Annotated in this window: 44 protein-coding genes and 1 tRNA gene (1 of these 45 running past the window's edge); 42 read left to right on the plus strand and 3 right to left on the minus strand. The window is 38.0% G+C overall.

The window, feature by feature from the left end; genetic code table 11:
- The first annotated feature begins 491 nt into the window (after window positions 1-491).
- Together AC13EX_RS07040 and AC13EX_RS07045 are read left to right on the plus strand one after the other, a co-directional pair.
- Complete coding sequence (locus AC13EX_RS07040; RefSeq protein ID WP_482892119.1) at window positions 492-2789, plus strand: TonB-dependent receptor; 2298 nt, start codon at window positions 492-494, stop codon at window positions 2787-2789.
- A gap of 35 nt (window positions 2790-2824) precedes the next feature.
- Window positions 2825-3262 (plus strand): thioredoxin family protein, encoded by a 438-nt coding sequence (locus AC13EX_RS07045; protein WP_482892120.1) that lies wholly within the window; start codon window positions 2825-2827, stop codon window positions 3260-3262.
- Between the two features lie 317 nt (window positions 3263-3579).
- Here AC13EX_RS07045 and AC13EX_RS07050 read toward each other — a convergent pair.
- Window positions 3580-3650 (minus strand) — tRNA-Cys (locus tag AC13EX_RS07050).
- Between the two features lie 367 nt (window positions 3651-4017).
- On the opposite strand from AC13EX_RS07050, the gene AC13EX_RS07055 reads away from it, so the two are divergent.
- From AC13EX_RS07055 to AC13EX_RS07165, 23 genes are all read left to right on the plus strand, one after another.
- Entirely contained in the window at window positions 4018-5283 is a 1266-nt protein-coding gene (locus tag AC13EX_RS07055) for a c-type cytochrome (RefSeq protein ID WP_048641954.1), read from the plus strand.
- Window positions 5284-5315: 32 nt separating this feature from the next.
- Window positions 5316-8417, plus strand: a complete 3102-nt coding sequence (locus AC13EX_RS07060) for a TAT-variant-translocated molybdopterin oxidoreductase (RefSeq protein WP_482892121.1) — start codon at window positions 5316-5318, stop codon at window positions 8415-8417.
- 18 nt (window positions 8418-8435) lie between these two features.
- Window positions 8436-9800 carry an NrfD/PsrC family molybdoenzyme membrane anchor subunit gene (gene nrfD / locus AC13EX_RS07065; protein ID WP_048641956.1) on the plus strand — a complete coding sequence of 455 codons (1365 nt, stop codon included), beginning with the start codon at window positions 8436-8438 and terminating at the stop codon, window positions 9798-9800.
- A gap of 2 nt (window positions 9801-9802) precedes the next feature.
- Window positions 9803-10333, plus strand: a complete 531-nt coding sequence (locus tag AC13EX_RS07070; RefSeq protein ID WP_048641957.1) for a DUF3341 domain-containing protein — start codon at window positions 9803-9805, stop codon at window positions 10331-10333.
- A 14-nt stretch (window positions 10334-10347) separates the two neighbouring features.
- The gene (locus AC13EX_RS07075) at window positions 10348-10974 is read left to right on the plus strand and encodes a c-type cytochrome (RefSeq protein WP_048641958.1); all 627 of its coding nucleotides are present in this window, start codon (window positions 10348-10350) and stop codon (window positions 10972-10974) included.
- Window positions 10974-12257 carry a hypothetical protein gene (locus AC13EX_RS07080; RefSeq protein WP_048641959.1) on the plus strand — a complete coding sequence of 428 codons (1284 nt, stop codon included), beginning with the start codon at window positions 10974-10976 and terminating at the stop codon, window positions 12255-12257. Before AC13EX_RS07075 ends, AC13EX_RS07080 begins: the two co-directional genes overlap by 1 nt.
- A gap of 24 nt (window positions 12258-12281) precedes the next feature.
- Window positions 12282-13313, plus strand: a complete 1032-nt coding sequence (locus tag AC13EX_RS07085) for a cytochrome c oxidase subunit II (protein ID WP_048641960.1) — start codon at window positions 12282-12284, stop codon at window positions 13311-13313.
- Window positions 13314-13338: 25 nt separating this feature from the next.
- A complete protein-coding gene (locus AC13EX_RS07090; protein WP_048641961.1) occupies window positions 13339-15234 on the plus strand; it encodes a cytochrome c oxidase subunit I in 1896 nt (631 codons plus the stop codon).
- Complete coding sequence (locus tag AC13EX_RS07095) at window positions 15212-16303, plus strand: COX15/CtaA family protein (RefSeq protein ID WP_048641962.1); 1092 nt, start codon at window positions 15212-15214, stop codon at window positions 16301-16303. The genes AC13EX_RS07090 and AC13EX_RS07095 overlap by 23 nt, the downstream gene beginning before the upstream one ends.
- On the plus strand, window positions 16300-17202 hold the full coding sequence (gene cyoE / locus AC13EX_RS07100; protein ID WP_048641963.1) for a heme o synthase: 903 nt from the start codon (window positions 16300-16302) through the stop codon (window positions 17200-17202). Before AC13EX_RS07095 ends, cyoE begins: the two co-directional genes overlap by 4 nt.
- Before the next feature lies 1 nt (window position 17203).
- Window positions 17204-17785 carry a cytochrome c oxidase subunit 3 gene (locus tag AC13EX_RS07105; RefSeq protein ID WP_482892122.1) on the plus strand — a complete coding sequence of 194 codons (582 nt, stop codon included), beginning with the start codon at window positions 17204-17206 and terminating at the stop codon, window positions 17783-17785.
- A gap of 22 nt (window positions 17786-17807) precedes the next feature.
- Window positions 17808-18578 (plus strand): cytochrome c oxidase subunit 3, encoded by a 771-nt coding sequence (locus tag AC13EX_RS07110; protein ID WP_482892123.1) that lies wholly within the window; start codon window positions 17808-17810, stop codon window positions 18576-18578.
- A 20-nt stretch (window positions 18579-18598) separates the two neighbouring features.
- Entirely contained in the window at window positions 18599-18925 is a 327-nt protein-coding gene (locus AC13EX_RS07115) for a cytochrome C oxidase subunit IV family protein (protein ID WP_048641966.1), read from the plus strand.
- Window positions 18926-18997: 72 nt separating this feature from the next.
- A complete protein-coding gene (locus AC13EX_RS07120) occupies window positions 18998-19666 on the plus strand; it encodes an SCO family protein (RefSeq protein ID WP_482892124.1) in 669 nt (222 codons plus the stop codon).
- On the plus strand, window positions 19653-20207 hold the full coding sequence (locus AC13EX_RS07125) for a DUF420 domain-containing protein (protein ID WP_482892125.1): 555 nt from the start codon (window positions 19653-19655) through the stop codon (window positions 20205-20207). The genes AC13EX_RS07120 and AC13EX_RS07125 overlap by 14 nt, the downstream gene beginning before the upstream one ends.
- 65 nt (window positions 20208-20272) lie before the next feature.
- Entirely contained in the window at window positions 20273-20521 is a 249-nt protein-coding gene (locus AC13EX_RS07130; RefSeq protein WP_048641969.1) for a hypothetical protein, read from the plus strand.
- A 363-nt stretch (window positions 20522-20884) separates the two neighbouring features.
- Complete coding sequence (locus tag AC13EX_RS07135) at window positions 20885-24595, plus strand: sensor histidine kinase (protein ID WP_048641970.1); 3711 nt, start codon at window positions 20885-20887, stop codon at window positions 24593-24595.
- A gap of 119 nt (window positions 24596-24714) precedes the next feature.
- A complete protein-coding gene (locus AC13EX_RS07140; RefSeq protein WP_482892126.1) occupies window positions 24715-28128 on the plus strand; it encodes a hypothetical protein in 3414 nt (1137 codons plus the stop codon).
- Window positions 28129-28205: 77 nt separating this feature from the next.
- The gene (locus AC13EX_RS07145; protein ID WP_048641972.1) at window positions 28206-28910 is read left to right on the plus strand and encodes an SDR family oxidoreductase; all 705 of its coding nucleotides are present in this window, start codon (window positions 28206-28208) and stop codon (window positions 28908-28910) included.
- A gap of 2 nt (window positions 28911-28912) precedes the next feature.
- Window positions 28913-30904, plus strand: a complete 1992-nt coding sequence (gene ispG, locus AC13EX_RS07150) for a (E)-4-hydroxy-3-methylbut-2-enyl-diphosphate synthase (protein ID WP_482892127.1) — start codon at window positions 28913-28915, stop codon at window positions 30902-30904.
- 30 nt (window positions 30905-30934) lie between these two features.
- Window positions 30935-31123: a DUF6728 family protein gene (locus tag AC13EX_RS07155; RefSeq protein WP_048641974.1), complete on the plus strand. Its 189-nt coding sequence runs from the start codon at window positions 30935-30937 to the stop codon at window positions 31121-31123.
- On the plus strand, window positions 31123-31473 hold the full coding sequence (locus AC13EX_RS07160; RefSeq protein WP_048641975.1) for an MmcQ/YjbR family DNA-binding protein: 351 nt from the start codon (window positions 31123-31125) through the stop codon (window positions 31471-31473). The genes AC13EX_RS07155 and AC13EX_RS07160 overlap by 1 nt, the downstream gene beginning before the upstream one ends.
- Window positions 31470-32438, plus strand: a complete 969-nt coding sequence (locus AC13EX_RS07165) for an ABC transporter ATP-binding protein (protein WP_482892128.1) — start codon at window positions 31470-31472, stop codon at window positions 32436-32438. The genes AC13EX_RS07160 and AC13EX_RS07165 overlap by 4 nt, the downstream gene beginning before the upstream one ends.
- A 14-nt stretch (window positions 32439-32452) precedes the next feature.
- Here AC13EX_RS07165 and AC13EX_RS07170 read toward each other — a convergent pair whose 3' ends face one another.
- Window positions 32453-32950 (minus strand): FKBP-type peptidyl-prolyl cis-trans isomerase, encoded by a 498-nt coding sequence (locus AC13EX_RS07170; RefSeq protein WP_048641977.1) that lies wholly within the window; start codon window positions 32948-32950, stop codon window positions 32453-32455.
- 240 nt (window positions 32951-33190) lie between these two features.
- Between AC13EX_RS07170 and rhaM the strand changes: the two genes are divergently transcribed.
- The 10 genes from rhaM to AC13EX_RS07220 all read left to right on the plus strand — a co-directional run bounded on the left by rhaM (window position 33191) and on the right by AC13EX_RS07220 (window position 48375).
- Entirely contained in the window at window positions 33191-33502 is a 312-nt protein-coding gene (gene rhaM / locus AC13EX_RS07175) for an L-rhamnose mutarotase (protein WP_482892129.1), read from the plus strand.
- Between the two features lie 21 nt (window positions 33503-33523).
- Entirely contained in the window at window positions 33524-36352 is a 2829-nt protein-coding gene (locus AC13EX_RS07180) for a glycosyl hydrolase (RefSeq protein WP_482892130.1), read from the plus strand.
- A 110-nt stretch (window positions 36353-36462) separates the two neighbouring features.
- Complete coding sequence (locus AC13EX_RS07185; RefSeq protein ID WP_048641979.1) at window positions 36463-37512, plus strand: GntR family transcriptional regulator; 1050 nt, start codon at window positions 36463-36465, stop codon at window positions 37510-37512.
- Between the two features lie 129 nt (window positions 37513-37641).
- A complete protein-coding gene (locus tag AC13EX_RS07190) occupies window positions 37642-39030 on the plus strand; it encodes a purine-cytosine permease family protein (protein WP_482892131.1) in 1389 nt (462 codons plus the stop codon).
- Between the two features lie 347 nt (window positions 39031-39377).
- Window positions 39378-43334: a hypothetical protein gene (locus AC13EX_RS07195; RefSeq protein ID WP_482892132.1), complete on the plus strand. Its 3957-nt coding sequence runs from the start codon at window positions 39378-39380 to the stop codon at window positions 43332-43334.
- A gap of 263 nt (window positions 43335-43597) precedes the next feature.
- On the plus strand, window positions 43598-44200 hold the full coding sequence (locus AC13EX_RS07200) for an RNA polymerase sigma factor (RefSeq protein WP_482892133.1): 603 nt from the start codon (window positions 43598-43600) through the stop codon (window positions 44198-44200).
- Window positions 44175-44408 carry a hypothetical protein gene (locus AC13EX_RS07205; RefSeq protein WP_048641984.1) on the plus strand — a complete coding sequence of 78 codons (234 nt, stop codon included), beginning with the start codon at window positions 44175-44177 and terminating at the stop codon, window positions 44406-44408. Before AC13EX_RS07200 ends, AC13EX_RS07205 begins: the two co-directional genes overlap by 26 nt.
- A 291-nt stretch (window positions 44409-44699) precedes the next feature.
- Complete coding sequence (gene nth / locus AC13EX_RS07210) at window positions 44700-45389, plus strand: endonuclease III (RefSeq protein WP_482892134.1); 690 nt, start codon at window positions 44700-44702, stop codon at window positions 45387-45389.
- Window positions 45389-47194, plus strand: coding sequence for an asparagine synthase (glutamine-hydrolyzing) (gene asnB, locus AC13EX_RS07215; protein ID WP_482892135.1), 1806 nt, complete (start codon window positions 45389-45391; stop codon window positions 47192-47194). Before nth ends, asnB begins: the two co-directional genes overlap by 1 nt.
- A complete protein-coding gene (locus AC13EX_RS07220) occupies window positions 47191-48375 on the plus strand; it encodes a glycosyltransferase family 4 protein (protein ID WP_482892136.1) in 1185 nt (394 codons plus the stop codon). The genes asnB and AC13EX_RS07220 overlap by 4 nt, the downstream gene beginning before the upstream one ends.
- A gap of 20 nt (window positions 48376-48395) precedes the next feature.
- Here AC13EX_RS07220 and gldB read toward each other — a convergent pair whose 3' ends face one another.
- A complete protein-coding gene (gene gldB, locus AC13EX_RS07225; protein ID WP_482892137.1) occupies window positions 48396-49403 on the minus strand; it encodes a gliding motility lipoprotein GldB in 1008 nt (335 codons plus the stop codon).
- Window positions 49404-49686: 283 nt separating this feature from the next.
- Between gldB and AC13EX_RS07230 the strand changes: the two genes are divergently transcribed.
- The 7 genes from AC13EX_RS07230 to AC13EX_RS07260 form a co-directional block, all read left to right on the plus strand.
- On the plus strand, window positions 49687-50628 hold the full coding sequence (locus AC13EX_RS07230; protein WP_482892139.1) for a fasciclin domain-containing protein: 942 nt from the start codon (window positions 49687-49689) through the stop codon (window positions 50626-50628).
- A gap of 360 nt (window positions 50629-50988) precedes the next feature.
- Window positions 50989-53667: an SLBB domain-containing protein gene (locus tag AC13EX_RS07235; protein ID WP_482892140.1), complete on the plus strand. Its 2679-nt coding sequence runs from the start codon at window positions 50989-50991 to the stop codon at window positions 53665-53667.
- A 23-nt stretch (window positions 53668-53690) separates the two neighbouring features.
- Window positions 53691-54752 (plus strand): Wzz/FepE/Etk N-terminal domain-containing protein, encoded by a 1062-nt coding sequence (locus AC13EX_RS07240; protein ID WP_482892142.1) that lies wholly within the window; start codon window positions 53691-53693, stop codon window positions 54750-54752.
- A gap of 15 nt (window positions 54753-54767) precedes the next feature.
- Window positions 54768-56084, plus strand: coding sequence for an oligosaccharide flippase family protein (locus AC13EX_RS07245; RefSeq protein WP_084011738.1), 1317 nt, complete (start codon window positions 54768-54770; stop codon window positions 56082-56084).
- Entirely contained in the window at window positions 56053-56958 is a 906-nt protein-coding gene (locus AC13EX_RS07250) for a glycosyltransferase family 2 protein (RefSeq protein WP_048641990.1), read from the plus strand. Before AC13EX_RS07245 ends, AC13EX_RS07250 begins: the two co-directional genes overlap by 32 nt.
- A gap of 333 nt (window positions 56959-57291) precedes the next feature.
- Window positions 57292-57543 carry a hypothetical protein gene (locus AC13EX_RS07255; protein WP_482892143.1) on the plus strand — a complete coding sequence of 84 codons (252 nt, stop codon included), beginning with the start codon at window positions 57292-57294 and terminating at the stop codon, window positions 57541-57543.
- Window positions 57540-57671: the 5' portion of a hypothetical protein gene (locus tag AC13EX_RS07260; RefSeq protein WP_482892144.1), read on the plus strand. 540 nt of this gene lie beyond the right edge of the window; only the first 132 of its 672 coding nucleotides appear in the window; it begins with the start codon at window positions 57540-57542; its stop codon lies beyond the right edge, outside the window. Before AC13EX_RS07255 ends, AC13EX_RS07260 begins: the two co-directional genes overlap by 4 nt.

Below are 57671 nucleotides of genomic sequence, written 5' to 3' on the forward strand. Positions count from 1 at the left end.
TGCTGAAATCGCTTCAAAATCAGCCACTTAGTTGCTGTTTTCAATTTCACCATAGCGGTGCTATGTTAAAATCTCCAAACAGCCTGATTTTCTTGCGATTGCAACACTTCCCGTAAACACGGGACAGGCTTCACCCCTGACTATTGGTCAGGACGGAGAAATCCTATTACATAATCCGGGTTTAATCTTTTAGCTCCTCTAAATAATGAGTTGCCTTGATGGCCTGTCTCACTTAATATAAGTAACTATTTAGGTCTAAACGGAGGCTTTTGCAATCCATGATTCCCCTCCTTATTAATTAGTGGGATTATTTTGTTCCCCTCTCTAATGGCTCTTATTTATTCTCCTGATTGGGCTTGCAAAGCAAGTATTTAGGTATAAAACATTGTGCTGTCACTTCATACTGTTAAAAAAAAATGTAAATATTCGTCAAATTTATTTGTTAGACAAATCTAACTTATTAATTTTGTGAGTGTATATAATTTAATAATATGAATCTAATAAGATACCAAGCGCTATTGCTAATGCTTTTTGCATTGTTTTTATATTCCCCTGTTAGAGGGCAAAAAAGAGGAGTGGTGACTGGTAGAGTGGTCGCTGAATCAGGCGTAGCACTGGAATTTGTCAATGTGGGAATACGTAAAATTTCTTTAGGAGGAGTGACGGATCAAAATGGTTCTTTCTCTATTCAGAATGTCCCATATGGTGAGCATATATTAACGGCATCGATGATAGGCTTTGAACAAAAGCAAATTAAGATAGAAGTTTCTGCAAATAAATCAGGGGAGTCTTACTTATTTACCTTAAATGAAACTGCGGGAGCTTTGGGGGAGGTAGTGGTTTCAGGAACCATGAAAGAGGTTTCAAAATTGGATAGTCCCGTACCTGTAGAAGTCTATTCAGCCAATTTTTTCCGAGCCAATCCCACACCTTCTGTTTTCGAGTCTCTTCAGAATGTAAATGGAGTCCGTCCCCAAATAAATTGTAATGTATGCAATACAGGTGACATCCATATCAATGGACTTGAAGGTCCTTATACCATGGTTTTGATAGATGGTATGCCCATTGTAAGTGGGCTGTCTTCAGTATATGGTTTGACGGGTATTCCACAAGCGCTTATTGAAAGGGTAGAGGTGGTTAAAGGTCCGGCTTCTACTTTGTATGGATCAGAGGCAGTGGGTGGATTGATAAATATTATTACCAAAAAGCCCTCATCTGCTCCCTTACTGACTGCAGATGTTTTCAGTACAGACTGGGCTGATGTCAATGCAGATTTGGGATTGCGATACAATTTGTCCGATAAAACCCAAGGGCTTTTAGGTGTGAATTATTTTAACTACCAAAATGCTTTGGATAAGAATGAGGATGGCTTTACTGATGTAACCTTGCAGAATAGAATTTCAGTATTTAATAAATTTAATTTTGGGAGGAAATCTGGCAAGAACTTTTCTGTAGCTGGGCGTTATGTCTATGAAGACAGATGGGGAGGGGAAATGGATTGGACTTCTGAATACCGTGGAGGGGATGAGATCTATGCGGAAAGTATTTATACCAGCCGTTGGGAAATGTTTGGGGTATACCAACTTCCTGTTGAGGAAGACCTCAACTTTCAATTTAGCACCAATGGACACAAGCAAAATTCTGTATATGGTGACACTCCTTATATAGCGGATCAATACATTGGTTTTGGCCAACTAACCTGGAATAAACCCCTGAAATACCATGATCTATTGTTTGGCATGGCCTACAGGTATACCTATTATGATGACAATACTCCAGCTACAGCTACAGAAAATGAAATAAACGAGCCCTCAATCACTCATTTGCCGGGGGCTTTTATCCAAGATGAAATTACTTTCAATGAGACCCACAAAATATTATTAGGGATGCGCTATGATTATAATAGTCTGCATGGAAGTATTGTTTCACCAAGGATAAATTACAAATGGACCTCCAAGAATAAACAAGATGTGGTTAGGTTAAGTCTGGGAAATGGATACCGTGTAGCCAATGTCTTTACTGAAGATCATGCAGCACTTACCGGAGCAAGGGAAGTAGTATTTGAGGAGGAGCTTGATCCTGAAACCTCTTGGAATGCCAATTTAAACCTTGTAAAGAAGATCTACACAGCCAGTCAAGTTTACATTGGCTTGGACGCATCAGCATTTTATACGTATTTCAACAATGCCATATTGCCTGATTACGAGACAGATCCGAATAAGATAATTTATGGTAACTTAGATGGGTCAGCGGTTTCTAAAGGAGCCTCTTTAAATGTAGAGATGTCCTGGTTGAATGGTTTGAATATCATAGTGGGAGGTACGCTCATGGACGTTTCAGTTACAGAAAATGATGTTACTTACAGGCAATTGCTTACTGAAAGATTTAGTGGGGTATGGAGTGTAGGTTATACCATTTCTTCCATTGATTTGACCGTGGATTATACAGGAAACCTTTATGGCCCTATGAGGTTACCATTATTGGGAGATCTAGATGATCGCCCAGCTTATTCCCCTTGGTATAGTCTACAGAATTTACAACTTACCAAACAATTAAATACTAAATGGGAAGTATATGCAGGGGTGAAAAATCTACTAGATTTCACCCCCGCATCTAACAGTATAGCAAGGTCCTTTGATCCTTTTGACCGCAATGTTTTATTTGGGACGGATGGACAGGTGATTCCTACCGCCGAAAACCCAAATGCGCTTACCTTTGATCCTTCCTATGTTTACGCACCCAATCAGGGTAGGAGGGCTTTTTTGGGGATAAGGTTTACATTAGATTAATGATTAGATCAGTTACTATATATACCTTTTTACTGATGGCATTTCTCGTTGTAAATACCAAAGGACAAAGCCTTAGCTGGACCTTAATTGAGGATATTGAGGATAGTTTAAGGGCCAAGCCAAAGCCAATAATGGTTTTTATTCATACGGATTGGTGTAAATATTGCAAAATGCAAGAGAAGGTCACCTTCAATGATCAAGAATTAATTAATTTACTCAACCGAGATTTTTATTCTGTGAAATTAGATGCAGAAGGTGAAATCGATTTGAAGTTTATGGGCCGAACTTATAAAGGAGGATCATCGAAAGATTACCATGAATTGTCGAAAATGTTAGGCATGAAAAACGGGAAATTGTTGTTCCCTACAACTGTATTTTATTCTCCAACTTCACAAGGTTTGAGTAAGTTTCAAGGTTTTCAGCAAGCTGGGGATTTGAAAGCCATTATTAAGAAATTTGAAGCAGGTATTTAGCAATCAATATAGCTGGTATAAAGCCTTCTAGCCAAGGTTTGAAAGCATTAAAAATGCCATAGAAGTTAGACGCTGGACATTGTGTTTTTCTGAGGAACCTATTATATATCAATCTTTTAGTGAATATATAGTGTTATTTCACATAGGCTGAAAAAATGGAACAGGTTTATTGAGGAGTTGGATTTAAATTCAACTCTTTTTTATCTTAAAATCTAGCGACTTTATTTAGGATTTCTTTCCAAAAGCTGTGATAATGAGTAGGGTTTTTAAATATTTAGGCATAAAAAAAAGGCATCCTTAAAGAAGGATGCCTTTTGAGGTCGAGAGCGGATTCGAACCGCTGTACAAGGTTTTGCAGACCTCTGCCTAGCCACTCGGCCACTCGACCATTTTCAATAGCGAAGCGCAAATTTAGGCATTTAAAATTGGCTTTTCAAAGGTTAGTGCTAAAAAATATTTACTGTTTAAAACCAAATGAGTCTCTAAAATTGAGTTTGAAACGAAATGATATTTGTTGAGGACAATAATATTTTTTAAATTATTTCAAATTGACCCTATTTATAACGGTTCTAAATTAAACTTTCCTTCAGGTAAGGATATATAATTCACTGTTAAACAATGATTTAAACAGTATATTTAGATTTTGATCCGCTTAACTGTTCACTTTCTTTCAAGTTTGAAAAATAGAAGTTGGGTAGTACATTTGTGGGGAATTTGAATTGCACTGAGAAAATCTGAAAAAAGTATACATAACTATGTCGATCAAACGCTCAATATTAGGGGTTTCAATTCGCGTATGCCATCTGTTGGTCCTGATATTCCTATTTTCAGGAATTCAGGCATATGCGGTAGACCCTGAAATTCCGGATAGCGAAGAAGCTATATCCGCGGGTCAGTCCATTTTTAATGCCAACTGTAAAACCTGCCATAGACTGGATCAGAAATTGGTCGGTCCGGCACTTAGAGGAGTCACCGATAGAAGGGAATTGGACTGGACAAAACAATTTATCACCAACTCTCAGGTATTGATTCAAGGTGGAGATGCAACAGCCGTAGCTCTGTTTAAAGAATTTAACAATACGGTGATGCCTTCTCACGACTTTTTGAGTGAAGAGGATCTTACAAATTTACTTTCTTACATAGAGTTCGGTGACAAAGCCGATCCAGCTGCAGCTGCTGCTGGTACTGCTGAAGGGGGAGTGGCTACAGGTTCTGGAGGAGGAATTCCAAACGAATACCTTACCATAATCTTGGTTGTCCTTGTTATCGTCTTGGTTCTTGTTTTGGTTGTATTGGGACTGATTGTTTCAGTATTGACTAAATACATGAACAAAAATGAGAATCTGGATGAGGAAGATAAAGCTTTTATCAACCAAAAGACAGATTACAAAGGCATCTTTAAAAGTGATGGCATGATCATCATTGTTACGGCCATAGTGCTCGCTTTCGTAGTAAAGACAGCGATCAACGGCTTGTACACAGTGGGAGTTCAGCAAGGTTATGCACCTAGCCAGCCTATTGCTTATTCTCACGAACTTCATGCTGGTCAGTATGAAATCCCTTGCCAATATTGCCATACAGGAGTAGAGATTGGAAAGTCTGCAAATATTCCTTCGGCTAATATTTGTATGAATTGCCATATGCACATTCAAAATGTGGAAGGCAAAGATGGGATATCTCCTGAAATAGCTAAAATATATGACGCTGTAGATAATAATAAACCTATTGAATGGGTCAGGGTACATAACCTTCCTGATTTGGCTTACTTTAATCACTCTCAACACGTAGTTGTTGGTGGAGTTGAGTGCCAAACTTGTCATGGACCTATAGAGGAAATGGAAGTTGTTTCACAGCACAGTGCATTGACTATGGGTTGGTGTATCGACTGTCACAGGAATACAGAAATTACCACTCAGGGCAATGAGTATTATGATAAACTCGTGCAACTGCATTCAGAATCTAAAGATGCTTTGAAAGTCAAAGACATTGGCGGTTTGGAATGTGCAAAGTGTCACTATTAAATCTTTACGAACATTCTTTTCTTTAATATAAAATGAAAGAAAATAAAAAGACATATTGGAAAGGGTTAGAGCAGCTGACAAACGATCCCGAGTTTGTGAAAAATGCTGATCAGGAATTTCCTGGCTTTACCTCTAAAAGTAATCAAAAGGAAGATGGAAGTTCCACTAGAAGGGACTTTCTTAAAATGATGGGTTTCAGTGTGGCTGCGGCCTCATTGGCGGCTTGTGAAGCTCCAGTTAGGAAAGCCATTCCTTATGTTAACAAACCTGTTGATATCAATCCTTCAGTTCCCAATTATTACGCATCTACCTTTTCTAAAGGAGGAGACTATGCTTCTATCGTGGTTAAAACCAGAGAAGGTAGGCCTATAAAAATCGATGGTAATAAATTGTCACCGATTACAAATGGTGGAACAAATGCCATTGTAGAAGGATCTGTCTTATCACTTTATGATGATGCAAGATTAAAAGCTCCTCAAATAGCTGGAAAGTCAGTTGAATGGGCTGCTATCGATGGAGAACTTCCTGCAAAACTTAAAAGTGCAGGTTCAATAAAAATAATCAGCAACACGATTCTATCTCCTGGTACAAACAGGGCGATAAATGCTTTTGCTGAACAAATGGGTAATGTAGAACTCATTACTTATGATCCACTTTCCAACTATGGTATCACCAAAGCGAGTGAAACCTATTATGGAAGCAGTATACTTCCTTCTTACCATTTTGAGAAGGCCAATGTAATTGTCAGCTTTGGGGCTGATTTTTTAGGTTCATGGATATCTCCAATTGAGTTTGCCAGACAGTACGCCAAAGGGAGGAAGATTTCTAAGGAAAACCCTAACATGTCAAGGCATTTCCAGTTTGAGTCTACCTTGTCCCTTACTGGTTCAAATGCTGATTATCGTACACCTATCACAGCTTCCCAAAGCGGTCTTGCTGTTTTAGCATTGTACAACCTTATAGCTAAAAAAGCTGGTGTAAGTTCTGCAGCAGGTGCTGGTGTAGAGATAAACCATTTAGCAAAAGCTGCAAACGAATTGTGGGCCAATAAAGGCGCCTCTCTCGTTGTTTCTGGATCAAATGATCCTAATGTTCAGGTGGTTGTTCATGCCATCAATGAACTTCTAGGAAATAATGGCAGCACAGTTGATTTCCAAACTCCTGCATTTTTCCGTAAAGGAGATGATAACAGGATGAAACAATTTGTTGCTGAATTGAATGCTGGTAAAGTAGGAGCTGTAATTTTTTACAATTGCAATCCTGTTTACGATTTTGGAGGAGGACAAGAAATTGCTGCTGGAATTAGTAAGGCTAAAGTTTCTGTATCTACTTCTGAAGTGAAGGATGAAACGGCTGCCTTGGTTCAATACCTAGCTCCAGATCACCACTTCCTTGAATCTTGGAATGATTTTAATCCTAAAAAAGGAGTTTATAGCTTGGCCCAGCCAGTTATCTCTCCTTTATTTAATACCCGTCAGGCAACTGAAAGTTTCTTAAAGTGGTCAGGAAATAATACTTCTTATTATGATTTCCTACGCCAGGACTGGGAAGCTTCATTTGTTGCAAGAGGAATAGAAGGCGACTTCCAATCTTTTTGGGATAAATGTCTGCACGATGGTATCTATATAATGGATAGCGCTTCAGGAGATGGAGAACCAACTGTCATTGAAGTAACAGGTGATATTGCTGCTTCTGCATCTGCTATTGGCAAATCCTATAATGCTCAGGCTTCAGGTGCTGAACTTATTGTTTATACTAAAGTAGGTATAGGTTCAGGTGCATTTGCCAACAACCCATGGTTGCAGGAAATGCCTGATCCAATTTCAAAAGCTACCTGGGACAATTACCTAACGGTATCTCAAAAGTGGGCCAATGAAAATGGACTTAAGATGAGTGAAGGAGCTACCAAATTGGCAAACGTTTCTGCTAATGGACAAACTTTCACTGTTCCTGTATTGGTTCAGCCAGGACAGGCAGACGGTACATTCGGTCTTGCATTGGGATATGGAAGAACAGCCGCTGGTAGAGTTGCTGATGGTGTAGGTGTTAATGCATATGCCCTTCTAAACGCCAATAAAGGTTTTGTAGAGTACAATATCACTGAAGGTGTAAGTGTAAGTCTTACTGAAGAATCTTACAAAATAGCTCAAACGCAAACGCACCAGACCTATATGGGTAGGGACTTCGTAGTGCAGGAAGCTACTTTGGGAGAATACCAGGAAGATGCTAGCGCTGGAAGATACCACCCAGAGATTTATAAAGACGGTGAATTTGTTAAACCTAGCAAAATTTCACTTTGGTCTGGTCATAAATACAGCCAACACCATTGGGGATTGGCAATTGACATGAACTCCTGTATAGGTTGTGCGGCATGTACTGTAGCCTGTCAGGTAGAAAACAACGTAGCTGTTGTAGGTAAACAAGAAGTGCTTAACAGAAGAGAAATGGCCTGGATAAGAATTGACAGGTACTATAGTTCTCCTGACGGAGCTACTTCTAACGCAGAACTTGAGATAGCTGCTGACAACCCTGAGGTTACTTTCCAACCGATGATGTGTCAGCATTGTAACAATGCACCTTGCGAGACTGTATGTCCAGTAGTGGCTACCACTCACAGTTCTGAAGGACTCAACCAAATGACTTACAACCGTTGTATAGGAACAAGGTATTGTGCCAACAACTGTCCTTATAAAGTAAGAAGATTCAACTGGTTTAAATACCATGACAATAAGGATTTTGCAGGAGTAAATACAGCTCAAAACGATGATTTGGGTAAAATGGTACTTAATCCTGATGTAACTGTAAGAGCGAGGGGTGTGATGGAAAAATGCTCCATGTGTGTACAGCGTATTCAGGCTGGGAAACTGACTGCAAAACGTGAAAACAGGAAGGTCAAGGACGGTGATATTAATGTTGCCTGTGCAGTAGCTTGTCCTACTGAAGCCCTCGTTTTTGGTGACATGAACGATTCTCAATCTAAGGTTTCTCAATTGCTGAAAATCGAAGAGAATTCTACAGATGCTATTAAGGAGGTAAATGAAGAAAGAGCCTACCATGTGTTAGAGGAGATCAATGTTAGCCCTAATGTTTGGTACTTTACCAAAATCAGAAATAAGGACAAAAACGAAGCTTAAAAAATAAAACAATAAGATATGCAGGTTACTTCACCCGTACGCGATCCGCTAATAACCGGCGGTAAGACTTACAAGGACGTCACCAATGATATTGCTAGGCATGTAGAAGGTAAGCCGACGAAAGGTTGGCTACTTGGATTGGCAGTATCGTTGACTGTACTTTTACTCGGTAGTTTGGCTCTGGTAGCTACCCTTTGGGAAGGAATAGGAATGTGGGGACTTAATAAAACTGTAGGCTGGGCCTGGGACATCACCAATTTTGTGTGGTGGGTAGGTATTGGTCACGCAGGTACCCTTATTTCTGCGGTATTGTTACTTTTTAGACAAAAGTGGAGAACTTCAATTAATAGGGCAGCGGAAGCCATGACCATTTTTGCCGTAATTTGTGCGGCAGTATTCCCTCTGATTCACATGGGTAGACCATGGATTGGAGCGATATGGGCACTTCCTTTGCCAAATACCTATGGTTCTTTATGGGTGAACTTTAACTCACCTTTACTATGGGATGTTTTCGCCATATCAACTTATTTCTCGGTGTCTCTTGTTTTCTGGTATATCGGTTTGATTCCTGATTTTGCTACCATTAGAGATAGAGCTACCGGAATGAGAAATACCATATATGGTGCTTTGAGTTTCGGATGGGACGGAGGAGCAAAAACCTGGATGAGATATGAAAGTGTTTCACTTATTCTTGCTGGTTTGGCTACACCTCTTGTACTTTCTGTACACACGATTGTATCCTTTGACTTTGCCACCTCAGTAATTCCTGGATGGCATACTACTATCTTCCCTCCCTACTTCGTTGCGGGGGCGATATTTTCAGGATTTGCAATGGTATTGACCCTTATGATTGTAACCCGAAAGGTATTTAAGCTTGAGGATTACATTACCATGGGTCACATCGAATTGATGAATATTGTAATCATCATCACAGGTTCCATAGTAGGTATTGCTTATATCACGGAATTCTTTATCGCTTGGTATTCTGGTGTAGCTGCAGAACAATATGCATTTGTGAACAGAATGTTTGGTCCTTACTGGTGGGCATACTGGTCTATGATGACTTGTAATGTTATTTCTCCTCAGTTATTCTGGTTCAAAAAGATTAGAACTTCAATAGTTGCCACTTTCATACTTTCATTGATAGTAAATATCGGGATGTGGTTTGAAAGATTTGTTATTATTGTTACATCGCTCCACAGGGATTATCTTCCTTCTTCATGGGTGATGTTCTATCCTACGATAACAGACGTTGGCGTATACATGTTTACCTTTGGTTTCTTCTTCACAGCATTCTTATTGTTTGCCAAGTTCTTCCCAGTGATCAACATGGCAGAGATCAAATCTGTATTGAAATCTTCATCTGAAAAAATAATTAAATAATCATGGAAAGAGACAAGAACTTTATCCTGGGGATCTTTGATGATGAGGACATTCTTAAGAATGCTGTCAGAGAGATAAGAGCTGCAGGAATTAAAATACACGAGGTATTTTCTCCCTATCCGGTTCACGGATTAGAAGACGAATTGGGCTATAAAAGAAGCCGATTGCCAATTGCCGCATTTCTATTTGGTCTTTTAGGAACTACCTTGGCATTGACCATGCAGTTCTATATGATGAAATTTGACTGGCCAATGATAATTGGGGGTAAGGATCACGCCGCTTTTCCTGATTTCATTCCTGTTACTTTCGAATTAACAGTTTTAGTAGCTGCTTTCGGAATGGTTGGAGTGTTTATGATCAGTAGTAACCTTAAGCCTTGGGGTCAACCTAGAATTTTTGATCTAAGAAGTACAGATGACAAGCACGTTATGGCAATTGATATCGCAAATAATGCTGCTGTTGATTTGGAAATAATAAAAGGTGCTCTGAAAAATTCAGGGGCAACAGAGGTGAACAGTAAAAGTTTTGAATAAGTAATCTGTAGCAAATGAAAATTATATCATCAATATATTCAATAGCTGTAGTCGGGATATCACTAGGATTTGTTTCATGCAAAGCTGAAGGGGATTATCCAGGTACGGAATATGCTCCTCAGATGTATCATTCAGTTCCTTATGAAGGCTTAAGCCAGATCACGAACGAAGAAGAGGGACAATGGTTATCCAATAGAGAGGATGGCAAAGGAGAGTTTTTTAATAGCAATACAAACAACCCGAATAGAATGAATATGCGGGAGCCTGTAGCTAACACTGTACCTCGAAACAAAGACGGTATTTTGCCTTATAGGTTGAGAGTTGCTGACTTAGAAGGAGCTGCTGCTATACAGAATCCTATTCCTCTTACTGATGAGGTATTGGCGGATGGAAAAAGATTATTCGTTCAATATTGCTCTCCATGTCATGGAGCCGGCGGAGAAGGTGACGGTAATGCAGGCATGGTAATAGGTGGAGTTGCAAATCTAAAAGGAGGAGCCTATTTAAATTTACCTGAAGGCCACATATTTCATGTGATCACACATGGTAAAGGTAGGATGGGTGCCCACGGATCGCAGATTACTGCTGACAGAAGGTGGAAAATTGTACACTATGTTAAACAAGAAATTCAGAAGCAATAATGGCACAGGCAAGTAACTACAATTTGGATCAAAAATTTGATTTTACCGCTTCGGTAAAGAAAGTGATATTCATACTTGGTGGTATCGGTGCGCTATTATTGGTATTCGGTATAATCATGGCTGCCTCAGGTGGACATGGACATGGAGAGGAAAGTGGACACGCTTTTCATTGGACACAAAGGTTGTACGCCAACCTTTGGATTAATAATGTCTATTTCACAGGGATAGCAATAATTGGAGTATTCTTTTTTGCCATTCAATATGCTGCTCAGGCTGGCTGGTCTACAGCTTTGCTAAGGATCATGTTGTCTTTTGGCTATTGGTTGCCTATTGCTGCTGTTTTGATGCTGGTAACTTTCTTTATCGCCAATCACGATTTATTTCACTGGACACATAGCTATGTTTTTGACAAAGCAGGTGATCACTACGATAAAATAATAGACGGTAAAGGAAATTTCTTTTACTGGCCTATGGAAAAAGGTACCTTCCCGATATTCTATATCGTTAGAATGGTCTTGTTCTTTGGCTTTTGGGTGTTCTTTTTTAATAAACTTAGAACGCTTTCAAATGAAGAAGATATAAATGGAGGAACATCTTATTGGTATACCATTAGAAAATGGTCGGCTATTTTCCTTGTTTTCTTTGCAGTTTCTTCTTCTATAAGTGCTTGGGATTGGGTGATGTCAATTGATACTCACTGGTTCTCTACCCTATTTGGATGGTATGTGTTTGCTTCTTGGTTTGTTGCAGGTTTGTCTGCAATCACCTTGGTTACGATATTCCTGAAAGATCAGGGATATTTGGAAATGATCAATCAAAATCACATCCATGATCTTGGGAAATTTGTATTTGCATTTTCTATTTTCTGGACTTATATCTGGTTCTCTCAATTCCTATTGATTTATTACGCCAATATTCCTGAGGAATCTGTCTATTTTATAGAGAGACTTTCAAGTGATGTTTACGGATCTTACATTTTTGTAAACCTAATTTTAAACTTTGCGCTTCCATTTTTGGTTCTTATGACTAGAGATGCTAAAAGGCACAATATATTTCTAAAACTAGTATGTACACTCATTATAGTTGGACACTGGGTTGATTTCTTCCTTATGGTTCAGCCAGGCACTTTAGGCCATAATGGTGGGGTTGGTTTAATGGAAATTGGAATGTTATTGGTTTATGCTTCAGCTTTTGCTTTTGTTGCTTTAACGAATCTTTCCAAGCACAATCTTATTCCGAAAAATCATCCGATGTTAGAGGAAAGTTATCATCATCACATTTAATTTAATTCCGAAACAGTTATAATTATGTACGGATTTCTTATTTCAATAGGTGTAGTACTCCTGATCATGGTGATCTGGATGGTATACAGAATACAAACCTTGATCTCGGTCGCTAAAGGTTCTGATAAAAAGATTGCTACAACCAGTAATAAAGTAAACGCCATTTTGTTTATGGTATTCCTTATTGGAATCGGTGGCTGGATGTTTTGGTATTCAATTAAAGAGTTTCACAATTATCAATTGCCAATTGCCTCAGAGCATGGTGTAGTTACTGATAGGTTGTTCTGGATTACAATGGCCGTTACTGGTTTTATTTTCATCCTTACTCATATTCTATTGTTTTGGTTTAGCTATCATTACCAATACAAAGAGGACCGTAGAGCTACCTTTTTTCCAGACAACAATAGATTGGAGATTATTTGGACGCTTGTACCTGCAGTAGTTCTAACTGTACTGGTTATTTCAGGATGGAAAGCCTGGTCAGATATTACTAGTCCTGCACCGGACAATGCGCATGTAGTGGAAATCATGGGGTACCAATTTGCATGGGATGTAAGATATCCTGGTGCTGATCAACAATTGGGTGATTATGATTATCGACTTACAACTGCTACCAATTCAAGAGGAATAGACTTTACGGATAAAAATTCTTTTGATGATTTTCCTTCGCAAAATGTTGTAATACCTAAGGGTGAACCTGTTTTATTTAACATTAGAGCCAGGGATGTGCTTCATTCAGTTTTTGCTCCCCATATGCGATTAAAAATGGATGCTGTACCAGGTATGCCTACCAGATTCTGGTTTGTCCCTAACAAAACGACTGAAGAAATGAGAGCCGAATTGGGGGACGATGAATTTGAGTTTGAAATTGCTTGTACTGAGGTTTGTGGCAATGGTCATTTTTCTATGAGAAAAGTGATCAGGGTTGTAGAACCTGAGGAATATAGAAAGTGGTTTGCTGAGCAAACGCCTTTTATAAAGAGTAATCCGGATCTCGTTGCCGACCTTCCTGTAGATTTAAAGGAATTGGCTGAGATTTATATAAATGAAGAATAAATTTAGAGAATAAATTATAAATACCATGGCAGTAGCAAACGTTTCAGCTCATGATGCAGCATCTACACATGATGATCATGACCATGAGCACCACGATAACTTCATAACGAAGTATATATTTTCAACTGACCATAAGATGATTGCGAAGCAATATCTTGTGTCTGGTATATTTTGGGCATTTATCGGTGGTTTTCTTTCTGTATTATTTCGATTGCAGTTGGGTTTTCCTGATATGGATATGTCCTTTCTTAGACCTATTTTGGGTGGATGGATAGATGCTACCGGAAAATTGGATCCTACCTTTTATTTGGCCTTAGTTACTATGCATGGTACCATTATGGTATTCTTTGTATTAACTGCAGGTCTAAGTGGTACCTTCTCAAATTTTCTAATCCCATTGCAAATTGGAGCCCGAGATATGGCTTCAGGGTTTATGAACATGCTTTCCTACTGGTTTTTCTTTATCTCCGGTGTGATTATGTTTGCTTCCCTATTCCTTGAAAAAGGACCTGCCAGTGGTGGTTGGGTTGTTTACCCTCCTTTATCCGCACTTGAGCAAGCCATTCCTGGTTCTGGTCTTGGTATGACACTTTGGTTGGTAGCGATGGTTTTCTTTATCGCCTCTTCTTTAATGGGTGGGATAAACTATATTACTACTGTAATTAACCTTCGTACCAAAGGGATGTCTTTTTCCAGACTTCCTCTTACAATATGGGCCTTTTTCTTAACAGCCGTTATTGGATTGTTGTCTTTCCCTGTATTGTTTTCAGCTGCCTTGTTATTGGTATTTGACAGAAGCTTTGGAACGAGTTTTTACCTTTCCGATATCTATATTGGTGGTGAAGCTTTACCTAATACGGGTGGTAGCGCCGTATTGTATCAGCATTTATTCTGGTTCCTTGGTCACCCTGAAGTATATATAGTATTGCTTCCTGCACTAGGAATTACCTCTGAAGTAATAGCAACCAATTCAAGAAAGCCTATTTTCGGATATAAAGCCATGATTATATCAATGCTTGGTATCACTATCTTGTCTTTCGTTGTTTGGGCGCATCATATGTTTGTATCTGGAATGAATCCTTTCCTAGGATCCATCTTTATGTTCCTTACTTTGATTATTGCCGTTCCATCTGCTGTTAAAGTATTTAATTACTTAACCACTTTATGGAGAGGTAACCTAAGGTTTACTCCAGGAATGTTGTTCTCTATAGGTTTGGTATCTTTCTTTATCTCAGGTGGTTTGACAGGTATTTTCCTGGGTAACTCCGCAATTGATATTCAACTACACGATACTTACTTTGTTGTAGCGCATTTCCACCTTGTAATGGGAGCTGCTTCATTCTTTGGAATGTTGGCAGGTGTTTACCATTGGTTCCCTAAGATGTTTGGTAGAATGCTTGATGAGAAATTAGGCTACGTTCATTTCTGGCTAACATTTATTGGTGTATATCTTGTATTCTTCCCTATGCACTATATCGGGATTGCAGGATTTCCAAGAAGATACTACAGCTGGACTAACTTCTCCTTTTCCGACATGTATACTGATTTGAATATGTTTGTGTCTGTTGCTGCGATCGTTACTTTCGTTGCTCAGTTCATCTTCATATTTAACTTCTTCTACAGTATGTACAAAGGAAGAAAAGCTAGTGCCAATCCATGGCAGTCCAACACACTAGAGTGGACTACACCAATCAATCCTGGACATGGTAACTGGGTAGGAGAGATACCTTCTGTATATAGATGGCCTTACGATTACAGTAAGCCTGGATCTAAAGAAGATTTTATACCTCAAACTGTTCCACTTTCTGCTACTCCTGAATCAAACCTTCCACATGAAGAAAAACTTGTTCAATTGGAAAAGGAAATAATGGCTGAAGATGGAGAAGTGTTGGTAACTAATGAATCAAACGAATCTAAATAATATTAACAGCTTCCGTAGTGTATGTTTCATCACTACGGTTGCCGTTTTTCTTCTTATTCTTATTGGTGGGGTTGTTAGAAGTACTGGTGCAGGCATGGGTTGCCCTGACTGGCCAAAGTGTTTTGGAAGTTGGGTTCCACCAACATCAGTAGATCAATTACCTACCAACTATCCTGAAATCTATGTTACCAAGAGGGTTGAAAAGAACGAGCGCTTCGCTTCTCTTTTGACCAATCTAGGTTTCGATCATTTGGCTGAGGATATAAGGAACGATAAAAGTATCCTCGAACAGGAGCCATTTAATGCCACTAAAACTTGGATAGAATATGTGAATAGGCTTGCAGGTGCCATTATCGGTTTGCTAATCATATTGACATTGATTTATTCAATTAAAGTAAGGTCAGTTAACCCTAGAATAATGTGGCTTTCTTTCCTTTCTCTTGTTTTAGTGTTATTTCAGGGCTGGTTAGGATCCATAGTGGTTTCAACTAACTTACTGCAGTGGATGATAAGCGTCCACATGATTGTTGCACTGTTAATGGTCTGCCTTCTTTTGTATATTTATCATTTATCAGGTAAGTACACCCCTTATAGAGACAAAACAGTTTTACCTGTTGGTGTTTCAAAGAAATACCGTTTATTTCTTGGTTTGGGTATCTTACTAATGGTAGTTCAAATAATACTTGGGACGCAGGTTAGGGAGCAAATTGACATTATAGCCGGAAATGCTTCCTATTTGGGAAGGTCTACATGGATTGATGAATTAGGACTCACCTACTATATACATAGAACGTATTCTCTGGTTATTTTGGCTTTGCACATATATATTGGTTACCAATTATTCCCATATAGGGAACAAAACAAAAAAATTGCTAATCATTATTTAATATTGATGTTATTGTTTGTTACGGTAATTCTCTCCGGAGCAATCATGGCATATTTTGGAATACCTGCTTTCATCCAACCTTTGCATTTATTCTTAGGTTCCTTGATAATCGGTTTTCAATATTACATTTGGCTTGAATTAGGGCGAAGAGAAGAAGCCCCTATAAATATTGCTTTATCATGAGTACAGTAAATTTATCAGAAAAGTTTTTGTGGGACAGCGTGTCGATGAGATTTAAAGCTTATTTGGATTTACTTAAATTCAGATTATCTGCTTTGGTAACGTTTTCCGCTGTGTTCGGTTTTATATTAGGACATCATGGACAGAGTTTTTCCTGGAGTGGATTTATTGGACTTGTAGTTGGCGGTTTTTTAATTAGTGGTGCATCCGGTGCTGCCAATGAGATTAAAGAACGCGATTATGATAAATTAATGAAGCGTACTCAAACCAGACCGCTACCAATGGAAATAATTTCTGTAAGGGAAGCCATTTGGTTTTCAATTATAGCAGCCGTTTTGGGTGTTTCTCTATTGGCTGTCTTTACCAATATTTTGACTACCTGTTTGGGTATTCTGAGTATGGTTCTGTATGTCTTTGTTTATACCCCACTTAAAAGAGTTGGACCGATAGCGGTTCTTGTTGGTGCCATTCCTGGAGCCATGCCTCCATTACTTGGTTGGACAGCGGTTACTGGAAGTATTTCTTATGAAGCGCTAATTATTTTTGGCATTCAATTTATCTGGCAATTTCCTCACTTCTGGGCAATCGCTTGGGTGAGTGATGAAGATTATAAGAAAGCTGGTTTTAAGTTACTGCCTTCAGGTGGGCAAAAGGACCTTAATACTGCTATACAAATAATGATATATACCTTATTTTTGTTGCCTCTTGGACTTTTACCTACCTATTTTGGACTTACAGGTTTAAATTCAGGAATTGTGGCTACGATATGTGGGGTACTTTTTCTTGCTCAAACTTTTTCTTTGATGAAAGATTGTTCAAGGAAATCTGCACTTAAAATTATGTTTGGCTCATTTTTGTACCTTCCTATAGTTCAAATCGCCTATTTACTGGATAAAGTCTAACATGGAAGAAAGATTATCATTTGTCGAAGAAGCAGAACAGCCATTGGCAATGCATCCAAAGAAGTTTGCTCTTTGGTTATTCATTGTAAGTGTTGTGATGGTTTTTGCTGGGATGACCAGTGCATACATTGTCAGACAAGGCGAAGGCAATTGGCTTGAGTTTGATCTACCAAATGTATTCTGGTATACTTCGGGTATTATCATTTTATCAAGCATGACTTTGCAATGGGCATACTCAGCTGCTAAAAAAGATAATTTCAATAATTTGAAAATAGGGCTTCTGGCCACCACTGTTTTAGGTATTTCTTTTCTGGTTGGACAATGGTTCAGTTGGGAAGCGCTTGTAGCAGAGGATGTGTATTTTGTGGGTAACCCATCAGGATCCTTTATGTATGTTTTTACTGGCTTGCATGCAATACATCTTATTAGTGGTGTGATATTTCTAATAATTGTATTAATTTCGGCTTTAAGGAATAGAATCCATTCCCAAAAATTAGCACAACTAGAAATGTGCTTGACCTATTGGCATTTTTTGGGAGGTCTATGGCTTTACTTGTTTATGTTTTTGCTTCTAAATCATTAAAATATAAGTTAATTTACTAATTATGTCTTCGACTGCTATTGAAATTCAATCAAAAAGAGGCGTTTGGGGTGGAGGTAACGAACCACTAAAAGCGAGCTATGGTAAGCTCATGATGTGGTTTTTTCTCCTCTCAGATATTTTTACCTTTTCAGCCTTTCTAATTACTTATGGTGCTATTCGAGTAAGTTATCCTGCATATGCTGGAGAAGTTGCTGATTTTGTTAGTTCAAATGAACATTGGCCCATTCCTGAAATGATATTTGATGCCATCCCTTTTGTACATGGTGGCCATTACCCTCTTGTATTTGTTGGCTTGATGACTTTTATCTTGATTATGAGTTCTGTTACAATGGTACTTGCCGTTGAAGCAGGTCATAGAAATGATAAAAAAGATGTAGTGAAATGGATGCTTTGGACTCTTTTAGGAGGAATGACTTTCCTTGGATGTCAAGCATGGGAATGGACTCACTTTATTCACGGTACGGATGAAGGCGTTTTGATGACCTATGTTAATTCATTCAATAATGTAGTAACTGAGACTGTTTATGGTGCCAACTTATTGGTGAATGAATACGGACCAGCACCTTTTGCCCAGTTGTTTTTCTTTATTACTGGTTTCCACGGTTTTCACGTTACTATAGGTGTATTCTTATTGTTCTTGGCTTTTTATCAGGCAGCTGTTGGTGTATACGAAGGCAGAGGTCACTACGAAATGGTTGAGAAAATTGGCTTGTACTGGCACTTTGTAGATCTAGTATGGGTATTTGTATTTACCTTCTTCTATTTGATCTAAAAATATAAACTTATACTATAATGGAACATGTTAATAAAAGTGGGTTGGAAGTAATTCCAAGAGATCCTGCCAAAATAAAGAAAATCTGGCTTACTGCATTGATATTATTAGTGATAACTGCAGTAGAATTTGTTCTGGCCTTCACCATGGAAAGGGGACTGTTTTTGTATTTCCTTTTTATCGCCTTGACTATTGTTAAAGCCAAGTACATCATGTTGGAATTCATGCACTTGGGAGATGAAGTTAAACCTTTGTTCTATTCTATCATCGTCCCTCTTATATTCCTTGTTTGGTTGATTATTGCCTTAATGAAGGAAGGTGCTGAGATCTTTATCATGAGATGGTAATTACCTTTAAGAAATTTTATAAATGAATGGTTGAAGGGGAATCTTCAACCATTTTTTTTGTTGTAGTACTGTATGAAAATGTTGCGTGTTATTCAGGTGCTGGTATTGGTTTGTGTTTTAATGATACCCGTTTTAATAATTCTTTTTTTAAGAGGGTTTTCAACAAATCATTATGAGATCCCTATTTTATATCAAAATGGGGTTGATGACCCTTTTGAACAATGTGATTTTGAGGACAGTACTCAACATTATATTCCTGACTTTACTTTTACAGATCAACTCGGTCGAGCAATAGGTAAAGAACAAATGATGGGTAAGATTACTGTGGTAGATTTTTTCTTTACTAGTTGTCCCAGTATTTGTCCTGTTATGTCTTCTGAGATGGAAAGGGTTCAGGATGTGTTCCGAAACGAAGATAAGGTACAGATTTACTCCATAAGTATAGATCCTGAGTTTGACAATACCGAAGTATTGTCTGATTATGCTATTGAACATTCAGCCAAGAAAGACAAATGGTTTTTCTTAAATGGGCCAGTAGGTGAAACCTATGACCTGGCAAGGTGTGGATTCATTCTACCATCTATAAGTGGTGGAGCTGTTCCTGAAGACTTTGTACATTCTGATAAGTTCGTGCTGATCGATGAACTTGGACGTATAAGAGGTTACTATAGTGGAACCAAGAGAGAGGGCGTAGACCAATTGATATTAGAGACTAAAATACTGCTACATGACGAAAAATAATTTAAATACTGATAAAAATGAAAAGGCTGTTTATAAATGGATTACGGTGGTATCAATATTGGTTCCAATAGCTGTAGCCGTTCTTTTGTTTATGCCTTCAAAAGTTAACGTAGGAGAAGAATGGGTATACTTTTTACCTCATTTGAATGCAGTTATTAATTCTTTTGCTTCCATTATGCTTCTATTGGGGCTTTATTTCATTAAAAAGGGCAAAAAAGAATGGCATAAAATGTCCATGTCTGTCGCTTTTGGGCTTGGAGCAATATTTCTGATAAGCTATATAATCTATCATGCTTCTGCTGAAAGTACTTCTTTTGGTGGAGTGGGGTCAATAAGGTACGTTTATTATATCCTTCTGATTAGCCATATTATCTTAGCTGCAGTGGCTTTGTTTCCGATTCTACTAGCTTATTATTTTGGGATGACTGGAAAATTTGATAAACACAGGTCTATAGTTCGTTACGCTTATCCTATTTGGCTTTATGTCACTTTATCAGGGGTGATTGTGTATTTGATGATTAGTCCTTATTACAGCCATTAAAAAGCAAAAGTCCTTAACTTTGTCTATATTTAAACAAAGGTTAAATCAAACCGTTTAGAATTATAATGAATAAATCTTTCAAAATACTGTTGGGGGTTTTCACCATGTTGCTTGTTTCTGTGCAAAGCGCCATGGCTCAATGCGCGATGTGTAGAGCCACTGTTGAAAATAATGTTAGCAATGGAGACACTACGGTTGGAGCAGCCCTAAACATAGGTATTTTATACCTGTTTTTAGCTCCCTATTTATTGCTTATGACGCTAGGTTATTTTTGGTATAAAAATGCCAAAAAGAAAAAAAAAATGTCCTTATAGTCAATTTGATTCAGTAGTTTATTACCAATCTTAACATTGGTAAAGTAAACGTATATATTTTTTCTTAATTTTTTTTGGAGTATCTTAAACTTAAAAGATGCAATTGAGTTTGTTATTGGATTAGCGGAATAATTCGTTTAAAGTCGGATCTTTGGAAGAACCATAATTTAATGAAGTCCTATATTGATCTGGTCATTTTGTTTTAAGCGGACAGGATTATTCAATATCTTTTAAATGGCTTATTTTTGGTAAAGGGAGGCAATAGTTAATAGGTTTTTCTGTTTCTATTGGTGGGAGGAATGCTAGGTTAGGATTAAAATACTATTGCTCACATAGAGCAACCATTCAGCAAGATCAATCGCAATGTTAAGAAGAAGAAGGCTAATACTTGTTTTGTCCATTGTACTTTTAGGGATAGTGCTTTCCTTGAATTTTTTCATGGGAGAAAAGTACCTGGTTGTTCAAGAGGAATATAAATTACAATTGGAAAACCAGTTAGCTTCCGTTATCAATGACTTTGGTGATGATTATTCTCAAATCTTAAGTAGCGGTTCTGAAGACAAGCAAGTATCTTTCAAAAGTCTCAATATCGACCATCAATTTCCCTTTTACTTGTTCACAGAGGTTGGGGAATTGACTTATTGGTCCGATATAGAGATGGTTCCAGAGTTCAATGATTTTTCTACATCAAAAAAATACCAACTTCTCGAAAACAGCCGCGGGATTTATTTTACCCAACTTCGTAAACTTACCCGTAATAATAAGGAATATTGGTTATTACAGGTGTATCCGCTTTTTGACAAGGTAGAGATTGGAAATGAATACCTTAATAGTGGTTTTAACCCAAATGTTTTCGGTAATGACAGGTTTTTACTGTCTGGAAACCAAAAGGAAAACTATCAAAATGTATACTATGAGGAGGACTATCTTTTTTCTGTGTTTTTCAGGGTTGGGTATGAAGCTCCAGGTAAATCGATAAATCATACATTACTCATATTTTTCTTTTCCTTATTGGGCTTAGTGTTGATCATTGGAGGAGGATTTGTTTACACCTTATGGACCAAAGGAAATAAAATCCTGGCTACCATATATACCTTTTTAATTCTTTTTTGTGTAAGGGTAATGATGCTTGCCTTTCGTTTTCCGAATGATTTTTTTGAAACGGGAATTTTTGATTCTAACCTATATGCATCCTCTCGGCTAAACCCAAGTTTAGGAGATTTGTTGTTGAATGTGGTTTGTTATTTGATCGTGCTGACCATGGTGATCGCTATTTTAAGCCGAAGACACGTTGCTATTTCTTTTATTAAATTTAGAGACAAATACCCTTACTGGCTCTACCTGACAGCCACCTATTTGCTTTCTACAACCTTAATGTTTTTGGTATTTTACCTTTATATAAACATAGTTGAAAACGCACAATGGAACTTGAACATTGGAGCCATTCCTAGTTTTGATTATCTGAAAATTGTAAGTTTATTAGTGGTGTTTTTAGGAGGTGCTGCTTACCTTTTATTTACCATTATTGGGTTAAATATGGTGTTGTTTAAAAACACGAACAATCAAATTTACCCACTAAAGATGCTGGTGCTATTTGTGTCTCCCATTTTACTTTTTTTACTTTTTTTTAATTTTGTTTTATTTATTGCATTTATCGCACATGTCATTCTTTTGGTGGCGATTATTAGCTTTAAATTATACGAGAGTTTATTTAAACTTGACTTTAATACCTTCCTTACGTTTTTCTTTGCCTGTTTGATTGGTGCTGTTATCACAGGAGCGGCAGCCTATCAGGATCTTCGTTCGGACGAGATTAGGTCGAAAGTGAAATTTGCCAATAACGTTATGCTTGACAGGGATGTAATGGGCGAATTTTTACTTGAGGATATCTTAGCAAGAATTCGGGAAGATGCTTTTATTAAAAGCCGAATGTCCGATCGCTTGCTCTCTAAAGACCCTATAGAAAAAAAGATCAGGAAAATCTATCTAGCAGGTTATTTTGATCAATACAGGCAGGAGGTAAATGTGTTCGGTTCTACAGGGCAATTAGTTTCAGGTCAAGGGAATCTCAAAGATTTGGCCGAATATAAAAGGAGGTACATGAACAGTGACTATGCGACGCAGGTTCATAACCTTTATTTTATCAATTCAACTGAAACGAACACTGGCAATAGATTTGTAGCCTTTGTTAAAATCCAACGTGACAACGATTTTCTGGGAACAATAGTCATTGAGCTTAATCAGCAGAGAATAGAATCAGGTAAAGCTTTTCCGAAGTTGCTAATGGATGCCAAATACGTATCCAATTATATAGAAAGGGACTTCGACTTTGCGATTTTCGATGAAGATGTGTTGAGTTATAGTTCTGGTATTTTCAGCTATCAGGGAGTAGATATGGAAGAGATCCTTGAAAACGAGGATGCCTTTAGCTCAGGTGTATTGTTAAATGGATACCACCATTTGGCAGTGGAGTACAATGACAAAGTAATTGTGGTTTCTTCCAGGCAGTATCCTAATAGTTATATCCTGGCAGATATCGCTTTTCTATTTGTTGCTTACCTGATTTTTACCCTTCTTTCTGTAGCGGTTTTCCTTTTGTTAACAGGAGTGAATCAGTTGAGATTCAATTATGCAACCAAACTTCAATTGTACCTGAATTTTGCTTTTTTCTTTCCCATGTTGGTCATTAGTGTCATTGCTTTGGGTTTTCTAAGCCATTCCTATACCGAAGATTTGCATCGCCAATATTTCCAAAAAGCAGGTATAATCAGAGAAAATTTGGGTCGTGACCTTGGTGGCGAACAGTTCAATACGCTCAATAAGGATGAGATTAATGGGGAGTTGTATGCTTTGGCAAGCGCTACAGATGCAGACATTAACCTTTATTTACCGGATGGGGTGCTTATGGCTACCAATCAGCCAGCCATATTTGATAAAAAAATCCTTACTCATTTTCTTCACCCTAAAGCTTATGCTTCCATTATAGAATCGATGGAAAACCGCTTATTGCAAACTGAGCAAGTTGGAGAACTGCAATACAAAACGGTTTATTTGGCCCTTAAGGACGGAGAAAACCAAAGGCTTCAGGCCATTATCGCCATACCATTTTTTGAGTCTGAAGAGGAATTAAACCTTATGATTACAGAAGTGTTTAGCAATATATTGATCATTTTCGTGCTCATTTTCCTTGTCTTTTTAGTTATATCCTATTTTGTTTCCAAAAATCTTACCCATCCTTTTAAATTATTAACCCAAAAATTGAAGGATACTGACTTGGATAACAATGAATACATGGTGTGGCCAGCAAAAGATGAGATAGGCCTGCTAGTCAATGAGTACAACAACATGCTCTATAAACTTGAAACCAGTAAAAAGGTATTGGCCTCGAATGAAAAAGAGTCTGCATGGAGAGAAATGGCCAAACAGGTTGCCCATGAAATAAAAAATCCGTTAACCCCGATCAAGCTTACACTACAACATTTATTGCGACTACAGGCTGCTGATAAACTAGACAGCGGGAAAGCGTTGGTAAATCCCTTAAATTCAATTATTCATCAGGTAGACACCTTAAGCGATATTGCCAGTTCATTTTCAACATTTGCAAAGATGCCTCAGCCAAAAAATCAGGAGCTTGAGTTTAGAAATGTGGTGTTTGAGACTGTTGCCATTTTTTATAACAGAGAAGATGCAGAAATTGATTTGCAAGACCTTACAAATGAAGGCAGTTCAACAAAAATTATGGGAGACCCCAAATTGTACAGTAGGGTCATTTCCAACCTTATCATTAATGGAATACAGGCTGTTTTGGAAGGGAAAAAACCGCAGATCCTTGTAAAATTGGTATTTGAAGGTGACAATCATATAAAATTGATCATAAAGGACAATGGGAAAGGCATTTCTGAAGAGTTTAAAACCAAAGTTTTTATGCCGAATTTCAGTACCAAAACAGAAGGCTCAGGCTTAGGTTTGGCGATTGCTAAAAGAGGTGTAGAAACAGCAGGGGGAAAGATATGGTTTGAGACAACTTCTGGGTCAGGAACAACCTTTTATCTCCTATTCCCTCTTATCCCATGATCCCCCAATTAATTGACAGGAATTGCTTACTTTAGCTCCTTGTAAGAGATTGAGCTATGCAGTTGGTGAAGTATTTTTTCGCTTTTTCATCAGTGCTTTTAGCATTGACCAATCCCATTATGGCACAAGAGGAAGTGTGTCTTTGGAAAACTGTCGGTGATCAAAAAAGCATTTATTTTTTAGATTCCATGTCTTTGCTGGAATCAAGTATTGAGGTACAAGATGCCCGTGGAATTGCCTTCGCTTACGAATATAACCTTAATACAGGTAAGTTGACCATCATTGAGGACAAGCAATCGCCAAAAGACTCCCTATTGATTTGCTTTGAAAAGCTGCCATTTTCTTTAAATAAGGTGTTTCAAAACAGGACACTTGCTGAGGATTATGATTCCTTGGCCTTTTTCAAAGATGGACCACCTGAAAAAAAAGCCATATATGATTTTAGGGAGGAGGTTTTCACATCCAGCAAGCTCAATCAATCTGGAAATCTAACGCGAGGGATATCCTTTGGGAATACCCAAAATGTTTTTGTCAATTCAGCACTCAACCTTCAAATGGATGGGGAATTGGCGGAGAACCTTAATATCAGGGCAAGTATAACCGATCAAAATGTACCCTTTCAACCAGAAGGGAATACCCAACAAATTCAGGATTTTGACAATATTTTAATTGAGTTATACAATGATAAAATCAATCTTGCCGGAGGAGATGTGGTATTGCAGCAGCGCAAATCCGAATTTTTAAGGTACTATAAAAATGTACAAGGACTTCAATTTACCTCAGACTATGTCATCAACGATAAATGGAAGGCCTCAAGTAGAGTAGGTGCGGCCATTGCCAAAGGTAAGTTTGCTTCCGTGAATTTGGAGGTAAACGAAGGCGTGCTAGGACCATATCGTATTAGAGGGCCGGGAAATGAGCGTTTTGTAATTGTACTGGCCAATTCTGAAAAGGTATTCCTGGACGGAAAGCAATTGAAGCGAGGTTTTAATAATGACTATACCATAGATTACAATCAGGGAGAAATTACTTTTACCCCTACAGTAATGATCACTCAGTATTCAAGAGTACGGGTCGATTTTGAATATGCGGAAAGAAATTTTTCAAGGTCTGTCGTCACTGCTAACCATATTCAAAAAAATAAAAATGTCACCTTTTACCTTAATTACTACAGAGAAAAAGACGACAGAAACAGGCCTTTATTTACCGAGTTGAGCGATGTAGATAAAACCTTACTAAGCAATGTGGGAGATGCCATTTTCTCTGCTTCCATTCCTAGAATAGACAGTATCCCTTTTGATTCAAATAGAATATTATACAGAAAAGTTACTGAATTTACTGAGGATGGCGAAAGCCTGAATTACTATGAATACAGTACAGATCCTACACAGGCTTTCTATGCGATAAGCTTTACAGAAACGAGTCAGGGTTTAGGGAATTATAGAAGAAAACAGCAGTTAGCCAATGGAGTGGTCTATGAATTTATAGCCCCAGTAAATGGTGTTCCACAAGGGAATTTCACTATAAACTCACCCTTGCCCTCTCCTAACAAAAAGCAGATGATCACTGCTGGGACGGAAGTCCGTTTGGGGAAGCACGAGACCACCTTTGCAGAACTGGCGATTTCCGATCAGGATCTAAACCTATTTTCAGATTTGGATGATGAAGACAATAAAGGGTTTGCATTTAAAGCTGGATTAAGATCAGAAGGAAGAAGTTTTAAAATATTTAAAGATTACCTGTTTAATGGACAGACTACTGTTGAATACAATGCTGCCAGTTTTTCCTTCGTGGATAGACTGAGGTTTATTGAGTTTGATCGAGACTGGGGTTTAACCAATAGGTTAGAGGAAGACAAAGCCGCAGAGAAATTGTACAATATTAACATCGAATTGGTGAAGGATGAGCAAAATCAGATTGCTTATAATCTTGACCTTAGAAATAGAACAGATGTTTTGTCAGGTATACAGCAAAGAATTAAACTGAATCAGAAACTATGGAATAGGCTTTTGTTGACCAATGATTTTTTTCAGCTAAATAGTAATGTTTATCCTTTACAATCCCGATGGCTGAGGTATCAGGGCGAGATTAAATATCCGACACGAATATTTGTGCCGGGTTATCGATTTATCATGGATAAAAACAAGGTCCTAAACCCTCAGAAAAATGAGGTTGTAGCCACTGCAATGAATTTCGAGGAACACCAGTTTTCATTAAATACCAATGATACCTTAACCTATTCCTTTTTTGCTACTGCCAGTTTGCGGGAAGATAAAGCAGTGGTTGAGGATCAATTGGAGCCAGATACCAAAGCATTTATGACCACTTACGGGGTCAAGGGTAAGTTTGGAGCACATACTGTAAATGGGTCATTTACTTATAGAAAACTCATTTTCTTAAACAAAGACCTGCCCGAAGAGACCACGGTAATGGGGAAATTGGATTATAGAAGTGCTCTTTTTGAAAATAACCTAAACAATGAGTTTACCTATGCTTTGGGAAATGGACGGGAACTAAGAAGAGAATTTGTCTTTTTACCTGTTCCAACTGGTGAAGGAACCCATACCTGGAGAGATGATAATGAAGATGGAATCCAGCAATTAAATGAGTTTTACCTTGCGATAAATCCAGAGGAAAAGAATTTTATCAAGGTATTTGTGCCAACAGACGAGTATGTTCAAGCCTATACAACCCTATTCAATTATCGACTAAGCGCTAAATTCCCATCTAAATGGAAAACTAATTCAGGCCTGAAAAAATTATTGTCAAGGTTTTCAAACAACACCAATTTAAATGTAGAAAAGAAAATTACTTCCCGGGATTTCTTCCAGAGAATAAGTCCCTTTCAGGCTGGTATAGCTGACACTTTTTTGCTCTCTTTGCGGCAATCCTTTCGCTCTTCTTTCTTTTTTAACCGTGCCTCACCAAAGTTTGGCATGGATTTGTCTTTTTTTAATAGTCATCAAAAACAACTCCTAACGGGAGGGTTTGAGGATTTGTCTCAGGATGATTGGAGGTACAATGCCCGCTTTAATATTGAAACCAGATGGAACCTGTTGTTATATGCCAATTGGGGCAATAGGAATTCCACCTCAGACTTCTTGGATAACAGGAATTTCTCAATTAAACAGGTGACAATAGGGCCGGAAATAAGTCTTCAACCTACCCCTCTATTTAGAACAACCCTTCAGTACAGGTTGACAAAAAAAGAAAACTTGGCCAATGTAGAATTTGATGAGAAAGCCCAATTGCATGAAGGAGCGCTTAGTTTCAGGCTTGCCAAAGCAATCAAGACCACGATCAATGCCCAGTTGAAATACACCTATATCGATTACAATGGAACGGTGAACTCACCTACAGGCTATGAGATGTTACAAGCTCTTACGCCAGGGAACAATACAAGCTGGAGTTTGAGCTGGTTACAGAAAATAGGAGAAGGCTTGCAGTTAAACCTGATTTATGAGGGCAGGAATTCCGAAGGCCTGGATCAACTGGTGCATACAGGACGTATGCAGGTTTCAGCCTTGTTTTGATTAGGCCAAGCCATTGAAAAATTGTAGATTTGCAACAGTTATTTTTGTTGTTGTACTAATTATTAAAGCACAAACTAATGTCGAAAAGTATTTTGGTTACCGGAGGTACTAAGGGTATTGGGAAAGCCATTGTCCTTGAATTTGCAGCTAAAGGTTTTGATATTTTCACCTGTAGCAGAAATGAAGAGGAATTGGAAGCATTGAAAAATGAGCTGGAATCAAATTTCTCAGCAATAAAAGTACATGTGAAAAAGGCAGACCTATCTGTCAAGGAAGAAACAAAAGCTTTCGCCGCTTTTGTAAAAAAAATAGCTGTGCCTGATGTTTTAGTAAATAATACTGGTATTTTTATTCCAGGCAGTCTACATTCAGAATTAGAGGAAAATTTTGAAAAGACCATGCATACCAATCTCTTCAGTGCTTATTATCTCACAAGGGCCTTTACTGAAGATTTTATGAATAGAAAAAATGGACATATTTTTACTATTGGAAGCATAGCAGGGCTTACAGCCTATGCCAATGGAGGGAGTTATGCAGTGTCAAAGTGGGCCATGTTGGGATTTACCAAATGTCTAAGACAGGAGATGATACCTCATGGAGTAAAGGTGACGTCTGTATTGCCCGGCGCTACTTATACGGCGAGTTGGGAAGGCGTTGATTTACCGGAGAACAGGTTCATAGATGTTGCTGATGTAGCAGCATCTGTATGGTCAGCTTATAACCTTTCGCCCCGTTCTGTTGTTGAAGAGATAGTAATCCGGCCTCAATTAGGTGATATATAATTATGGAATTGAAAACAGTCACAGAGAATCAGCAGTATTGCAATAGTCTCACAAATTACTCAAGAAGGAAAACTATTCCTGTAAAAATTGGAGACGTTGTTATTGGAGGAGATAATCCCATAGTTGTCCAATCAATGACAACTGTGGACACCATGGATACACTTGGCTCTATTGAACAATGCATTCGCATGATTGATAGTGGCTGTGAGTTGGTGCGGATAACTGCTCCAAGCATCAAAGAGGCAGAAAACCTTCGACAGATTAAAGAAGGGTTGAGAAGGAGAGGGTACAATACCCCGCTTGTAGCAGATATTCATTTCACACCGAATGCTGCTGAAGTCGCTGCCCAAATTGTTGAAAAGGTTAGGGTAAACCCTGGGAACTATGCCGACAAAAAGAAATTTGAAGTTTTAGAATATACAGATGCCTCCTACCAGGATGAATTGGATAGAATTAGAGAGCGTTTTCTTCCTTTGGTGAATATTTGTAAAGCCAATGGGACAGCCATGAGGATAGGAACCAATCATGGCTCATTGTCGGACAGGATCATGAGCAGGTATGGGGACACCCCATTGGGTATGGTTGAATCCGCACTTGAATTCTTGCGAATTTGTGAAGCAGAGAACTACTACGATATCGTGATTTCCATGAAATCATCTAATACGCAAGTAATGGTTCAGGCTTATAGGCTTCTGGTGAATAAGCTGAATGAAGGAGGTTTTAAACCTTACCCTCTACACTTGGGCGTGACTGAAGCAGGAGATGGTGAAGACGGGAGAGTCAAATCTGCTGTTGGAATTGGAGCACTACTGGAAGATGGATTAGGTGATACCGTTAGGGTTTCGCTTACAGAAGACCCGGAGTTTGAATCGCCTGTAGTGAAAACCCTAATAAATAGGTATGCTTCTCGACCTGTAGCATCTGGTATTGAACCAATGAATAATTATCCCATTGATCCATTTAGCTACAATAAAAGAGTGGCTGTGGAAGTAGCCAATTTTGGAGGGAGTAATGTTCCGAGGGTAGTTACGGATGTTTCTACGGTACAATTATCCATACCGAAAGACCTGAAATGTACAGGGCATTTTTATCTTCCAGAGCTGGATAAATGGAAAATGAATGATCAGGGATGTGATTATATCTATTCGGGAGACAGCCCTGTTCCCTTTATGCTTCCAAATGGGCTTAAAGAAATTTTAAATTATAAGATTTGGGACCAACAAGAGGACAAAAAGAACAAGTTTCCTGCTTTGATATTGACCCATTTGAAAGACAATTTACCCTTACACGAGGAGCTGAACTTCTTGCTTGTGTCTGCTGAAAACATTAAAGAAGCAATTCCATTTCTGAACAATGAACTGCCCATAGTCCTTCTTTTGTTCGCTAACAGCCAACATCAAATGCAGGCCATTAGAAGAGCCATTGTTTCACTGATCAATGCAAAAATAAACTTACCGGTAGTTCCTAAGGTTAGTTATGAAGATGGAGATGCGGAGAAAACCATGCTTTTTTCCGGAACAGATGTAGGAGGCTTGCTTATAGATGGTATTGGTGATGGTATTCTTTTGGGTTTAGACCGGCTTAAATTGAAAGATAAACCGTCAATGTTAGAGCAGGTTAAACTTCATAATTCGGTTAGTTTTGGTGTCTTGCAGGCCGCAAGAACCAGGATGTCTAAAACTGAATACATTTCTTGTCCCTCTTGTGGAAGAACTCTTTTTGACCTGCAGGAGACAACGGCCATGATTAGAAAAAGAACAGATCATCTTAAAGGGGTGAAAATTGGAATTATGGGATGCATTGTCAATGGTCCTGGAGAAATGGCAGATGCAGATTATGGGTATGTAGGTTCAGGAAAGGGGAAAATCACTTTGTACAAAGGAAAAGAAGTGATGAAAAGATCCGTTCCATCAGAAAATGCTGTAGACGAACTTATAGACATCATCAAAGAAGACGGTCAGTGGATAGAGCCCGAAACTGCCGATCACGAATAGTTTTATCAAGAAAATCTGAATTAAGGTATTATGGCTGGTAAATTAAAAGAGTTTTTTCAGTTGGGTGAAGTAGGTGAATATTTTATAAGGGTATTCAAGAAACCTGATCCCAACAAGAAAACCAATTTTAACCTTAGAATGATGCATGGCATCAATAAGATTTCAATCTTGGTTTTTCTAGCTGCTTTGGTCTATTGGATCATTAAAAGGCTGGTTTAATGAATATTGAAACCTTTAGGGATTACTGCTTAAGCAAAGCAGGTGTGACAGAAGACACTCCTTTTGGTCCAGACACGCTTTGCTTTAGAGTTGCAAACAAGATTTTCGCACTTTTGGATATTGACAAATTTGAAAGTGTTAATTTGAAGTGTGATCCCGAAAGAGCCGTCCTGTTAAGAGAACAACATGATGGAATTGTACCTGGATACCATATGAATAAAAAGCACTGGAATACGGTTTCATGTGATGGAAGTGTAAGTGCCGATCTACTTTTAGAACTGGTGGATCACTCTTATGCTTTGGTTTTTTCAAGCCTGCCCAAAAATGTGAAAGAAGAAATCAACGGATGAGTTATCTGAAAATTGAAGGGTTAACCAAAACTTACAATGGTGAACTGAAAGCCCTAGACGCACTTTCTTTAAATATCTCAAAGTCAGAACGCTGGTCGATTATTGGTGCAAGCGGAAGTGGGAAGAGTACCCTACTAAAGCTTATTGCTGGTATGGAAGTACAAAACGAAGGATTTGTGTATTTGGAGGGTGAAAAGATCCTAAATCCAAAGCAAAAGCTTGTTGCAGGTTATGATGAACTCCAGCTTGTTAAACAAGACAATGGTTTGTTTCCACTGTCTACTGTTGCAGAAAATATCAGTAGACCTTTGCTCCAATACGACAAAGAATATGCAAGTGAGAGACTGGAAACCTTATTACAGGTCTTTGGTTTAGAGGACAAAAGAAATAGCTTTCCCAGGGAGCTTTCGGGAGGACAACAACAAAAAGTAGCCATTGCCAGAGCCCTTAGCTTAGAGCCAGAGGTTTTGCTTTTAGATGAACCTTTTAGCTCATTGGATAGCCTTCAAAAAAGAGGACTTCTGGATGAATTAAACTTGATTTTTAAAACTTTGGGGATTACTGTTATCATGGTAACCCATGATATTCAGGATGCTCTGCTCCTTACCGAAAACTTATGTGTCCTTTCTGAAGGGAAACTATTGCGACAGGGTAAGGTGAATGAGATCTATGAAAACCCACAAACGGCCTATGTGGCAGGTTTTTTCGGGCCGCTGAATAGCATTCCAGGGCAAACCAATCAATACCTAAGGCCCTCATCCATAAAAAACTCAACCACGAAAGGTAAAATAAAAGGGAAAGTATTGTTGAAACGCTACTTCCCTGATTATGATTTGCTTACTGTTGAAGTTTCTGAAGAAACTCCTCCCTGGCAAATTACCCGCTACGAAAGGGATGTCTCCGAAGGGGCAACAATTTATATGAGCTGGGAAGAAAACAAAGTTTTAATTCTTGACGAAAAATAGGATTTCAAGGTGGATTATACCTTGAAACCTTCTTCTTTTTCTTCCTCTGTAGCTTCCCTTAGAGCAAATACTTCACCATCAAAGTGTAAGTTCATTCCCGTAAGTGGATGATTGAAATCCAACAGTACTTCCTCTCCCAGGTCTTTCACTACTTTGGCCTGCATAGGATACCCATCTTCATCGATTAGTGGTAGGAAATTCCCCTCTTGGAGCATTTCTTCTTCAAAACCTCTTTCTTTATTGAACTGTGATTTCGGAACAGAGACAATAAGCTCATCATCTGGTTTGCCATAAGCTTCCTCAACTGATAGCGTAAAATTGAATTTGTCTCCTTTTACTTTGTTTTCAAGCCTTTTTTCAAACGTTTTAGGCAACCCACTGTCACCGAAAAGGAAATAAAAAGGGTCTTCTTCATCCCTTACTTCAACACTAAAGGGGAGGGAATCTGGAATGTCATTGGTAACTTTTAATTCGTAAGTCAACCCTACGATAACATTTTCTTCGATTTTCATACTTTTTATTTAAGCAGACAAAGTTAATCTTAATTGATTGGAATTAAAAAATATCAAGGAAACACCCTGATAGTACAGGAAAGTTAATTCAAATGTTTTGCTTACTTTGAGATTCCAATTAAAATCTATTTATGGATTTACGGATTGAATTGCTGCAATGAGGGCGAATAGAAATGGATTCTGTCTCATAGAAAGTGTTGCCTGAAAGTCAATTTGAATTCTTTATTAAAATTAATATAAATGATTGCTGTAGCCTTTACGATGAAGTTATTGCCTGGAAATGAAGAAGTCTACGAAAAAAGGCACAATGAAATATGGCCTGAGCTGGCTGATTTACTGAAAAAAGCAGGGATTGCTGAATACCATATTTTTCTTGACAGACCAAGTGGAGTGCTTTTTGCTTTTCAAAACCTTGAGGAACAAAACCAAACCAATCGCCTGGCTGAGGAAGCGATAATGAAACAGTGGTGGGCATTTATGGGGGACATTATGGAAACTAATCTAGACCAATCCCCTAAAGTTACACGCCTGGAAAAGGTATTTAGTTTATAAAAATTACCTAATTAAACCTAAATGAAGCTAAGCTCGAAAGGAAAATCATTAAACAATACCTTGTTAACTTTGGCATTAATCCTGTTGGTTGTCTTGCCAGGTTGCAATAATAAATCCTTTGAGGATAGTGAGCGAAATATAGGACAATGGCCAGAACCAACTTCTGAATCAAAGCCATGGGCAAGATGGTGGTGGATGGGGAGTGCAGTAGATAAGGCAAACCTTAATTATCTAATGCATGAATACAAGCAAGCAGGAATTGGTGGGCTAGAAATAGCCCCAATATATGGTGCAAAGGGGTTTGAAAGTAAATTTTTAGATTACCTTTCTCCCCAATGGATTTCTATGCTTCACCACAGTATAGCTGTTGCAGATAGTTTAGACATGCAAATTGATTTGACCCAGGGTACGGGTTGGCCTTTTGGAGGAGAAATGGTGACTCCTGATATGGCCGCAAAGAAAATGCGCATTCAGCAATACAGTTATTCTGAGGAAAAAGGACTTGACCGGCCTATTCTAATTGAAGAGAAAAATATTAAGGGAAAAGCGCATTATTTACATACCCTAATGGCCTTCCAAGAGGGCAAGACACCTGAAAACCTAACAAATAGGATAGGAGAAGATGGTAGCCTAAGTTGGGATGGCAAGGGTGATTGGGGATTAGTGGCTGTATTTGAAATCCAAACTGGTCAAAAAGTAAAAAGGGCTGCACCGGGTGGACAAGGTTTTACATTAGATCACTTTTCCAATGCTGCTGTTAAACAATATTTAGATCATTTTGACAGTGCTTTTAACAAGGATTTTCCTGGAATCAGGGCTTTTTATAACGATAGTTTTGAAGTTTATGGATCTAATTTTACCGGAGAATTCTTTAATTATTTTCAAGCCAAAAGAGGGTATGATATTAGAAATCATTTAGACAAATTGGTTTCTGAAAACACAGATGAAGAAGTCAGTCGCCTAAAATCTGACTATAGAGAAACCATTAGCGATATGCTATTGGAAAACTTTACCATGCAATGGTCTGACTGGGCGGGTAGTCATCAGAAGTTAACAAAAAATCAGGCCCATGGATCTCCGGGGAATCTTCTTGACTTATATGCGGCTGTTGATATTCCCGAAGGGGAAACGTTTGGTTCAAGTTACTTTCCTATTCCAGGAATCCGCAGAGACAGTTCGGATATCAGAAATGTAGATCCGGATCCTATTATGTTAAAGTTTGCCTCTTCGGCAGCTCACCTTACAGGTAACAAACTGGCTTCCACTGAAACATTCACTTGGTTAGGAGAACATTTTAAGTCTGCTTTTTCCCAAGCCAAACCTGAGTTGGAGCAAGCATTTCTAGCTGGGATCAACCACATGTTTTACCATGGGATTACTTACTCTCCTCAAGAAGTAGCTTTTCCTGGATGGCTTTTTTATGCCTCATTGAATTTAAATACCCACAATAGCTTATGGCCACATATCAAAGGCTTTAATGCTTATGTTCAGCGGACACAATTTGTCTTGCAATCTGGAATGCCTGACAATGAACTGCTGGTTTATTGGCCGGTTTATGATGTATGGGCAGATCCTGAAGGGTTAGGCAAAACACTAACCGTACACGGAATTGATGAATGGCTTCATCCTACACCATTTTATAAAGCATCAAAATCGCTCATGGAAATAGGGTATGGAGTGGACTTTGTTTCTGATGCATTGTTGAATACTTTAAAGGTGGAAGGCAATACCCTTGTTGGGGCAGGTGGTAAACATAAGATTTCAGCGATAATAGTTCCGAAAACAGCCTTTATGCCAGTGGCCACGCTTCAGCGCTTATTGAATTTAGCAGAAGCTGGCGCCCATGTGGTTTTCCAGGAAAAACCTGCTGATGTGCCAGGCTTTAAAGATTATGCTTCCAGAAAGAATACCTTGGACAATTTGTGGGCAAGTATCCAATTCAAATCAAAATCCAACAGAAGTGAGGCTGATTTTGGGGAAGGTAAAATAATAGTATCGAATGAACTTCCTGGAGCATTAGTGTCTCTAGGACTTAAGAGGGAGAAACTAACCGATTTAGGACTGAAGTTTATCAGGAGAAGTTTAGGAGAGGATAAGTATTATTACCTGGTTAACCATACATCGAAAAAAGTAAGTGAAATGGTTTCTTTTGCAACGGAGGGAAAAGCGGCGATTTTGATGGATCCTGAACAAGGAACGGTTGGTTTGGCTAAGATTCAATCAGGTAAAGAAGAAACGAAAGTTGCCATTTCCCTATCTCCCGGACAATCTATTATTGTTCATGTTTTAAAAGAATTGCCTAAAGAAGAGCTGCTCTCCTGGAAATACGAAGTTTCTTCCCCTGCGATTATAGAGATGGACAATGCATGGCAGCTGACCTTTAAGAATGGTGGACCCATCATCCCATCCGATCAGCTTTTGGAAAAGTTAATGCCTTGGACCGCTCTTAGTGGAGATGGGTATGAGGATTTTTCAGGACAAGCCCTATATGAGAGCTCCTTTGAACTCGAAAGTTTGAAAGAAAACGCGAAATATATGCTAGACCTCGGTAAGGTGCTGGAAAGTGCGAGAGTCTGGGTAAATGGCAAGGAAGTAGGTTATGCTTTTAGTATTCCTTTTAGGTTAGACATTAGCAATTTTGTGAAGGAAGGTGAAAATAAACTGGAAATTGAAGTCGCCAACCTAATGGCAAATCATGTCAGGTACTTGGATAGAAATGAAATCTTATGGAGAAATTACCATGAAATCAATTTTGTTAATATAGATTATAAGCCTTTTGATGCGTCAGGATGGGCAATTATGCCCTCTGGGCTTGTTGGACCAGTCAAACTTGAAGTACATGATTATTAGCATGTTTTAATTAATTTGTTACCTTATAATGAGAGTATTTAACTTTATTTATTAAATTTATTGACCACCTCCTTTGCGGATTTGTATCGAAAGCCAAAATAACCTGACCCATGATTGAAGTGAAGCCTCTGATTCGTCTTGATGAAAATTCCAGGATTCCCAAATACCAGCAAATTGTAAATTCTATCATTGAAGATATCGAAAGCAGTTCTCTTTTGGTAGGTGATAAGATTCCGTCCATCAATGAAATTAGTGAAGAACACTATTTATCTAGAGATACTGTAGAGAAAGCCTATAACCAATTGAAGGCTAAAAAGATTATCCTCTCTGTAAAAGGAAAAGGGTATTATGTAGCCAAAAATATTTCTACCTCAAAGGTAAGGGTATTGTACCTATTGAATAAACTCAGTAACTACAAGCTTAAAACCTACAATTCTTTTATAGACAGTATGGGGACGGACGCTCAGGTAGATTTAAATATTTACCATTGTGATCCAAAACTATTAAAAAACATACTTACCGAGAACAAGGGTGCTTATGATTATTACGTACTGATGCCTCATTTTAAAGATGGTGAAAATGGCCATTATAACTTTGATGAGGAGATCATGAAATGTGTAAAAGATATACCTTCCGACAAACTCATAATAATGGACAACCAGATTCCTGAATTAGGGGATAACGTTGCTTCCATTTACCAGGACTTCAAAAAGGACATTTACAATGCCTTGATTGAGGGGATTTTTCAAATTCAGCAATATGATAAACTAATGTTGGTATATCCTACTGATATTCTTTACCCTTACCCTAAAGAAATATTGAAAGGCTTTCAGCAATTCTGCAGTGACTTTGAGTTTGATTATGAAATTTTGGATAGAGTTTATCCCGAAATGGAATTGCGTCCAAAGGATGCTTTTATTGTAATTGAAGAAAATGATTTGGTCAATTTAGTAAAACAAGTCAGGGAGCAACTTTATGAACCGGGTAAAGAGATCGGAATAATATCCTACAATGACACCCCATTAAAGGAGCTTTTGGGCATTACTGTAATCTCCACGGATTTTAAATTAATGGGGGAAACAGCTGCTTATATGATCAAAAAGAACAAAAAAGAATCCGTTAAAAATATTTTTAAATTTATTAACAGAGGCTCTATTTAAAAGGGTTCTATCAGCATGCTGAAATGCTATTGCTATTGATGTCCTTTTACCCCAATATAAACAATCAATTAACAACGTTTCAAAATCTTAAACTGTAAATCAGAAGAGATTATTTGATTACTTATTTCTATGGAAAAAAGCAAAAGTTTGGTAGACCGTCTCAATGCGGTCAATGAATATGAACAACAACCCATTCCCAGTAATAAATTAAAAGGCTGGAGAAGTTTTTTAGGCACCTATGCAGGTGAGCATACCGCCGGAACGGAATTTGTAATAGGACCTTTGTTTGTCGCACATGGAGCCAGTGCTATTGATTTAGTAACTGGCTTATTATTGGGTAATATATTGGCAGTGTTAAGCTGGGCCTTCCTGACGGCGAAGATTGCTGTGAAAACCAGAGTAACCTTGTATTATTTGTTGGAGAAAATCGCCGGTAAAAAGTTTACTTTACTCTATAATTTGGTAAATGCTGGTCTATTTTGCTTTCTAGCGGGCTCTATGATCGCGGTGTCAGCAACAGCTGTAGGTATACCTTTTGATATGCCCATGCCACAATTAACAGACATATATCCCAATAATATAGGTTGGGTATTGACAGTTTTTGGGGTTGGTGCCATTACCACCTTGATTGCTATGTTTGGCTTTGATCAGGTTTCAAAGTTTGCCATGGTAGCTGCTCCTTGGATGATTATGGTATTTATTGCCGCAGCATTGGCTGTGTTACCTAGGTTAGGAGTTACAGATGCCGGGTCATTTTGGTCTGTTGCGGAAAGTACCATCTGGACTGGAGTTCCTTTGGAAGGGCAGAGTAAATTCGGTTTTTGGCACATTTTGTTTTTTGCCTGGTTTTGTAATATGGCCATGCATATTGGTATGGCTGATTTGTCATTGCTTAGATATGCCAAGAAATGGGAGCAAGGATTTTCCTCTGCAACAGGTGTGTTTTTAGGGCATTTTATTGCTTGGATTGCCTCTGGTATTTTATATTCCTTATTCCTTATTGAATCCAAAGGGAGTCTTACTTTTGCACCAGGTCCAATTGCTTATGGAGCTGTAGGTGCTGCAGGAGCCATTTGCGTTGTAATCGCTGGCTGGACCACGGCCAACCCCACACTGTATAGAGCAGGTTTGGCAATACAGTCTATCAATCCTAAATGGAAAACTTGGAAGGTAACGCTCTTTGTAGGTTTATTCACTACAATTGCTGCCTGCTTCCCAGGCTTGGTAATGCGCTTGCTGGAATTCGTTGCTTTGTATGGTCTAATTCTGATGCCTGTAGGGGCGGTAATATTCATTGATGTTTACCTGCTTGAAAAATTAGGACTTAAATCCAACTATGCAGCGGTTAAAGGCATACAACTTAATTGGTCAGTAGCCATTACCTGGTTGGTTACCTTGACTTTTTGTTTGTTGTTGAATTTACTACTAGGTATTGAAATTTTCTTTCTTGGGCTCCCAGGTTGGTTTGTAGCTGTTTTGGTATATGTTATTGCAAGTAAATTGAATCAAAGGAAATGAAACTTTTATTGAAAATTATATCGTTCGTAGGCTTGGGATTAAGTATAATACCCGCCATTTTAGTGTTTGGAGGTCAAATGGAGTCATCCACTTGCAAGCAACTTATGTTTATTGGTACAATTTTATGGTTTGTTACTGCCCCAAGCTGGATGATAAAAAAAGAATCTGTAATAGAAGAGGAATAGGGGTTTTTGTGATTGATATCGGAATATTGATTTAGATAAATTGTGGTTTTGCATAATTTGGTAATAGAATAATTCAATATTGCAAAATAAAAGTTTTTGATTTCGGATAGTAATAATTAAATTAGTTAATCTTTTATAATTAGTTTAAATAATACTTTCCTAATGAAATTCAGGGACCTACGCATTTGGATATTCATTTTCGGTATTATGCTTCTAATAGGTGCCTACCTATACCAGCATTCCAAAACCAATCAAAGCCAGCTTGAATCTCAGGGTATCAAGGCAATATTTCTTGCCAAACATAATTTCCTTGATTCTTTTTACAATTATCACGTCCAATTAGAAGGGTATTTTAAAAGAAATTTTTATACCTGGGGAATGGATACAGAGAAGGAAGCCGCTTCTCGTATGGTAAGGATGATTGATAGAAATCCTAAATTTGGCATTGAGAAGATTCAGAACTTTAAGGATGACCAAAGTCCAGAACCGCAACTTTTTGCTGAGGACGGCATTTCATTGATTCAAAGGGATACCTCTTATTTGATTCATGTGAAAGGGTTTAGGTTTTTTCTCAATGACAAAACCAAAGAAGGGAATCTTCCTAAATTAAATTATTCTTCATTAATGGAAAAAATTAATGAAGAACTTAGCAATGCTCAAATTCAGGATGTCCTATCAGGAAGAGCATTTGAAATAGACCATTCAGTTTCCGTACACAACCTAATGGTAGGGAATGTTCAAAGCCTGTTTTTTGACAGGCTTTTTATTTTAGATCAAACAGGCAAGGCCATTTACCCTGGGAATCTTGCAGGGCTCCCTGTCGTAAATGTTGATTCTTTGAATCATGAACAGTCTGTAGGGGAAAGACAATTGGATTTACAGGTGTCTGGAAAGGAATACAAAGGTTTTCTTTCGCCTGCAGTAATTGGAGATCAAAAGTTCTATTTGCTTGGAGCCAAAGATAAATCAAGGTTTGAAAGTGTTGCGCTTAAAATAAACTTTAAGGTCTTAAGTGCTTTTTTAACCCTATTGATTTTAGTGTTTGTATCCATTCCTATCATAAGCATTTTCAACCTTGGAGATGGGGATGTTTTGACTAAGAAAAGAGTGATGGGATTGGGGCTGTCCTTAATCTTAGTAATGGTGATACTGGGTTTCTTTTTCTTTTCACTCTTTCAAAATTACGAAAGTGAGTCTACTTCTGAAAACAACCTTCACTATGTAAAATCTGCTTTTAGTTCTGAAATTCAACAGTTGATTGAGGGACTTGAAATATTTAAGGAAGAAATTGACAACGGTCAGATCCATACCAACCAACCAGAAGATGCACATCATAATGAATTGGATGTAAATGAGTTTTTGGAGTTCGATTTAGAGGGAAATATCCTGAAAATGTTGATACCACAATTGACAAGTTTTGAAGGACCGATTGATTTTGGGGATTTTCCTTTCGTTTCTATCGCAAATAGAGATTATGTACAGGAAGTCCCAGAATCAGAAGAGGATTATTTTATAAGTGCACATTCCTCAAAATCTACAGGAGACTTGGAAGGTGTTATAAGTAAAAGAGCCGGGGATAATGGTTTTGCTTTGACATTTCATTTGGGTTCATTGGTTCCTGAGATTAGCAAAACCCGGAGATTCTTTGTGTTTAAGCCTGACGGCAAGGTTTTATTTATAAGTAAAAAGGTAAACATTCCAGTCAATTTTCTTCAGGAAGGGATAGGGGAAGAAAAATGGCAAGAGATCAAAACCTTAATAGCCAATAATAAAGATGCAGCAGACGATAAAGTATGGAAGACACCTATCTATGTCAACGGTTATGAATACCAAGCGCTATTAAGTCCTGTTTCTTCGGCTTCATTCGTGGCCGGAAACTGGGTGCTTTACCTGGAGGATACCAACCTTCAACACGCTTTGCATTCTCTGGCTTCCCTTGAGGGTATAGCTGTTTTTGTCCCCTATCTATTGATATTGGGATTACTGGGGCTTTTGACACTGGTTACACAGAAATCAAGTATTTACTTAGCTTATGAGGATTTTTCATTTGCATGGTACAGTCCATCACCTAGAAAGAGGCTTTGCTTTCTCTGGTTAAACAGTATGCTTTTGCTTGATATAGTACTTTTTCTCATTATCTACCTATTTCTACCATTAAGTATATTTAAAATTTTTCTATGGTCTTCACTTATTGCCATTCAGTCAGGAACATGTAATTTTCTTCTTTTGGCTACTGTTGGGAAAGATGGGGCAAAGAAAAATATTAACGCTTTTTTAACAATAGTCTTTCTTTTGTGGATTCTGATGGCCATTTTATTGGGTTATCTTACCTCATTGAGCCACAGTGGTACAGGTTATTTTATTTTTACTATGATCTTTTTACTGATAATAGCAGGCATGCAAGTATTGTGTTTCTACCTTTATCAGACTCAAAAATTTCCTTCAGTTCGTTTTAGTCAATGGAAGAGAACAAAGGAGCTATTCAAACTACATCGAAAATTTGCAGATTTCTGGACCAAATTGACAGGTTCACCTGTTGATAAGCGTGTGTTTGCAATTAACCTTCTCTTATGGCTGATGATTGTTGGGTTTTTACCTGGCTATTTTATTCATCGCCAAATATTTAATCAGGAGAAAATTATCTGGGAATATGTGGGTAAAGCTAAAATAGAAACTGAAGAAGAAGCCAAATCTATTCCTGAGGTGTACATGAACTTGATTAAAATTCATGAAGAATTCAGGAGGAATAATTTTGGGAGATTTTCCAATCAAGATGATGAGCTGATCACCGATTTTATAGCCGCTCCACAACAGGCATTGGTAGAAGCCTTCAATACCACACCAGGAATAAGCTATGGGAAACTCAATCAAAGTATAGGTTTATGGGAAATCATCAGATCCAATATTATATTTTTAATAGTATTGTTGGTGGTACTTATCTGGTTTTTCAAAATGATAATGATTTTAGGGAATAAAATCTATCTCATTGATTATCACTTTACAAATTCTTTTGATCTACTTCCTAAGGGGGCGGATAAACAAAAAAATAGTTTTATTATAGGGGTAGATGCAGCTAAGTCCAGGGATTGGATTTTAAAACAATTTGCTTGGGAGCCTAATGAGATTCTTTTGGCAGAACTATCGGATGGTGAAGGGGTGGTATTGCCTGAATTGGAAGATGGGCACAAAGGAGTTGTGCTAGAAAATATTCATTGCCTTGGCGATACTGAAAAGTTTTTGAATACCATTGTGGCATTTCAAAAGAAATATGGAGGGACAGAATTAAGATTGTTTGTTACTTCAGGAAGGCCGCTTCAGGAAATTTTACCCAGTAAAATGCCTATGCAATCCCGTTTGCTGATCACTGAGGTTTTTTCGGAATACCTTTTTCAATACGTTCCAATAGATTTTCAAAACCAGAAAATTACTCTTCCTTATTTTGGTAAGGATTTTAAATCTCTAGATGAGCAAAACAAGGCTATTTTTGAGTCAAGGATGAAGTGCAAGCTGTTTAATGACGAAAAGACGCATGAGCTAGCAGTAGAAATTGAATATGGTCCTAATTCCAAACCTATCGCATCGCTTATTACTGAGGAGATTTCAAGGGACAATTTGGGCATGTCCTTGTCTCAAGAAAGGTATGAGAAATGCATTCTTTCTATTCAAAGGTACAATAAGGCTTATTATATGAACATCTGGGCTGAATTGAGCTTAAAGGAACGCAAAATGGTGTATAATTATGCTACTGAAGGGTTTATAAATTTTTTCAATAAAGAAACAATGACCGCCCTTATTCAAAAAGGCGTGGTGAAGATGAACCTGTCCAAGGACAGCCTGGTATTGTTTTCAGAAAGTTTCAGGAATTTTGTATGTGTTTATGTAAGTGATGAAGATGTGGCTCGATTTAAGCAGGATGAAAGCAAATCTGGAAACGCAAGGATGATACAGGCAGCCGTTTTCAGCTTTGTTTTAATTTGTATTGCATTAATCAGTTTTTATGACCCAAATATTCTTAATGAAACTTCAGCCTATATTACTGGTTTTCTAGGTGTTTCAGGTACTATTTACAGTCTTTTGGCAAAAGGGTTCGGTAAAAACACTCCTTCTGAAAGTCAGTAAATCTTTAAAATCATTTTTTTTTGGTACTTTAATTGTTAGATTTTAAGATATCACATAATGTTGCAATATAGTGTTTGGTCAATTTTTTAACAAAAGGAATAATCTTCTGTCTTATATTTTTTATTATGCTATTTATTATAAAAAAGTACAAAAAAATTGTGTATTCTTAACTGATTATATACATTTGAAAAGAAAGTTATTTATGATTGACTACAAACTCTACAATATGGGATAAAACTCTACGTTATTTAAATATCTGTTTTATGAGTATAAGGTTAGGACCTAAAGACAGTGAATTAATTTCACAATATAGGAATGGTAGTGAGATTGCCTTTGAAAGGTTGGTCGATAAATACAAGACTAAAGTCTACACTACAATTTTGATGATAGTAAAAGAGCAGGGTGTTGCAGAAGATTTGCTACAGGATGTATTTGTAAAGGTAGTCCAAACACTCAATTCTGATCGCTATAACGAAGAAGGAAAATTCCAACCATGGTTAATGCGGATAGCCCATAATTTGGCTATTGATCATTTTAGAAAAATGAAACGCTACCCTATGGTGGTAATGGAGGATGGGTCTAATGTTTTTAATACCTTACATTTTGCCGAACAGAATGTAGAGGATATAAAGGTAAAGGATGAGACCTGTGCCTTGGTCAGGCAATTGATCGAGGAATTGCCTGAGAGTCAAAAACAAGTATTGATCATGAGGCATTATATGGATTTAAGTTTCCAGGAAATAGCAGAGCAAACTGGAGTCAGTATAAATACAGCCTTGGGAAGAATGCGATATGCGCTTATCAACTTACGAAAGAAACTTAAACAAATAAATATTGCCTATGACCAAATCTTTTACGACAAGTGACCTGATAAGGTATATTTATCAGGAGATGGAGGAAGAGGAGAATGATCAATTGGTGCAAGTCTTGCAAGATGACCAACAGCTAATGCAAGAATACATCGATTTGCTTAGCACAATTGAAAAATTGGACATTGTCCTAACCGAACCTTCCGATAGCATTATTAACGCCATTAAGAAAAAGGCCCGGTCCAAAGGACTGGAAAGAGTATAACACCAACAACAATATTTTTCCTGTCGTTTAACAAAAACGACAGGAATTTTTTTTGCATTTAGCCTGTTCAATCCGGATAAGGATAATATTGTCTAATTTTGTACAAAGAAAATAATAGAATGAGCTGAGCATTTTTTTGAAAAGACGGTATATGTGGCGAATCATACAGTTTTATTAAAGAAAGTGCATCTGAAATGTAAGGCTATTGTCTATTGCCTATTTCGGGTTTAATATTTCTTTTTAGAAATTTACCCCATTTAGACAATAAGGGTATTAAAGTAAATGACTGTCATGCTAAAAAAAGAAAGGTATCAGGCCTTTGTAGAACATTTTTCAGAAAACATGCCTGTGGCTGAAACTGAACTTAAGTTTGAATCAACTTTCCAGTTGCTCGTTGCTGTTGTATTGAGTGCTCAATGCACCGATAAACGGATAAATATGGTAACACCGGCACTTTTTAGAGACTTTCCCACACCTGCGCATTTGGCGGCAAGCGATTTTGATCAATTGTTTCCTTATATCAAGACTGTTTCCTACCCAAATAATAAAACCAAACACCTTTTAGGTTTGGGCAAAATGCTGGTGGAAGATTTTAACTCGGAGGTTCCTGATACAGTCAATGAACTTATAAAACTTCCAGGGGTAGGAAGGAAAACAGCCAATGTAATTACCAGTGTGGTATGGAACCAACCCAATATGGCTGTAGATACCCATGTGTTTAGGGTTTCAAAAAGGCTGGGATTGGTAGCCCAAAAAGCCAAAACTCCCTTGGAGGTTGAAAAGGACTTGGTCCGTCACCTACCAAAAGAAGTAATTCATAAGGCCCACCATTGGTTAATTCTACACGGGAGGTATGTGTGCCTTGCAAGGAAACCTAAATGCCAGGAATGCAGCATCACCGCAATTTGTAGGTATTATGAAAAAAACCAGAAAAATATCGACTTGGAAGAGGTGTTGAATAAAAAGACGCCTTCCAATTAATGTGTGGGGTTCATTTGTTGGTAGATAGGTCCGCTACAAATCAGGATGCCATCAACAAAATGGTCGAAAGCTGTACGCATCGAGGACCTGATCATAGGCAGATAATAGAAATTTCGGATGGAGTGTTCTTGGCATCCAATCGACTCAAAATCATGGATCCAAGGGATGAAGCCAATCAGCCTATCACCAATGAGGATAAGACGGCTTTTTTATCATGGAATGGCTTTTTGTACAACTTCCAGGATTTGAAAAACCAACTTCTCGATGAAGGTGTGATTTTTAAAACCCGCTCAGATGGAGAAGTATTGTTTCAATGGTTGCAACAAAAGGGGAAAGAAGGGATCCAAGCTTTGGAAGGGATGTTTGCCTTTGTGTATGTAGATATAAAAGCCAGCGAGATTCTGATGGTAAGGGATCCTGTAGGGATGAAATCCTTGTTCTATACCCATAAAAAAAATAGATTGATCTGTTCTTCAGAAGCAAAATGCCTGACCCAGGCTATTGAAGACAAACCAATTCTGAATTCTGAGCAAATATTGCCCTATTGGTACTTGAGAACTTCCCTTCCTTCATCTTCGTTCTTTACAGATTTGAATGAAATATTGCCGGGCCAAATTGCAATATTTGGACTTGATGGTAGCAAAAAGAAATCTTTAAAAATCAAGGTAAAAAGCACAGTTAAGGGTAAAATTGAAAGTCCTAATCAAAGCCTATTCAAGCAATATTTAACGGAAGCCGTTCTTAAACATTTTACAGCAGATGTTCCAGTGGGCATGGTGCTTAGTGGAGGTGCAGACAGTTCCCTTTTGTATCATATTTGGTTTAAAGAAATGGGGATTCCATTGCCGACTTATACCATTGGATTTGAATCACCCTACCCTAAGAATTTCAAGGATGCGGAATATGCAGCAGAGCTGACCAAGAAATATGGCGGAGGTAATCAGGAAATTAAAATTGGACCTGATTTCTTTTTACAATCCTGGGATGAATATCTGTCTCAATTGGACCAGCCAGTAGGAGACAGTGCAAGCTATCTTACCTGGGCGATTGCCAGAGAAGCCAGAAAAAATGTAAAAGTGTTGGTTAGTGGTGTTGGGGCAGATGAGCTATTTGGTGGATACAATAGACATATAGCTTATAAAAGTTACCTAAGGAGACCTCAATTTTGGCATTGGTCAGCATTGTTTTTTCAAAAAGCACCGTTTTTCAATAGGAGCCAAAAGAAATTTTTGCAGGGAATTCATAAGAATCCTATTCGTACATTTATTAATTTTGCGGCCCTTAGTCCTGTACCTGAAGCTTTGGGTGAGTTTTTGGAAACCCAGTACCCAAGGGAAGGAGGCGATTTCAAAAGGGCATTGACTTGGGATCAACAAATGTATTTGGTTCAGGACTTGCTGAAGATTCATGACAATGCATGCATGTCTCAAGGAATTGAAGGTAGGGCTCCTTTTCTAGATTGGCCATTGCTGGAATTGAGTAATCAGATGAACAGTGAGCTATTGATAAAAACAACACCAAAATCCTGGATAAAGGAGCTATTGGTGGCTGAGGGATTGGGAAACATTGCCAAAAGGGAGAAATCAGGTTTTGGTCTTCCTATAAAAGAGTGGTTTATTCATCATGCTGGTTTCAGAAATAAGCTATGTTCAGCAGTTAAGGACTTTGGGAAAAAGTTTGGGGATTTGATTCCTAATGAATGGCAGGGCTTATTGAAATGCCCGGAAAACCATATTCATGCACATTATTTGCTTTTATTTAATGTGTTTCTTCTTTCCGAATGGATCAATAAAAACACCACATGAGAATAATTTATATCCATCAATATTATCTGAGACCTGAACAAGGGGGAGCCGTGAGGTCTTATCACCTTTCTCAGGGGCTCTCGAAGGAAGGATGTACGGTGGAGGTGATTACTGCACACAATGAAAAAGCCTACGAATTACGCAAAGATGGGAAGGTAAATGTACATTACCTTGCAGTACCTTATGAGGCTGATTTCCCAGTGTGGAAGAGAATTCTGGCGTTTTACCGGTTTTATAGAGAAGCGAAAAAGTTAATTGAGAGTCTGCAATCTCCCGATGTGTTTTATATATCCTCTACACCACTTACCACTGGATGGATTGGTGTTTGGGCAAAAAAGGCTTTGGGCATTCCATTTGTTTTTGAAGTTAGAGATCTCTGGCCAGAAGCGCCTATTCAGGTTTTAAAAATCAAAAGCCGAATTATTCAAAAACTTTTGTACAAGATGGAGGCTAAAATTTATCAGGAGGCTGATAAAATTGTGTCACTTTCCCCTGGAATTCAAAGCAATATAAATTCTCGCTTTCCGGATAAGAAGTTGGTTTTGATACCCAATTTTTCTGATAATTCATTTTTTAAACCCAAGTTTACCCTAGATGAAAAAAGAGATTTTGACAAGCAGCCATTGACATTTTTGTATTCAGGAGCTATAGGAGAAGTCAATGGGCTTGATCAGTTTCTGGATTTGGCTATTGAAGCTAAGAGATTGGCTAAAAACTGGCGTTTTGAAATGATGGGCAAAGGAAATGCACTTACCCATTTAAAGGAAAAAGCTTTACAATTGAAGCTTTCCAATGTGGATTTTATTCCTTTTGGCGACAAATCTGCAGTCAAAAGACAATTGGAGAAAGCTGACTTTGCCTACATATCTTTCCTACCCTTGACAGCATTAGAAAGCAGCAGCCCAAACAAGTTTTTCGATGCTTTGGCTATGGGTTTACCAACTATCGTAAACTTCAGAGGCTGGATTTATGAACTTATCTATAAAGAGGAAATTGGATTTTTTCACAATCTTTCCGATATCAGTTTATTGATAAAGGAATTGGACAAAGTGGAAAGCAACCCTGTCCGGCTCCAGCAAATGGGGCAGAGGGCCAGGAAAATTGCTGAAAGAATATTTGATAAAAAGGAAGCCCAACGAAAGCTATTTGATTTATTGAATTCAGAGCAGCATTGGCCTTAAAAATCCTCTTGGATGCTTTATTATAGTCTTCTTGGTTTATAGCCTGAGTTTTTGAAAATTAACTGCGCATCATCTTGTTCCATCAATTCTGTTAAGCTCAATCCATTTTTTTCCTTGTAGTCATCTACTATGTTCCAGCCTGTCCATCTTCCAATTCTACCAGGTGCGTCAGGGCTGATTTCATCAGTAAATGGCGCTTCACCAGTATATTTTCTAATTACAAATGGGTTTGTTTCGAATAACAATTCATTTTCAATAAAATGCCCCCAAATCATTTCTTCGTTTGCATAACTGCCAAGAATTTCCTCCGTTTCATAGCCTATGATTAATTCATCGGAAGTACAAGGCAATATGGTTTTAGTGAAGTGATAGGATTTTCCATAATAGATCATTTCAGCAAGAAGGCTACGGTCTGTTAACTTGGTTTTATTAAACTGAGAAGAGATGGCCGTTACTATAGTCGGAACAAGATGAGCCCTGTTGTACCTTTTTAATATATAATTGGGTAGGTCTACAGGCTGAAATTTGTGGTCTTCGGGCAGAAAATAATCTAAGCCTATTATTATTACCTCATCTGTGACGATTAAATCGCTTCCAAAACCACTTACAAAAGTATAAACCGTCGGTATCTTATAATCGGGATAATGGTATTTGATACCGGCAAAAGCATTTTCTAGCTCAGTTTTTATATCACTTATGTCGCCATATATTTTTTTCACCTCCTGATACAGTTCTATCATTCCACTGTCTTGATGGATCAATAGTAATTCCTCAGCAAGCTGTTCTTGGTTTTCCAGGCCAATGTTAGCAAACATCGCTTTCGAGAATTCCGGGTATGATTCCAGATTTGCCAATATTTTTTCTTTTGTAATGTTTTCAAAATACAAATTCTCCATTCTAATAATGTCAATGTAGCTAAGGTTATCCTTATAGCCTGAAGGAAGCTCACATTGTTCATTAGATTGGTTACACCCAAATAGGAAGGCTACTGGTAATATAACAGGCAGTAGAAATTTGAATTGTTTCATAGCTGCAAAGTTAGGTAATAGCGATTAATATGTTTAACAATTCAGGTAGATCCTTGGCTTGAATTTAAAAGGAATAAATTCCCTTGTCAAGGACTGAGTTGGTACTTATAAAAAATGTGGACTATTGATTAATTTCGCCTTTTTTGAGGCAATTTCTTATTAGAATAAAGAGCTGAGTAATGGTTTAATTTTAATTTTTTTTAAAATATTTCAAACCAAAAGTATTTTAACTGGTTTGGTAATCAATGAATTGAACCAACGAAAATTTAAACCAATTTTAATCATGTACACAACAATTAAGAAAAATCAAAAAATATTTGGCTTGGTCTTATCAGTGTTTATGCTTTTTGTCATAAGCTGTTCGGAAGATGATCCTAAGCCTATGAAATCTGATGATAAAAATCTTGTTGAGCTGGCCATAAGTGATAGCAGGTTTACTACTTTGGTGGCGGCAGTTCAACGAGCTGGTTTGGTAGATGCACTGAGTGCTAATGGGCCATTTACAATTTTTGCCCCTACAAATCAGGCCTTCATTGATGCCGGAATAACTGATGTTAGTGCAGTAGAAGTAGATGTTTTAAAAGATATTTTAATGTATCATGTGGTACCATCTGAAGTTCCATCTTCTGCAGTAAGTAGTGGAGGTGTAGCCTCTTTGGAGGGGGCTCCATTTTTTGTAAGTATAACTGTTGATGGAAAAGTTTGGATCAATGGCAATGCTCAGGTTATAGAAACAGATCTCGAAGCAACCAATGGGGTAATTCACGCTATTGATAATGTGATTATGAAGCCAAGTATGTCAATTGCCGGTATTGCTACCGATTACACACAAGGAGCTACGCCTGAATTTACACAGTTAGTAGGGGCCTTGTCAAGGGCTGACCTAGTAGATGCTGTAAATGGTGGGTTTAACGAAAACTTAACAGTATTTGCACCTACAGATGCTGCTTTTGCTCAATTGTATGATGATCTAGATGTTGCGGGATTTGAGGAGATACCCCTTGAAACGTTAAAAAATGTGCTGATGTATCATGTGGTTCCAGCAAGAGCTTTTTCTCAAGACTTAAGAGATGGAGCAGAATTGCCTACCCTACTTACCAATGAAACCTTGGCCGTGAACTTAGTTGATCTACAAATAGAAGATGCCAATCTAAATACAGATCTGTTGAATATTCATGCAACCAACGGAGTAATTCATGTGATTGACAAAGTAATGCTGCCATAATTTAATTTATTAAAGGGTTTAATTCTTAAAACAGTGGTCCAATGGCCACTGTTTTTTTTATGAAAACAAATCCCAGGCCCCAAGACATTGGCAAGAAGTAAGCTTAGTTAACTCATTAGTATTGCTATGAAGAGATCGAAAATAGTAATGGTTGAATGATTTACAAAAGATTCCTAACCCAATAGTGATTCCAAAGCGGTGAGCATTAATAGAAAACACATTATTTTTGAATTCTCAAATGATATTTAAGAGATCAAACATATTATTTTGCCTTTAATGGGCAAAGCTTGTCCCTTAAAGAAAGGATTAATTATCTTTACAGTTGCTTTACGGTTAAAATTATGAATAACCTAATTATTCATGTCAGATATAGGTGTGAGTAATGTGGCGAAGCTGTATGGCCACCAAAAAAAATTAGATATGATTTCTCCAAGACCAATGAGCCGTTTTAGGTTCCGATATGTGATGTTTTTTCTTATGGTCATGTTGTCTATTAACGCATTGCCTCAATCTATAGAAGACATTTCCTCTATAAAAGTCGATGATCTAAGTGATCAGCAATTGCAACAATTGGTTGATAGAGCTTCTCAAGCGGGGCTTTCTGAAGCAGAGTTGTTGCAAATGGCCCAGCTTAGAGGTGTGCCGACTTCAGAGATTGAAAAGCTAAGAGAACGATTGAGTGGAATGGTGTTAATGGATGGTCAAGGAATAGGGACTTCTTCTTCAAGTAGCTCGAGGAACCCAAGAAGACAATTGGACTTTAATGAAATTACCAGAGGGATGATTCCCCCTCAGAGTGATTTGGAACAAATGGACATTGACCAACTTCCTTATTTCGGAATGGACCTTTTTTATAATAAGAACAGAAGGCTGACTTTTGAACCCAATCTAAATCTTGCCACCCCAAGGAACTATGTTTTAGGGCCTGGAGATCAGGTTTTAATTGATGTTTATGGACAGTCAGAAACCTATTATGAAACACCAGTAACTCCTGAAGGCCAAATCTTGTTGGAGAATATCGGACCTATAAGCGTATCCGGCTTATCACTTGATGAGGCTACTAAAGTAATTAGAAATAGGTTATCCGTATTTTATACAGGATTAAAAGGCAATAACCCCAATACTTTTTTACAAGTCAATTTAGGAAATATAAGAACCATAAAAGTCAACTTGGTAGGAGAAGTCAGGTTGCCAGGTACTTTTACCATAAGTGCTTTTAGCAATGTTTTCAATGCTTTGTATGCAGCAGGTGGTCCAAATGCCAATGGGAGTATGCGAAAAGTGAAATTGGTCAGAAACCAAAAGGAAATTGCCGAAATAGATCTATATGACTTTTTAATAAATGGTGATCCCGGAGTAAATGTTACTTTGCAGGATCAAGATATTATTTTAGTGCCTCCGTATTTGGCAAGAGTTAGTTTAGAAGGTGCAGTGAAGCGTCCGAAAGTTTTCGAAATAAGAGGAGAGGAAACTTTCGCCGATGTGTTGAAATTCGCTGGAGGCTTTACGGATAGGGCCTTTAAAGAGAAAGTTGGAGTGACAAGGATGACCAATAAGGAGAAGGCTGTATCAGATGTCTACAGTGACCAATTTTCAATGTTTTTAGTAAAAGGTGGAGATCATTATAAAGTAGGTGAAATTCTTGATAGGTATACCAACAGGGTTCAGGTGAAAGGAGCTGTATTTAGACCTGGAAACTATGCGTTTGAGGAGGGGCTTTCTCTTACCAAACTAATAGAGAAGTCAGAAGGGCTTAGAGGAGAGGCATTTTTAAAAAGAGTTACCATTTTAAGGACTAAAGAGGATCTAAGTACCCGAATGATTCAAGTTAACCTTGGCGATATAATGGAAGGAACTGCTCCCGATATTCCTATTGCAAGAGAAGATGTGGTTCATGTACCTTCGATTTATGAAATTAAGGAGGAAGTATATGTGAAAGTAAGTGGGGAAGTGTTGGTTCCCGGTACCTATGCTTATTCTGAGGACATGACCTCTGAAGACCTTATATTGATGGCGGGAGGACTGAAAGAATCCGCATCAAAAGAAGATATAGAGATAGCAAGAAGGGTAAGTGGTCAAGGAGGGCGTGAGTATGCCGAAATCATCCCCATTGCTATGGGAGAAGACCTAGGGCTTTCAGAAAATCCCAAAACGTTACTTCCCTTCGATCATTTGATAGTAAGAAGGAAGACCAATTTCAGTCTTGAAAGGATAGTAAAAATTGAGGGACAGGTAAAAGCACCAGGTGAATTTGCTATTACTCAGGCAGAGGAAAGGATTTCCAGTCTGATCCAACGCTCAGGTGGGCTTACAGCATTTGCCTATCCAAAAGGAGCAACACTTATTAGAAGAACGGAGTTTTTCAAAAATCAATCAGAAATCGTAAGAAACAACAACAACTTGCTTAATCTTCTTGAAAGACTAAATAAAGACAATGTGGAACCTAGTGAGGCACAAAGACAGATGATTGATCGGATTAACAGATACCTTTTCGGAAGTAATGATTCGGCAGAAGTTGAGATGGACCAATCTGTTATAGAAGCCAGAGAGAGGTTATTGAATGATATATCTGCTACAAGAGAAGGGATAAACCCAATTCAGTTGAGAGAAACTGAGGCTGTAGCCATCAACCTTGAGGCCATTTTGGCAAATCCAGGTTCTAAATACGATTTGATTTTAGAAGAAGGGGATATATTGAGCGTTCCAAGGGAGTTGCAAACGGTGAGGTTGAGAGGAGATGTAATATACCCTACTACTATTAGGTTTGAGAATTTCAGGGGCTTAAATTATTATATCAATAAGGCCGGAGGGTTCAATGTCAGGGCAAAAAGAAAACGGACCTATGTAATATACGCTAATGGAGAAGTGGCAAGGACTAAGAATTATCTTTTCTTTAATGCCTTTCCAAAGGTTGAACCTGGATCAGAAATTATTGTTCCTACAAAAGGTCCAAAAATTCCTATTAGGCCAGGAGATTTGGTAGGTATTACAACTGGCTTGGCTACTTTGGCTTTGGTCATTACTCAGATTTGGAATTAATTATGGGGGAAAACCGACACATATTGGATGATAAAATCACTTTAAAAGAGCTGGTTCATCGTTTGCAAAACTGGTTGACTATTTATAAAAAAAGGTGGAAAACATTAGTCGCTTTTGTGCTTATAGGAGCGGTTTTAGGGGCGCTTGTTTCCATTCTCAAAAAACCTGTTTATCATGCTGATACCACCTTCGTCCTAGAGCAATCTGACATGGGAGGGATGGGAAATATTTCAGGCCTTGCTTCAATGCTAGGAATAAATTTAGGCTCAATTGGAGGAGAGAGTGGACTCTTTAAGGGGGACAATATAATGGAACTCTATAAGTCAGAATCCATGCTAACCAAGACCTTGTTAAGGCCTTTTGATCCCATTTCCACTGAAAGATCTGGTAAGTTGTTGATAGAGAGGTATATTTCCTTTAATGAACTTGATAAGAAGTGGGAGGATGAGGTTGACTTTAGCTCGCTGGATTTCACATTACCACGATCTAGTTTTACTATTCAGCAGGACAGTGTTCTGAAAGAGGTGGTGAAAGAGATTAAAAAGCGGAATTTATCCGTAGAAAAACCTGACCGCAAACTCAATATTATCAAAGTAACGGTGGCTAGTAAAGACCAGGCCTTTTCTAAAAGCTTTAATGAGAGTTTGGTGGCAACGGTTAATGACTTTTACCTTAAAGCAAAAACAAAGAAAACTGCTGAAAATGTAAGTGTCTTACAACATCAATCAGATAGTGTAAGAAAAGTTTTAGATGCTAAAATAAAAGCGCTTGCAATTTTTCAGGATAGGGTTCCCAATCCAAATCCATTGCTTAAGGAGGGAATGGTCAATTCCAAAAGCATACAGATCGATATTCAGGCTTCGGCAGCAGTTTATGAAGAAATAGTTAAGAATTTAGAGATAGCTAAAATTAATGATAGAAACAATACTCCTTTAATCCAAATTATTGATCAGCCTAGGTATCCATTAGAGATAGCTGAAATAAAACTGACAGTTGGAATTGTCTTTGGCGCATTTTTATTTTTTATAGTAGGGTTTGTGTGGATTTATTTGAATACACTTTATATAACACACCTTAAGCCTTGAGTCTTACCTATAATTATGTCGGATAAGCCCTCTCAATTACCTTATATCTATTTGTTTAGGCATAAGTCATTTTTAAATTTAATCTTTTTATTTTTAATCCAATCCTCAAATATCCTGGTTTCAATTATCGCGATGCCTATATTGATTCGGGCAGTAGGGGTGGAAGAATTTGGAAGGATTAATCTTGCCTTTTCTGTTGTTCTATTGTTCAATGTGCTTGTAGGTTTTGGCTACAACCTAAGTGCGCCCAAAAATATTGCCCTTAATCAAGGTAACCTCAATGCCCTAAGTGAAAAGGTTTCAGAAATACTTTGGAGTAAGCTGTCGCTTGCGAGCGCTTCTCTACTGCTCATAGCTGTTCTTGGATTTTTTTGTGGTTATTTTGAGGATTTCTTATTGATTTTATGGTGGTCTGCCATTTTGCTTTTTAGTGAAGCCACCAACAGTGTCTGGTTCTTTCAAGGAAAGGAACGACTCCATTGGGTGTCAGTTGTTAATGCAAGTACTAAGTTGCTTTATTTGCTATTGGTGTTTTTGTTTATACAAAGTGCAAACGAGAGTTATTTAGCTAACTTTTTCCTAGGTTTAACAGCCCTTGCTGGGAATTTTGGACTCCTGTTCTTTGTACATTCCAAGATGAAGATTCGATTGGTAAGGCCTAAGCTTTTGAGGATACTTCATTCCTTGAAAAACAATGTTTTGTTGTTTCTTTCTAGCCTTGCCTCCCACATCGCCATTAATGGAGGCCTTATTATATTAAGTTTTTTTGCTTCAGCAGCTGTTTTGGGACCATATAGCATCGCTGAGCGAATAGCCATGGTGTTGAGAATGGCCCCGGTTTTAATCAGTCAGGCTATTTTTCCAAGAGCTAGTATTCTATATTATGAAGAGAAAAACAAATTTTTCTCTTTCCTTGCCAAGGTGGAATTAGCGACACTATTGATAGGTTTATTTATTATAGTATTCATTCAAGTGTCTGCCCCGTATATTGTTCAGCTAATTGCTGGGGAAAATTTAGAAAACGCTGTGCTTTTTCTTAAAATTCTATCATTTATCCCCTTGGTTTCAGGGCTCAATTTGGGCAATATGCTAATCATTTTGGTCACCGAAGAAAAGAAAGTCCTTTTTAACTCAACTTGGGTTTTTTCAATTTACATGTTGACAGCTTCCCTTATTCTTACGGAATATTATGGAGGAGTTGGTCTTGCTGTGGCACTGATCTCTACAGAAGTTGTCATGTTTGTCATTACCGCCATTCTTCTGTACAGAAAAAAGCCATCCACCGTTTCTCAATTTTACCATGCACTATTCAGTAGCCGTAGTTATTCTTAATTGGAATGGCTGGGACTACACCCAGGCATGCATTGACTCGCTTATTAAGGCTGGTGTCCCTGAAGGGGATATCATTCTTGTGGACAATGGATCCACGGATGGCTCGATTTCGAATCTCCAAAAAATGTACAATTCTGTAAACCTATTACAAAATAAAGTCAACGAAGGTTTTACAGGAGGAAACAATATTGGTATGCAATATGCCTTGAATAGGGGGTATGAATATATCATGTTGCTTAACAATGATACTTTGGTGGCATCCGGGTTTTTAGATCTACTGGTGGGAGAAATGGAACTGTCACTAAATTTGGCAGCCATTCAGCCATTAATCTATTATATAACACCCAAGTCCGAGGTTTGGAATGCCGGAGGAAGGTATCATAGTTGGCTGGGTTACTCTCAAACCAATTACCAAGTACATAGCCCAAAACCTTATCTTACAGAATGGATCAGTGGCTGTGCAATTTTGGTCAGGTCTGCTGTCCTGGAGAAAGTAGGCTTGTTCGATAATAATTATTTTGCCTACTTTGAGGATGTAGATTGGTCTTTAAGAATGAAAAAAGGAGGCTTTGAACTAAAGGTACATCCCCAGTCTATTATCTATCACGAAGCAGGTGCGGCTTCTAAAAGTGAGACCAAAGGAAAGGAAGGTTTTTTAAATCCCAAAGTTCATTTTTTGAACGTGAGAAACCAGATTTTTCAGTTGAGAAAGTACTGTTCACATCCTAAAAACTGGCTTGCCTGGCCTTTTCATTTTTCAAAATTTGGCTTGTACATCGTTTATTTTCTGATCAAAGGACGCCGAAGCAAAAGCCAGGCGGTGATTAATGGAATTGTGGAAGGATTGAAAACAAGATTGAATATTAGTAAATGATGGCTCTACTATTGTTCATTATTGTGGTTGTATATGTTTCACTTCTGCTTTTTTTCAATACAGCAAAGAACTTTTATTAGCCTTGGCCTTGCTAGGTTTTTTTTTCTACAACAGAAGCATTTGGAACTACCCCATAAGACTGAATTTGTAGATAAATTGTTTCTTAGTTTTACGTCTTTGGCAATTTTATACGTGTTTCTTCCACTAGGTGAAGCCGATTTTTTAAGTAAGCTATTGTATTTAAAAGGAATATTGTTAATTCCCATTTTTTATTTTTTGAGAAGAAATACAAGGATGGATCAACAGTCGATAACCAGACTTTTTAACCTTATAATGATTGTGGCAATCGCTGCCTTTTGTCTAAACGTTATTGAAAAGGATATCGGGGTTCACTTTCAGCAATTTACCAGGTATGTGCAGTTTAACTTTGCTGTCAACGGTATCGATCCTTCAGGTAACCTTGGTTTGTCCTGGACATTTGAAACCCAAACCTCGGGGATGCGTTTGGCCTCCTTTTTTCAGATCCTTTGGAACTTGCCAGTTCCTGTCTATTGGCTTTTTCTACAGGACTTATTTGGTACTTGAGTAAGGAAAGGGCAGACAGTTGGTTGTATATAATAGTAATGGTGGCGGCCTTCGGGAGCTTGATGATGACCGCCTCTAGAGCAGCATTTGGAGCATTTTATATTATGTTACTGTTTGTTGCAGTGATT

The sequence above is a fragment of the Cyclobacterium sp. L-R genome (genome assembly GCF_056859355.1).

Coding starts and splice junctions, on each gene's coding strand:
- AC13EX_RS07040 (WP_482892119.1), top strand. CDS start 492: ATGAATCTAATAAGATACCAAGCGCTATTGCTAATGCTTTTTGCATTG.
- AC13EX_RS07045 (WP_482892120.1), top strand. CDS start 2,825: ATGGCATTTCTCGTTGTAAATACCAAAGGACAAAGCCTTAGCTGGACC.
- AC13EX_RS07055 (WP_048641954.1), top strand. CDS start 4,018: ATGTCGATCAAACGCTCAATATTAGGGGTTTCAATTCGCGTATGCCAT.
- AC13EX_RS07060 (WP_482892121.1), top strand. CDS start 5,316: ATGAAAGAAAATAAAAAGACATATTGGAAAGGGTTAGAGCAGCTGACA.
- nrfD (WP_048641956.1), top strand. CDS start 8,436: ATGCAGGTTACTTCACCCGTACGCGATCCGCTAATAACCGGCGGTAAG.
- AC13EX_RS07070 (WP_048641957.1), top strand. CDS start 9,803: ATGGAAAGAGACAAGAACTTTATCCTGGGGATCTTTGATGATGAGGAC.
- AC13EX_RS07075 (WP_048641958.1), top strand. CDS start 10,348: ATGAAAATTATATCATCAATATATTCAATAGCTGTAGTCGGGATATCA.
- AC13EX_RS07080 (WP_048641959.1), top strand. CDS start 10,974: ATGGCACAGGCAAGTAACTACAATTTGGATCAAAAATTTGATTTTACC.
- AC13EX_RS07085 (WP_048641960.1), top strand. CDS start 12,282: ATGTACGGATTTCTTATTTCAATAGGTGTAGTACTCCTGATCATGGTG.
- AC13EX_RS07090 (WP_048641961.1), top strand. CDS start 13,339: ATGGCAGTAGCAAACGTTTCAGCTCATGATGCAGCATCTACACATGAT.
- AC13EX_RS07095 (WP_048641962.1), top strand. CDS start 15,212: ATGAATCAAACGAATCTAAATAATATTAACAGCTTCCGTAGTGTATGT.
- cyoE (WP_048641963.1), top strand. CDS start 16,300: ATGAGTACAGTAAATTTATCAGAAAAGTTTTTGTGGGACAGCGTGTCG.
- AC13EX_RS07105 (WP_482892122.1), top strand. CDS start 17,204: ATGGAAGAAAGATTATCATTTGTCGAAGAAGCAGAACAGCCATTGGCA.
- AC13EX_RS07110 (WP_482892123.1), top strand. CDS start 17,808: ATGTCTTCGACTGCTATTGAAATTCAATCAAAAAGAGGCGTTTGGGGT.
- AC13EX_RS07115 (WP_048641966.1), top strand. CDS start 18,599: ATGGAACATGTTAATAAAAGTGGGTTGGAAGTAATTCCAAGAGATCCT.
- AC13EX_RS07120 (WP_482892124.1), top strand. CDS start 18,998: ATGAAAATGTTGCGTGTTATTCAGGTGCTGGTATTGGTTTGTGTTTTA.
- AC13EX_RS07125 (WP_482892125.1), top strand. CDS start 19,653: ATGACGAAAAATAATTTAAATACTGATAAAAATGAAAAGGCTGTTTAT.
- AC13EX_RS07130 (WP_048641969.1), top strand. CDS start 20,273: ATGAATAAATCTTTCAAAATACTGTTGGGGGTTTTCACCATGTTGCTT.
- AC13EX_RS07135 (WP_048641970.1), top strand. CDS start 20,885: ATGTTAAGAAGAAGAAGGCTAATACTTGTTTTGTCCATTGTACTTTTA.
- AC13EX_RS07140 (WP_482892126.1), top strand. CDS start 24,715: ATGGCACAAGAGGAAGTGTGTCTTTGGAAAACTGTCGGTGATCAAAAA.
- AC13EX_RS07145 (WP_048641972.1), top strand. CDS start 28,206: ATGTCGAAAAGTATTTTGGTTACCGGAGGTACTAAGGGTATTGGGAAA.
- ispG (WP_482892127.1), top strand. CDS start 28,913: ATGGAATTGAAAACAGTCACAGAGAATCAGCAGTATTGCAATAGTCTC.
- AC13EX_RS07155 (WP_048641974.1), top strand. CDS start 30,935: ATGGCTGGTAAATTAAAAGAGTTTTTTCAGTTGGGTGAAGTAGGTGAA.
- AC13EX_RS07160 (WP_048641975.1), top strand. CDS start 31,123: ATGAATATTGAAACCTTTAGGGATTACTGCTTAAGCAAAGCAGGTGTG.
- AC13EX_RS07165 (WP_482892128.1), top strand. CDS start 31,470: ATGAGTTATCTGAAAATTGAAGGGTTAACCAAAACTTACAATGGTGAA.
- AC13EX_RS07170 (WP_048641977.1), bottom strand. CDS start 32,950: ATGAAAATCGAAGAAAATGTTATCGTAGGGTTGACTTACGAATTAAAA.
- rhaM (WP_482892129.1), top strand. CDS start 33,191: ATGATTGCTGTAGCCTTTACGATGAAGTTATTGCCTGGAAATGAAGAA.
- AC13EX_RS07180 (WP_482892130.1), top strand. CDS start 33,524: ATGAAGCTAAGCTCGAAAGGAAAATCATTAAACAATACCTTGTTAACT.
- AC13EX_RS07185 (WP_048641979.1), top strand. CDS start 36,463: ATGATTGAAGTGAAGCCTCTGATTCGTCTTGATGAAAATTCCAGGATT.
- AC13EX_RS07190 (WP_482892131.1), top strand. CDS start 37,642: ATGGAAAAAAGCAAAAGTTTGGTAGACCGTCTCAATGCGGTCAATGAA.
- AC13EX_RS07195 (WP_482892132.1), top strand. CDS start 39,378: ATGAAATTCAGGGACCTACGCATTTGGATATTCATTTTCGGTATTATG.
- AC13EX_RS07200 (WP_482892133.1), top strand. CDS start 43,598: ATGAGTATAAGGTTAGGACCTAAAGACAGTGAATTAATTTCACAATAT.
- AC13EX_RS07205 (WP_048641984.1), top strand. CDS start 44,175: ATGACCAAATCTTTTACGACAAGTGACCTGATAAGGTATATTTATCAG.
- nth (WP_482892134.1), top strand. CDS start 44,700: ATGCTAAAAAAAGAAAGGTATCAGGCCTTTGTAGAACATTTTTCAGAA.
- asnB (WP_482892135.1), top strand. CDS start 45,389: ATGTGTGGGGTTCATTTGTTGGTAGATAGGTCCGCTACAAATCAGGAT.
- AC13EX_RS07220 (WP_482892136.1), top strand. CDS start 47,191: ATGAGAATAATTTATATCCATCAATATTATCTGAGACCTGAACAAGGG.
- gldB (WP_482892137.1), bottom strand. CDS start 49,403: ATGAAACAATTCAAATTTCTACTGCCTGTTATATTACCAGTAGCCTTC.
- AC13EX_RS07230 (WP_482892139.1), top strand. CDS start 49,687: ATGTACACAACAATTAAGAAAAATCAAAAAATATTTGGCTTGGTCTTA.
- AC13EX_RS07235 (WP_482892140.1), top strand. CDS start 50,989: ATGTCAGATATAGGTGTGAGTAATGTGGCGAAGCTGTATGGCCACCAA.
- AC13EX_RS07245 (WP_084011738.1), top strand. CDS start 54,768: ATGTCGGATAAGCCCTCTCAATTACCTTATATCTATTTGTTTAGGCAT.
- AC13EX_RS07250 (WP_048641990.1), top strand. CDS start 56,053: ATGCACTATTCAGTAGCCGTAGTTATTCTTAATTGGAATGGCTGGGAC.
- AC13EX_RS07255 (WP_482892143.1), top strand. CDS start 57,292: ATGATTGTGGCAATCGCTGCCTTTTGTCTAAACGTTATTGAAAAGGAT.